Below are 56774 nucleotides of genomic sequence, written 5' to 3' on the forward strand. Positions count from 1 at the left end.
GGCCAAGTTTGACCAACGTCATGGGAACACTCCTGCAGCAATTTCGGGGTATGAGAAGGTTCTAAAGGTTGAGCCGGGTCACCGCGAAGCAGGCAGGCGACTGATAAATGCTCATTACGAAATCGGTGGATTTGACGGTTCCGCCCAATTCTCGCGGCAAGCTAAACAGCGCTGGCCAGATGAGGAATGGGTGCACATCTTTCAGACTGTTTTCGACGTTGAACACACCGGCCATCACGAAAACGCATTGGAGGCTGCATCAGAATGGGCTCGTTTGCGCCCTTAAAAGCGTACGAAGTTGTACCTACCAGCCTTTGTTCACCTAAGGATTGGCGATGAAGACAAGGGTATCGAATACGTAAAGAAACTGGATGCTTTTGAAACTGCGGAAGGTCCGTCAAGACAAGCACTCTTCGGCAGGTGGCACACCAATGCAATCCGATGGTACTTGTGGGGAAGCAGCGAAGAGTCCCTCCACCGCGCCGAAATCTATATGGATATAGGCCGAGCGGACTTGGCGGTGGCAGAGTTTGAGACAGCTGTGAACAGCCTTGGGCGTGCAGGTCGCAATGCGCTTTTAGATGAATTCCGCAAAGCAGGGGTATCCGTTCCAAAGCAGGCCTATGCGGGATCAACAATACACGTCAACAACGCGATTTCCGACTACGTTTCGCAGGCCGTCACAGAGTCGTCGTTCAGCGAGTTTGGCTCACTAGGCTCAACCAAGCAGAAATGACATTGGCTTGGATGGTTGGGAAGTAACCTCACCTAACCAAAGTAACCCAAGAGTTTGTGCAGCCCGTGTCAATTTGCGCCCCTCTAAAGGATTGATCCGAAACTCAACCTGTTTTAAGGGAGGCCCTGTCAAATCAGAGTCACCATTGGGGCGGTAGGATTCTCGCGCCCCATCTCAAGCCACGAATACGTGGCACACTCTTGGATCGCACGCCCCGAAAGGCTTAAAAAGGTAAAAGAATATGGCAGAAAAATCGAACTTCGATGTATTGTATACCATTGTAGACGAAGCGCCCGAGCTGGCCAGCGCGTCGTTCCTGCCCATCATTCGCAAGTTCGCCTCGGCGGCGGGCGTCAGTGTTGGCACCAAGGATATTTCGCTGGCGGGCCGTATTCTGGCGACCTTCCCGGAAAACCTGACCGACGCACAGCGCATCACTGACGATCTGGCCGCGCTGGGTGAATTGGTGAAGACGCCCGAGGCCAACGTGATCAAACTGCCGAATATCTCGGCCTCGGTTCCGCAACTGGTGGCTGCGGTCGAAGAACTGCAGGCACAAGGCTACGACATCCCGAACTATCCTGAAGAGCCTGCAAACGACGCAGAAAAAGCCGTTCGCGCCCGTTACGATGCCATCAAGGGCTCGGCCGTGAACCCGGTTCTGCGCGAGGGCAACAGCGACCGCCGTGCAGCAAAAGCAGTGAAAAACTACGCTCAGAACAACCCGCATTCGATGGGGGAATGGGCTTCGTCCAGCCAGACCAAAGTCTCATCGATGTCGGATAACGATTTCTACGCAAACGAGAAATCGGCGACCATCACTGCGGCGCAGGCTGGCGACGCAAAGATCGAGTTCGTCGGCAAAGACGGCAGCGTCACCGTTTTGAAAGACGGTTGGACGCTGGACGAAGGCACTGTAGTCGACGCGACCTTCATGTCGGTCAAAGCCCTGTCTTCGTTCCTGGCTGAGGCTATCGAAGACACCAAGAAAGACGGCACCATGTTCTCGCTTCACATGAAAGCGACCATGATGAAAGTGTCGGATCCAATCATCTTTGGTTACGCGGTCAAAGCGTGGCTTGCGCCGGTATTCGACAAGTTCGGTGCCGAGTTGGACGCACTGGGTGTGAATCCGAACTCGGGTCTGGGTGACCTGCTGGATCGCGTCAAAAACAACGCCGAGATTGTGGCCACCATCGACGCCCTGAAAGGCGAGCGTCCGTCGATGTATATGGTCGACAGCGACAAGGGCATCACCAACCTGCACGTGCCGTCTGATGTGATTATTGACGCCTCGATGCCTGCCGTGATCCGCGCAGGCGGCAAGGGCTGGGATGAGACCGGTGCCAAGGGTGACTCCAACTGCGTGATCCCGGACCGCTGCTATGCCAGTGTCTATGACGAGGCCATCAACTTCTTCAAAGCGAATGGCGCGCTGAACCCGGCCACCGCTGGTGCCGTTGCCAACGTTGGTCTGATGGCGCAGAAGGCTGAGGAATACGGCTCGCACCCGACCACGTTCCAGGCCCCTGCAGACGGAACTATCCGCGTCGTTCTGGCCAATGGTGATACACTGCACGAGCATGCGGTTGAAAAGGGCGATATCTGGCGGTCCTGCACCGTCAAGAAAGCCCCGATCGAGAACTGGATTCAACTGGCGATGGACCGTCAGCGCCTGACCGGGTCCGAGGCGATCTTCTGGCTGGACGAAAACCGCGCCCATGACGCCGAACTGATCAAATACGTCAAACCGGCGCTCGAGACCGCTGGCGTGGCTGACAAATTCCAGATTTTGGCGCCGCGTGAAGCAACCCGTCAGTCGCTGGAGACCATTACGGCGGGCAATGACTCGATCGCGATCACCGGCAACGTGCTGCGGGATTACCTGACCGACCTGTTCCCGATCCTGGAGCTGGGCACTTCGGCCAAGATGCTGTCCATCGTCAAGCTGATGAATGGCGGTGGTCTTTTCGAAACCGGTGCCGGTGGTTCGGCCCCGAAGCACGTTCAGCAGCTGGTCGAGGAAAACCACCTGCGTTGGGACTCGATGGGGGAGTTCTGTGCACTGGGTGAATCGCTGAACTTCCTGGCCGACAGCAAGGGCAATGCGAAGGCGGGTGTACTGGGTGCCGCGGCCGAGGCCGCGACGCAAGGCATTCTGGACAACAATAAGTCGCCCAGCCGCAAGGTTGGCCAGCCGGACAACCGCGACAGCCACTATTGGTTTGCGCGCTATTGGGCTGAGGCTCTGGCAGCGCAATCCGACGATGCGGATCTGGCTGCTGAGTTCGCGCCCATTGCCAAGGAGCTGGCCGACAAGGAACAGCAGATCCTGGGTGAAATGGCCGCCGCACAAGGCGCACCTGCAGATCTGGGCGGATACTATCACACCGATCCCGTCAAGACCGCAGCCGTGATGCGTCCCAGCGCGACTTTGAACGCAATCATTGGCTGATTGTGAATAGCCACGCCCTAAGGCGTGGCTTTTTACGTTTCAGATCAAAGTCTTGGATAGAAAAAGGGGCTGACCCCCAAAGTCAGCCCCTTTTTGAGTGAGTGGGGAGGCTGGGCCTCACCGGTATAGTTATCTACAGATTACCACTTTGGTAGTTTCCGGGTATTAGGGGTTTCCCGTAGTTGCCTCTGATTGGTTTGCGGACACAGCAGTTTTCAGACAAAAAAAGAGGCCGGTCCTGAGACCAGCCCCTTGGTAGTCAGGTGAACCGAGGGATCAGTTCGACGCTGCCATCAGTTTCTCGTTGTGCTCGCGCAGCGTGTCCGAAACGATGGCGTACCATTCGCCGGATTCCCGCATTTCGTTCAGGCCTTTGTTCAGCATCGCCAGATACTGTTTGCCAAACGGGTTGCTGCGGTGGCTGATGAAACGCAGTGAGGACAGAGATGTCACAAACGGGTTTTCCACCAGGTCGTTCGAGGTAAGGCCCATTTCCACCATGGTGTCTGAGAACAACTGCACTTCGAAGGTTGCAACGTCGGCAGTGCCTGTCAGAACCGCATCAAGGCATTCACGTGCAGTGATCGGTTGCATCAGGGTCATGGAGGTGCCGTCGTGCAGGCCTTCTTGCTCGAGGTCGTGGATGAACCAGCCATCCATACGGCAGATTGTTGCGCCCTCCAGCTGATCAAATGTGGTGGCGCTCGAGTACTCGCTTTCGGGAAGGGTGTAGAAGCCGACTACGATGTCGTAAACCGGCACGGATGCATCGAACTGAGTGCAACGAACTTCCGTTTCCCACGACCATTCGTAGGTCCGGTTGGTGCAATCCGGCATGTTCCACGCCATCGATACGTCAAACGCGCCCAGGGGCAGCAGCGTTTCCAGGTGTGAATTCCAGTCGTCCACGAAGCTGACCGAGTAGTCACGCGCGTTGCCGCCACGCTGCAGCGCTGTGGTACCCAGACGAGTGATCGCGCCACCGCCATTCAGCGATTCATCAGCGAATGGCGCCCAGCCGTTACCAGTCACCAGCTTGATCGGCGGCTGATAGACGCTGGAACGTTTGACACTGGCCGCGCGTGCTTCTTCGGCCGCGATGATTTCCTGAGCGGACTGACCGTTCGGCAGGCTGCCGTCTTCACAGGGCAGGGCCAAAACCAGACCAGGCGCCAGATCGTTTGGGTTGGTGATGACGTTGCGGTTCGCGTTGAAGATCGGCTGATAGTTCGAAGTGCCATAGGCCGCGATGGCGATGGTTGCCATCGTATCGCCGTCCTCGACGGTATAGTTTGTACAGGCTTCCTGTGCGGCCGCGGCTCCGGCGCTAAGGGCAGTGACGGCGGTGGCCGATATCACGACTTTCTTCAGGTTGAATTCTAACATGTCCACTTCCTCCAGACATTTATTGTTGTCAGGCCGGTTGGGGCCTTAGCCATTTTCCATTTGATGACGCAGAGCGGTTGAAACGATGTCTCGCCACTCTCCAGATTGCTGCATGATCGCCAGACCCTGGTTGAGCGTCTCAAGGATCGCTTCCCCATCCGGATTATCTTTGTGGGTCATGACGTTAAGCGACTTTATGGCCGCCAGGTTGGGGTTTTCGATAATGCGGTGCTCGTATCCCAGTCGTCCGATTGCTTCGACCGCAAGATGGGCTTCGATTGCCACGATGTCGGCCTTGCCTTCCATGACCGCATGAAAGCAGTCATCCGGCGAAACGGGGCGCATCAGAGTGATCGCGGGCTCGTAAAGGCCGACCGTGTCCATATGCGACAGCGACCAGCCTTCGGGGCGACAAATCGTGGCGCCTGCAAAGTCGGCATAGGTCAGAGTCTGCTCATAGCCCGAGCCCTCGCGGGCAAAGAATGTGTCCACAACCTCATAGAACGGGTTTGAGAAATTGTAGGTATCACAGCGATCGCGGTCCTTTTCGGAAAGCGCCGAGGCCTCTTCGCAATCCGGGCGCGACCAGGGGAAGGTAGCGTCGAAAGCCAAGGTCGGCATCAGCAGATCCAGATGCGAAGACCAATCATTGACGAACTGGATCTTGTAGCCCTGTTCGGGCGCGGCGCGCAGCATCGCGGTTTCCACGAGATTGGTATAGAGGCCGCGATTGGGCAGGGCTTCATCGGTGAAAGGCGCATAGTTGCCGCCAGTGATCAGCAGCAACTGGCGATCCCGGATTTCCGGTCGCTCACCGTCATCCGCGTTGCGGATCAGGGCGGCCCCCTCGGCACGGGCGGCTTCGATTTCCTTTTTGGCCTCAGCCTTGGCAGCAATCACCGCGTCTTCGCTGGCCTTTTTGGCTTCGGCTTCAGCCTCGGCAACCCGGGCTTCGGCGTCGGCGATGGCCTTCTCGGCGCGTTTTTCCGCAGCCTTGACCAACTCTGCTGCCATTTCGGCTGCCATTGCTTCGGCCTCTGTCTGCGGTGCCGTTGGCGCGCGCCCGATCTCTTCTAGACAGGGCAATGTCAGTACGTCGCCCACACGGATGATGTTCGGGTTGTTGCCGATAACATCGCGGTTGGCGTCAAAGATGATACGGAAATCCTCGGTCGAATACACTTCGATGGCCAACTCGCGCAGGCTGTCTCCGCGCTGGATTTCATAGGTCGAACACGCCTCTTGCGCCGAGGCCGTACCGGCAGCGGCAGTAAGTGCCAGGCTGGATATGAACAGATGGGGTTTCATGGGTCCTGTAGCTTTGCCTTGGTTATTTTTTTGTAAGTTTCACAACGCCGATTGAGGCATTGTCCTGATCCGGGTCGTCTTTGGCCCGAAGGGCCTGCCACAACGCGTCGGCTATATCCTGCGACCAAGCGTGTGCGTTGCTTTGTACGATGGTCTGAATTTCGGTATCGCTGAGGTATTGCAGCCCGTCACTGCCCAGGATCAGTACATCCGATGCGGTCAACTCCAGCGGCTCTTCGGGGCAATCGACTTTGGGAATCGCCGCCCCCATGATGACTGAGGTCAGCTGGTTTCGGTCGGGATGTGCCTGTGCTTCGGCCTCGGTCAGTTTGCCCTCGGTCACTTGCGCGTCGATCACAGGTGCCATGGAGTGATCTTCGTTGATCTGGCTCAGAACCCCGTTGCGGAACAGGTACAAGGGGCTGTCGCCGATCGAGATCCAGAAGGCGCGTTGCCCCAGTAGCAACAGCCCCGTCAGGGTCGACCCCATGTTGAATTCACCATCTTTGCTTTCGCAATGGGCTGCAATCGCGGCGTTGGCTTGCATGGCTGCCAGCGGCAACGCATCGGCGACTGCCGCTTCGGACAGGGGGGTATTCTCAAGCTCGGTGTCCAGGGACTCGCGCCATGCTGCAACCACAAGTTCCGAGGCAACCTCGCCAGCCGCGTGGCCGCCCATACCGTCCGCAATCACGACATAGCCAGCATCCGTTGCATCGAACATGCGCGCGGCAATCGCGTCTTCTTGCGACTCGCGTTGACCCTGATCCAGGATCAGCGCGATATCATATGCCGGTTGCGCCAGCATCTATCAGGCATCCCGCCAGTCAAAGCCGTCATCACAGAAGGCGGCAAAGCGGATCGAGGTTTCACTGATGCGGATGAGGTCGCCGCTGGACAGTGCAACAGTGCTGAGAACCGGTTTGCCGTTCAGGCGCACCAAATTGGCCTTGCCGCCGTGTCCCAGATAGCATTTGCGGTCCTCGGGGTCGTAAGCGATCACCGCATGGCTGCTGCGCGAGATACCGGTGTCGCCAAAATCCAGTTGAATGGCCTGATCATCGTTGCGGCCAATCTGCATCAGGCCTTCGGTCAGCGTGATGCATGCGCCCCGGCCCGGGCCAGCTGTCACGACCAGCCAGCCAACCGGGAAAGTCTCTTGCGCAGTTTCGGTCTTGGCAACGGGTTCCGAGGATTCCATCAGGTTCTGAACGTGGGTGTCCGCGCGTTCGAAGCCCAGGAACGTGGTCTTTACGCGACCACGACGGTCTTCTGCAGGGGCCGGCGCCGCGACGTGTTGTTGCGGTTCCGGCTGAACTTCCGTTGTAGGCTCGGCCATTACTTCGGGTGCGGTTGTGACCTCTGCCACCTGCTCGGGCCGAGCGGGTTCAATCGTTTCAACGATCACTTCAACAACCTGTTCTTCTTGAACCGGTTGCTCGGTTGCCGCATCTTCCTCGGTGGCGACGTGCAGGGTCACAACCGGCACTTCCGGTTCGGGCTGAGCTTCGGGAGCCTCAAAAATGTTATCTTGCGTTTCGGCGACAACTTCGGTTGTCACGACGTCCACGACGGCCTCGTCTTCGGAAAACTCGGGCATCTCTTCTTCGGGGATCAGATCATCCGCGTCGTCGTAGTTTTCCGATGTCGAAGACATGTTACCACCGCCCAAAGCAGCGCGCAGCGCGTTGAAATCCGCAATCGGCTGGGGCTTTTCGGCCTCGGGCACTGCAGCTTCTTCTTCCACCGCGGTTTCGGCTTCGGGTTCCTTGGCTTTGCCGGCACCTTCGAGCAGCCGGCTAAGTGGGCTTTTGTATTTGAACATGGCGTCGATACCTTTGCTTCCTTTCACAGAACCTGCGTCCTGCGGGGCTGCTATTCGCCTCTGCGCGCAACGGCACAACGGCACTTATGATGCGGAAATCAAACCAACTTTTATCTGCCGCGACGGGCCGGTCCCCGTCAGGGTGGCGGACTTCCGGGCACCACCCTCATTTTTACTAGCGGTAGATCACTTGCGACCGGTCAGATTACTCCTGCGTCAGCTGCATAACGGCATCCGTCTGGACGCCATCGCGCATCACGGTCAGACGGGCCTGGGCCAGTTTCTCCGTAACCAATGCGCTCAGCATGGCATCCAGGCTTTCCTGCCCGTCGATGGCTGCCCCGGTTTGCGCTTCCGAGATCAGAACATCGCCGCGCTGCAGGTCGCTGGCCGCATCCGCAGGAACGGTGGTGACAACCGTCGTCCAGCTCTGACCATCCTCATTGCGTACGATAAAGCCATAACCGTTTTCCAAACCGATCATGCGGATGGCAGGCAGGGCCAACAACCCGTTTTGAGCAAGGGTTTTGCCCAAGGGGCGGTAGCGGGCCGTCACGCGGATATAGCCGTCGGGATCAATTGCCAGATCGTTCAGCACCTGCGCGGCAAAGCTCGTGTTTTCGCGGATCGGCTCTCCGTTCAGAGTGTAAATCGCATCGCCGCGTTTGACCCAGTCACCGATAACGGACATGTCCTGCGCCGGATCAACACCAGTAACGGCGATGATGCTGCCGGTAGATGCGCGGCGTCTGGATGTCTGGAACGGAATTTCGACATCCCAATGCGAGAAAGCAATCTGTGTTTCTGCCGGGGGCGCTGAAACTGCCGGCGCAGGTTCGGTTGTCCGGGCCTGTTCCGGATCAACCGATTGGTCCTGTATCTGCTGCTCGACAGGCGCCTGAGGAGTTTCTGCCTTAACTGGTGCCGGATCAGCCTGTTCCGGCGTATTTTCTGTGGTGACGACCTGCTCGACAGGTTCTTGCGTTGCTGCCACTTGTTCTTCTGTTTCTTGAACTGCAGGTGCTGACGCAACTGCAACATCCTGTGTCGGTTCGCTCTTTTCACCGGACATCAGAAAGTAACCGCCCGCTGCCAGACCAACTGCAATGACAGCGGCACCGGCAATCAGTTTGCCGCTGCCACCCGATCCGCTTTTAACTACGGTATCGACCGCAACTGCGGCTTCTTCTTTGGGTGTGAACTTGGCGAGTTCATCTTCGTTCTTGTCTTCATTGCCCAAGGCCAGATCAGCATTTCCGGCCAGAAGCGCGGTGACCACAGCTTCGGCATTTTCGCTTTCAGCCTTGATCCGGGCCTTTTCGGCCTCTTCATCCTTGCGGTCCATGGCCACGATGACCGAGACCGGGCGGTAGTCGAACGTATCGAACATGACGCCCGGGCCGCGGAACATTCGCAACCAATCCAGCGCGCTTTGCAAACGGTCGGTGACGTGTACCTCCATCGCCTTGTCGATCGCTTCCAGGAACCCCTCGGGATAGCCATTGAACTGCCCGGCCAGGGGGGCGTAGGGGTCTCGCTGACTGTTGTTGAAGGCGTTCAGGCGGGTTTGGCCGTCAATCGGGCGCTCGCCGCTGATGGCGTGATACAGCGTGGCTGCCAGCACATAGAGGTCGCTGCTGGGGCCTTGTTCAGCGCCGCGCACATAAAACTCATGCGGCGAGTACCCGTCTTTGATCACACGCAGGGTTAACAGGGCCGCAGATTGGTTCGCAGCCTGCTCGCGCGCGGCTCCAAAGTCGATCAGAACCGGGTCGCCGTTTTCATCAATCAGAATGTTGTCGGGCGAGATGTCCCGGTGCAGCATTCCGCTCTGGTGGATGAAAGATACCGCTGACAGCATCTTTTCAGTGACCTGAACGATGAAATCGGGGCCGGTCTTATTGTCGGTGTTTTCGACATAGTCCAGCAGGTCGCAGCCCTTGATGAAGTCCATCGCGATATAGGCGGTGTTGTTGTCCTCGAACACCTGATGGACGTCGACGATATTGGGATGAACCAGACGTGCGTGATTGCGCGCCTCTTGAATAAACAGGTCTATGATTGCGCGCAGATCTTCCGTGTGTCCGGGATTGGCCGGTTCGACCAGATCGCCGTTGCGGTGACACAATGCGCCTGGAAAGCACTCTTTGATCACCACGTCGCGTTCCAGACTGTCCCGCGCAAGATAAGTAATTCCGAACCCGCCATTGCTGAGGTAACGCAGGATCTCGTACTGTCCGCGCAACAGCTTGGCGCCGGGTTGAAGTCCTTCGATTTTCGGTTCGTCGTGCGATTCACCGACCGCCTGGTTGTGGCTCATTTCTTTCCGCCCGTTCTGATCGTTTTGCGGTTTTTTTTAACTGGGCAAACTTGCCCGTGAACTCGCAACCAAACACAACCGCAGGACACTTGAGACGGTTAGACGTTTCAAATTTGACTTTATTGGGGCCGCCTGATGGCTTCACTAAGGACCGTTTTCGCAGGGCGACTACATATCGTGTTTCACGACTGTAGAGCGTCTAAATGTTGAAAAAAGCTTTGCACAAAATACAGACGGATCGACTCTTTGTCTCCGCTTGGTCAACGGAGTCGATGCATTCGAGACCCGATTCTATGGGTCTCGATTCGCCGAGTCGCGGCGCAATCTTAACGAGAAATTTTCAGGTCCCGGTTTTCGGCTGCACCGAATCCACCCGGCTACCGGCCCAAGCCAGATTGTCGCTGAGTTGCGCGAGGATGCTGATCGCGTCTTTTAGTGGGGCGTCGCCGCTTTCGAATTGCAACAGCAACAACAGGTCCGTGGCCTTTTCGAACTCGCCCGGAATCCAGTCGGCCTTCGGGTCGATCTCACCGCCCTGCTCAAGGCGCTCGGCAAAATCTTCAACGATTTCCTGACATGAGTGCAGGAAGGCCGACGGTTCGATATCCGACGATTCGCGCAGATCTTCGTAAATGCTTGCAATCGCGGCCAGCCAGTCCTCAAGTATAGGGTTTTCCAAAGGAGGCAACGCGGATTCCAAGACGGCGTGCACGGACGCGGCATCGGGCTGCTGCGTCTCAGCCTCGGGGCCGGTCAGTGCTTCCAGAAAGGGCAGGAAGTCCTGTTTCAAATCGGTGCGCGCGGCCTCCAGATCGGCCAAACGTCGGTCGGATGCGATCTGCAGCACCTGTTCGGCCAGGTTCTGACCGCCGCAGGTCTCCCAAAGGGCAAAATCCGGTTCGGGTTCTTGTGCCATGGCCCGTACGGCCACCGGAGTACCGATCGGCACGACCGAGCGGAACAGATCGCCCTTTTCCTTGTTAAGACGCGACAGTACCCGGTCCAGCGCGTCGCGGACCGGTGGAAGATCGGTATGCGTGACCGCCAGCAGGCTGTTGGTTCGCAGTTCCTGCGGCACCCTTGTCCAGAGATGACGCTCGGTCTCGCGCCATGCGTTGGTGCCATTGGTGCACCAGATCGCGCAATCCACGAACTTCAGCAGGTCGAGCGTTTCTTTGTATGTATCATCTAACGCTCCGGTTCCGGGCAGGTCAAACAGCGATATCTCCTGCAAGGCAGGAGTGTTCAGGCCGACCGAGATGAAATCAGGTGCATCCGCGGCGGCCTTTTCCAACGCGATTCCGGAATAGGTTTTGGGCTCTTTGTCCCACCAGCCGACGGTGGTTTCCGGCGTATCAGAATAGGCGACAATCACCAGCGGCAGTTTTAGATGCTGCGGTCCGGTGGGAAGAATGTCCGCCCCGGCCAGCATGTTGGCGAGGCTGGATTTACCAGCCCCGAATTCCCCGGCAAAACCGATATTGACCGCATTGGACAGCCGCCCGGCATGGGCAAGAGCGCGCTCGCGCATCTCGTCCAGCGCCGTGTCGGCCGACAGGTTTTCGGTCGCGGTCAGAAAGCGTTCAAGTTGTCTTACTTCCTGTTCGGTTCCGGGAAATTCGATCATTCCGCAGCCTCTGCTAATCGCTTGTCTATGTCATCCGGGCCAAAGACGGCGCCCAGTTCTTCGGTGATGCGTTGCGCGTGGTCAAAGGCATCTTGCGCCTGGGCCCGCTCGTTGGTTTCGCCGCTTCCCGCCCGATGTTCAAGATGTCCGGCCAGCAAAGCCATATAGTGATCCAGAACCGTATTCAAACGTTCCAGCAGATCGCTGCGCGCGGTGTCCACCAGATCATCGCCGATCATCTCGAATTCCTGCACGATCATGCGCTCCGCCCGGGTCACGACGCTCTTGCGTGAGATCAGGCGCGACAACCAACTGACCCGCAATTCAACCGTGATACCCCGCGTCAGCGCAGTAGTGTCCGGGCGGAACCAACGCACGGCGCTGGTGTTCATGCGGTTGTCGGTCGGATCCTGCCAGCCGGGCAGGGCGCGCAGGGCCGCATTGCTTTGCATGTCGATTGTATACAACTCGCTGAGCATCCGTTGGCGTACAACCTGTGTTGCCCCCTGCACAAGCTCGCGCATACGGTCACGCAACGGGGTGAAGTTCAGTTCGGTGTCACCACCCTTTGCCAGCAGCGGGGAATCCCCGTTCGGCCCCCGCACCACGGCCGATACGGCCTCGGCCACGGTGTCGTCCATAACGCCGCGCAGATTAGCCAGAACATCGTCCATGTCATTGACGATTCCGGCAGTTTTCTCGGCAACAAGCGCGCGCAGATCTGTCAGTGTCTTGTCGTTTTCGTCATTGTTTTCGGCGGCGGGGGTCGTTTCGTCTTCGATGGCGCGCAGATGCGCCCTGCTGCGCTCGACCTCGCCTTGCGCGAAGGTGTTGAGATGCTGCCACGCCATTCGCAGTTGTTCGTCGCGCGGGCCCTCGGTCAGGGCACTGGTCACATGTCGGCGCAGGTCCGGCAGACCCGAGGCGATCATTGCAGCAAAGCGCAGCACACCTTCGCGGCTGATCGGACCGGGACCCTGTTTGATCTCTTCCACACCGTCCAGATATTGCTTCATCTGAGCCGGATGCGCTCGCAACCAGGCCAGAATCTCATCATGATTGATGCCGGTCTCGTCGCCGGTCAGAGCGTAATGCGCCCATTGCGCGCTGCCCATCAAAACGTCGATGTCTGAATTTCCAAGAGCTTTTTCCAGGCCCTCCATCACGTCGGCCCGGACCTTGCCCGCATCTTCGGCACCGCCGCCCAACTCGTCGACGCGGTTGATGAAGACCACGATCTGACCCAGCTCCAACGCCTGCATCAGGCGGAACAGTTTCAGGTCAGCCCGCGACAGGGCCTGATGCGCCGAAAGGACCACCACAAAGAAATCCGATTCCTTGAGGTACTGGCGCGAAATTTCCTCGCGGATCAGCAGCGGGTCGTTGACGCCCGGCGTGTCGGTAACTGTCAGCGGAAACGGGAAGTGACCGATGTCGAAATAAACCTCGGCCTTGCGGGTGATGTCGCTGTAAAGGCCGCGATCCGAGCCCGGGTCGTGTTCGCCCTCTTCGGTCGGGTCGTCACCCGCACAGACATAGCGTGCCAGATCGTCCGAGTTCAGTTCGTCAAGATCGTGATGCTGGCCAAGCAGGTGCTTATAGCTTTCCCCCAGACGCAGCTTTGCGCGGGTTTTCATCGCCTCGACCTGCTCTTCGATCATCTCGCGCTTATAGCTGTCCTCGTCATCGGGGAACATGTTGCGCAGTTCTTCGCCTTCGGCGATCAGAGCCTGCCATTGGCGGTTGTCGAAGAAATGGAACTCGGCCCCCGAGGTCCGCCCCGAGGGGTGGCCGAAATGCATGTCGGTGATCACCGTTGTCCATGGGTTCACGTCCGACGGCAGATATTCGGCTTGACCGGTGAAGCCGTTGATCAGACGGGATTTGCCCGCCTTGATCTGCCCGACAAAGGCAATCGAGGGTTTCAGATTTGTCAGATCACTGACAATGCGTGAGATGAACTGACGGGTCTCATCATTAGAGGCACCGTTCATGTCCTCTGCAATACGGATTAACTCGCGACGATTGTTTTCACTCATAAAACTTACCCTGGTAACTTGTAATCACGGATCGAATTCATCGAAAAATTGAACGAAAGGGGCGTAATCATCCGTCCGGCCTTTTCAGAGTGGCCCACAGATTGACTACGGCACCCAGTTTGCGTGCCTCGTGGACGGCGACCGCAAAACTCTCACCATCGTTCAAAACGGCCAGCCCGGCGCCCTTGCCACCGGAGGGCCGCATGACAATCAACTGCGGGTGTTCCATTACAGAGGCCGAGTCGCCATCCCACCCTGCAAGGTCGTGGGCGAAACGGGCCAGTAGATCGGAATTGGGGTGCAGAGTTCCCCCTTCGTCACAGGTGCCATCCATGCGCAATGGTTCCCCGTCTGCGCCGTTGGCCAGAACCCGGCCCTGAGAGAATCGTTCAGAACCGTCATAGAACTTTTGAGCCAGAGAGTCGGCGGGCTCTTCCGCCGCTGCTTCCTCGGCGGGTGCGGTTTCCTCGGGTTCGTCCGGAACGATGGAAATGACCGGGTCAGCAGGCAGTTCGACTTTCTCGCAGGCGCTTTCGATCTCGCTGAATGTGATGCCCACATCGTCGGCCTCAAGCGCAGTGTCGGGTTGCAGCGAAATCAGCTCCAATGGGGCGGGGGCGGCGGCGATGTCGGTCACCAATTTTGCCAGTTTGTCAGCCAGTTCCTCGCGGGATTCGGTTTCGAAATCCGGAGCGATGCCGGACTGAACCCGGAACACATCCGTGATCCGAGAGCTGTTGACTTCAATGGCAAGGCAATGACCATCAGCAGCAGTAAATTCCAGACGGCGCGGCAGAATGGTGCCGCGAATGGTGTGCAGAACCTTTTCGCGCCGAATCCGGGCGGTTTCCCCGGGAACCGTGACCGCCGGGTTAAGGCGTGCCACAGACGAGCGCCCGATGTCGTCGAGCATCTCAAGTATGTCCGTATCCATCATGCCGTGACCCCCCTCTGGTCCGGTTTAGACTGCAGCCACGACAGGCCCCAGGCTGAGATGCGATTTTGTCAGTGCCAACCCGACATTGGCGCTGCCGCGACAGATGTAGCAGACCACATGATCGGGATATTCCCGGGTCCGCAGAAAGATATTGAGCCGATCATTCGAAAACACCGCGATTTCCCCAAATCCCGGGTTGTCGACCTCTTCGACTCCAGCCGCGCGCAACAAATCCTCGAAGGCTTTGACGCCGCGTCCTTGAAACAGGTTAGCCACGGCAAGGGCGAGACTGTCCAGAACGTCTGCGCTGCCTGGGTCGTGGGTGTTGGTCCCAAGCAACATCCCCGTTTCCATGTCGACATACCCGGCTGCAATACAGTCGGGTATGGTCTCCATCGCGGTGTTCAATGCGGCTTCGATCGTCATCGCTTGCTACCTGAGGTTCTGGTCATAACACACGAAATTCAGCTCCGCTGTTTTCCGCAGCATTGGGAACGGGGCCAACCGCCCCCTTGGCATGGCGCTCGAAATGCTCGACTGCGATCTGGTCGAATTCCTCGAGGAACGCAACGAACACTTTCTTCATGCCTTCGACATCGTTCGGCAATTCCTCGCCCGCAGTGATGTCGCGCCACATGGATGCCGCACTGAGCGGAGTGTCAGTCGGAACGTTCAGCAGGACTTCCTGACTTTCATCAGTGTCATCCGACGGGGCGGGGTCTTCGGTGGCCGTGCCGTTGGACAAGGGAACAACCTGCATGTTCACGAGGCCACTGGATTCGGGCTCTGGCTCGTATTCATCCTCGGTACCATTCGATTGTTCAGCCAGCAAAGCGGCAATCGACGACACCGAAACCTCGGCACGCTGTTCGTCCGTCTCTTCGACCGATGCCCGATCCTGCTCTGGCGTGTCCGCCAGTTTGCCTTCCAGCGACTCCATGAACGGGTCCGATTCCGTAGAAGCGGGATCGTCCTGGAGCTCAACTGGTTCAGACGCAAGGCTTGTGTCGATTTCGAACTCGTCATCATCCAGTAGATCAAACGGGTCTTCGTCCGCTGGCGTTTCCTTGTATTCGGACAGATTCAGGCTGTTGCTTTCCGTGTCTTTGAAAAAGGCGCGCAGATCGTCGCCTTCGATTTCCGGTTGCGGCTCTGACACCGGAGATTTGGTCTCCATTTCGGCCCGCAGGCGCTCGGCTTCTGCCGCGTCGATGCGTTCTTCGCGGCTGGTATCTTCGGTGCGGCGCTCGACACGGGCCGGGCGAACGGGGAAGCTGGTGACGACCTCATCTTCCTTGTTGGCCGCAGGAACTGGGTTCACCAGTTTCAGCGGCGCTGGTTCGTCGGTCTGTTCCACCATTCGTTTCGGGCGGATCGGCTGCACGGGTGTGCCCGCGGCCAAGCCGTTGTCGATCTGATAGCGCGTCAGCATATCGGCGCGGCTATCCATGATCTGTTCGGTGATCTGAAGGAAGCTGTCCACCATCTTGCCACCGCCGCTGCGTGTCCACAGCTCGGCATCGCCACTCTTATCCCGGGCGATGATCGCATCTCGGGCCGAGAACAGAATCGACCGGTTGAACAGGTGACCTGCTTCACGGTTAACCCGCCGCAGCACCTTTTGGCGGTCTTTCGGACCCAGCACGTCGGCACGGGTCACCAACAGCAAAGAGTTGTGCTGCAGCCGCTCCGGCAAAGACACCCATGTTGCACGCTCGGTCTCGCGCCACGCCTGGGTCGCATGGGTACACCACAAAACACCATTCGCTTGCCCGACCGCACGACGCCAGACATCGCTGGAAATCTTCGGATCAGAGATACCGGGAGTGTCGATCAGGTCCACCGCTTCCAGAATGTCGGCCTCAAGAAAGATGCGCACGAATTGGGCATCGTTAACGCCGACAGAGTCCAACTGATCCAGAGTGATGTTCTCGCGGGTCCCATCGGGACGTTGGACATAGGCCGATTTTTTTCCCCAGCTAAACCAGACGGGCGGCAGTTGTGTGGCGGTGACTTGTGTCGGCAGCGCCTGTGTGCGCAGCAGAAAATTCATCAGCGTCGACTTCCCGGCGCTGAATTCTCCCATCAGAGCAAAGATCGGTTTGCGGCGGGACCACTGCTCGATGCGCTCCCAAGCCTTAGGAGAGACGAAGCGGGTTTGTGTATCTTTTGCCATGTCGCTACTTATGCTGCCTCGTTACTAAGATCTTTCAGGATGTCGCCCAGGATATCGTCGCGCGATTTCTTGGGAGTCATGCCCGCCATCAGTGCCGCCTGGTTCGGATCCTGCTCGGCCGAGGCCGAAATGCTAAGCAGAGTCTCTTTTTGCTCGCGCAGGAAGTCGGACAAGCCAGCCCGAACGTTTTCCAGAACGGCCGCGATCTGGTTTTCCTCAAGGTCTTTGGTGATCGAGTTTGCCTCGGAAGCGATCAGGCGCGTGTAATCTGCAGCATAGGCCTCGAACCCTTTGCGACGTTGCCACCAGCGGCGCCACCAGGTGCTTTGCAAGTCCAGCGCGATGGTGCGGCCGATGCCCAGGGGCGGCGGCACGCGGGGCACGATGGGGGCTTCGATGCTGAATTCACCCAAATGGTTGCCCAGCAGCTTTTGGTACAATGCCTCGACATCCGCCGCAGCGGCACTATAAAGCGCCCCCGCATCTTTGCGCATTGCGCGGGAAAAGCTGAAATAGGCTGCCTTTTGCAAAGTGCGCAGCCCGGCCGGATCATACTGCCAGGTGCCTTGCTCGCCGTTCTGTTCCAGATGCGAAATCAACGAGTCCGTAGCCCGTTTGACAAAGTTTGTTTCAGCCGATTTCAACCGCTCCAACACTTTGTCGCGCAGCGCAGTCGTCAGTTCTGCGGTCTTCTTTTCATATTCCTCGGTTACCTTGGCGATGGCCTCTTCCGGGGATACACCGTCCAGATCACGCACCACACCTTGACCGTCGGACAAGTTCTTCGCCACCGCAGTTGCCCGAATCTGGCTTGCGATGTTGCGCGCACGATGGCGAACCCGATCCAGCAGGCGATTGCCTGCCCCTTCGGCGATGCGTTCATTCATGGCCAGCAACAGGTCGGGCAAGCCAGACAGCGCCCAGATCTTGTCGAGCGAGGGGGCTTGGTCGCCAAACCCGGCGGCCAGATAGAAGGTGTTCAGGGCCTGACGCGATTCTTCCGACAGGATATCCGGATTCCCGGTCAGCGCTGCCTCGGCCCAGATTGCGCTGCCGAACACAACGCTGGTGTTGGCGTCGATATTGTTCTGCTTCAACGTGTCCTGAACCCGATCCCGAATCTCGGGCACCTGATTGACCGGGTCGGACAGTTCGTCGATCCGGTTTACGAACAGGATGATCTGACGGTTTTCGAACTGCGCGATGATGCGCATCAACGCCATATCCATTGTGGTCAGCGCTTGGCTGGCCGCCAGCACAACAACGCAAACCTCGGACCCGCGCAGGCTGCGCAGGGTGATCTGCTCACGTACCATGAAGGTATCGTTCACGCCGGGTGTATCGCATAGTTTCAGTGAGATCGGGTATTGCGGGATGTCCATGAACAGTTCCGCGGACTTGGTGACGTCTGCAAAGCGCCCGGTTTTCGGGTTGATATCCGGGTCGTCTTCATCGCCCAGACAAACATAGCGCTGGATCAGTTCGTCATCGAAATAGTCATACTGGTGACTTTGCCCCAGAATCAGGTCGAAATGCTGGCCCAGACGCGCTTCGGACTTGGCCTTCATCTCGCCAATCTGACGGCGGATATCGTCCATTTCATCATCGGCACCGGCCCGGTTGGCCAGTTCGCCCAATCGGCCGCCGCCGACCATCAGGTTGTCCCACTCTTCTTGTTCAAAGAAAGTAAATTTGGCTTTTTTGTCGCCTTCGGTGCGCGTGTTGATGTTCAACGTTGTCACCACCGAGGTCCACGGGTTCACATCCGAGGGCAACAGCGCAGGGCGCCCCGCAAGGATGTTCACGATCGAGGATTTGCCGGCCTTGACCTGCCCGACCAACGTCACACTGGCCGTAAAGTTCTCCATACGCGTCTTGAGCGTAGCAAGCCGCGCCGAGGATCGCGCATCTGCCACCTCAGTCAGCTGGTCGATCTGCGCCGTCAGCGCTGTCATCGCCGAGGTCATCGGCGTCAGCGCTTCGTTTCCTACGGACAGAAGGTGGTCGTTTCGGGCCATGGTCAGCCTCCGGTTCCAGTAGCGGCGATGTGAGGTTGAATCTGACCGTCAGTAGAGCTGGTCAAGATGTCGATCCGGGCGATAAGGTTCAGCGCATTGCCCAGAATCGCAGCCTCGTCACCCGGCGAAATCTCTTCGTAAGCGCGGGAATCAGCAAGTACTTCGATCGAGCTGAACTGTTCGCTGTTTTCCAGCAAGGCCAAGCGGCGTCCGGTCGGAAAACCTTGGGATTTGGTTTTGGGCAGCGGCATGCGAGAATTGGCGAGCAGGTAGTGGCCCCCCGAATGCGTGCGCAAGCAAACGCCAAAACCCGTGTTCGGATGGTTCTGATTCAAAGACTTCAGTTCACCAAGGAAACTTTCACGTGCAAGACCAACGGCGTCTTGCTCAGCAGTTGCAGAGTTCATCATATTGGTCACGGCTAAGACCCCTGTGTTCGAGTTGAGCAAAAAACTCTTACGGCGCCCGAAGGCGGGAAAGACTCATTAATTCCCGCCGTCCATCAATTACTGGCAAGGCGGTGTTATTTTGACGCGAATAAGATATTTTGGCGTTTGAAATGTGGCGCAATTATGGTCGCGGGCTTGTCCGTCGTTTCAACCCAGGGTCGTATCGCCAGATTCTAGGCTCTTCGCAATTCTTAAGTGCGGTCGATCGGGTTGCGAAAATTTGAGCAGAAAAGAAGTTGTAATCTATTGTATTTTAATGAATTTACCTGCTGCTCTCAGGGAGGTGCCGGATCAAATAAACAGCTCGGCCGAAGTGCTGATCACAAGGTCAATTTGTGTGAATCCTTGGTCACTTCGGTTTACTCAACGTAAGCGCGTTTAACATGTCGATGGGTTTTTTTGGTATCGCGTACGTTTAATAGGCGGTGGTTTTGTCTGAAAACGCAAATTGAAACGCAACCCTCAAATTATCGTTATGGTGCAGACAGACGCCGACCCGAAAAAAATGGCATGTTTTTCTAGCGCGGCCCAGGTGTCAGGCCCGATGGTAACCGGTTGGTGCCCAATAATCTTGCGCGTAAGTGATTTTCCCTCTCGCACTCGACCACAGGCTTTGTTATTGAGCACGCCAATCCGGCACTCAAGGCCGGTACTGCGGGTGTGGCGAAATTGGTAGACGCACCAGATTTAGGTTCTGGCGCCGCAAGGCGTGGGGGTTCAAGTCCCTCCACCCGCACCAAGATATCTGGTTAAAATTGTGATATTATTGGTTTTGGCATGTAATTGTCGTTAGGTATCCAATTGGCCGTCTGATCGTTCGGTGCGGCCTTCGATTCAGGCGCGGAGCTCATAGGTCTTCCGAAGGGACCTCACGATGCGCATCTCAGCCTAATGTGTCTCGTTTGCTGTCACTGGGGGACACAGCCAAACCCCGTTCAGATAACCCTGGTTCAGTATTCTAAGTGCTTGCGCAATTTCTTTGAAGGCGGGCTGGTGCCCCGTGCGTTTCACGACGGTTTCTGAGTTTGCCGGCAGGTGATGCGGTGTTCCGTTTTCCTGCCGGCTAACCTTGGGTGTGGCGCGCGCTACTAAACAATGCTCCAAAATCGAGAAAGTCGACTATACTCCAAGCCATCAGCAGACAGGAGATTGCCATGCTTTATCCACTTGCAACGCTTGAGGCCGATAAGCTCAACGCTGTTCGGGCGCTGGAACAGGAGATTGGACGCCCGGTTGTCGCGCTTGCCGCTGTTGAGGCCGATACGGCAAATCTGGCTAAAGATGACCTGAAAAAGTTGCAAGCCCTGGAAGATGAGCTAGACGTCGTTCTTGTCGCAGTGCGGCCGAGCTAGGTGCTCTGAAAACGCGTAGGCTCGCCGCCCGGGCAATTGCCCCTTGCCGGGCGCAGCCTGCTTCAACAGTTTAGCCAGGGTGGTGGCCTTACAGGCAGGTCCAAAAGTTAAACCGCCGTAGCACTTTAGGCGGCCTTAACGTTAATGGCTGGCTTCTCTGTCCAAGGCCGCGACACCAGCAATGACGCCTCAAATGATTTCAGAACCGGACGGGCGGCTTCAAAGCTTGGCCCCGATGTCATATCGAGTTCGGGAAACAAGGTCTGTATTTCCGCGATGCTCTCGTCGCACAGAGCGGCCATGCCTGTTTTTCCCAAGAGCAGGCTTTCCGACGCGACACCATTGGCCCAGACGATCTGGTGCTCATCAAAGAGCAGATGGAAGTACTCGACTTCCCCACCTTTACGTACAGACACCCCGTCACTGTAGATCAGGTGAGAGGCGGCGGCGAAAACCTGCGGGCATGCGAATTGCAATTCGACCTCGGCCCCTTGCAGCAGGATGCGATGCTGCGGGCTGACTTCCAGCGTCTCCTTTGCGCCCAGAACGCCCGCTCGGATTCGGATAGGTGCGAATTTACCAATGGCCGCCATGGTGTGACGACCAATCCAGCGTATCGGTTGTGCGCCGTTATCCATGGTCAGCACCAGATCTCCTACCCGCAGGTCTTCGATCAGCCGTGGCCCATCGGGGCAGTCGATCCTCGCGCCCCTTGCAAAACACAATGGATCAGAATCAACCCGTTCCCCGAACATCGAGTAACCGGTGTTGGAACCGTTTGAATATACCGGCGACACCAGCTGGATTGACACGATCGCATGTTCCTCGATCGCATCCTGATCAGCGTTTTCCTCAAATTCCGGTGACCAGTACGTATTACCGTTTGTATCCTGGAAAACGACAGCCGAGATATTGGTGGTGGTGCCGTCATTGTACGTGATGACCGCGTTAAAGATCATTGAGGCATCAAAGGTTTGAGGTATCCCTCCGTCGATGCTGAACTGGTCGTTCGAGACGTTGTTATCCAGATCATAGGTGTTTGCATCCCCACCGCTGAAACCGTTGCCCGCCTCGGCAAACGTCTGCCTGCTGTCATAGAGCGGGTCTCCAGCAGAGCCATAGGTGCCAAGGGCCGCATTCACATTGGTGGTCGAAAGGAATTGGTTTCCCTCGGCAGGATCCCAGATCGGTAGGGTTCCGAGGGAGAAGACGGTAAAAGTGGTCGCCATGCGTTACTCTTGAAACAAAAAAATCGTACGGTAGCAAATAGCCTTCAATCCTAAAGAAGTTCAAGTTTCAAACCAGAAAATTGTTATTTTGCGGGCCATAGACCCACACAGACCCGTCTGCTTGGGCGCAACAACATCGGTTTTCAGGTCTGAGTGATCGTAATTCGTGTCACCTGATCACCTCCATAACTGGTCGAAGGTTTTGGGTAATTCTGGACACTAACTTTCTAAAACGGGTTCGGGCGTAGTCTTACAACGCTATCCAGCGAGGCGCGATACGTCATTGGAGCTGCATCAGAAAAGGTTCAATAGTCCTTTCTGAGAGTCGCAGCCTTTTGATGTTTCGCGGCCTTTTTGGAATACATCTGATTGCTCACCAGCAGCAGAGCCGCTCCGATCATCACGAACCTGAGCATCCCATCCACGATCCCCTCGTGGCCAAAGAAATCCAGGATGTCGCCGGCGGTCATATATAGAAACAGAGCCGGGACGAGATAAAGCGTGGCCGTCTTGATATTCACGTTATCGGCAATGTACCCAATTCGGTGGAACCAGCCAGTCAGAGGTTTGCGATGCATCTCGATCGCGGTCAACAAAGCATGCACATCCTGACTGTTTGGCGACAGGGCCAGTGCACTTAGGGCGGCCTCTTGCGCTTTGTCAAAGTCCTTCCGGACCCAGAAAGCCCAACCGATGGCGATATGGTTCGAGCTGTTGTTCGGCGCGATCCTGAGCGCCGCTCTTGCGCGCTGTTCTGCCGACGCCGCATCCAGTCGCAGGCTTGCCAACCTGGATGCAAAGTAATGGGCCCGATCGTTGTCCGGGTGCAGTGACAAAAGCGCCTTGGTCACTTTGTTTAATGTCGAAATGTCGCGGATGAACAATGCGCTGGTGCAGCGAAGCTCTAATGCGTCCTTGTTTTCGGGGTCCAGACGCAGGGCTTCGTTCAGGGACGCTGTCGCCGATTTTGTATCGCCGAAAACCGTATCCAGCATGGATCGAAGCACATGCGCCATAGGTAGGATCGGGTTTAGTGACAAGGCCGTGTCCACTGCGCGGGACGCGGCAAAATACTTGCCCAGACCAAACAAATAGACCGCAAGATGCGCGTGGATCAGGGCGCTTTCCGGTGCTTGCTTCAACGCCTTGCGAAAATGCTCAAGCGCGGTGGTATAGTCGCCCCGATCAGAAGCAGCGATGGCCAGCGGAAAGCCTCTGTTGGAGAGCATCATGATCAATTCATAAAATAGGCCAAGCCACCCATCGCCTCGCCCAGTGACGGAAAGACGGCGAGCAGAACGGCGGTGACAAACCAAGATCCGATGAGGAACAGAAAGGCAAAGGGCAGACGCAGATGTGCCCGTCCTGTCGACATCTGATGCAGGTGATAGAGTTGTCGCTGGGCCTGGAAACAGTACCCGGATGCGACGATTGCGACCACCAGAACCACGTTCAGCAGAACCTGATTACCCAGACGTTCAATGCCGCCCTTTTCGAAACTGTCCTTGATGAAATCGATCAACATCAGCGCTGGGGCGCAGAACAGAACCGAGGCCAGCAACACGCGGCGCTATTGTTCCCGGTCGCGGCAGCCCAGAAAACCTGCGTTGCAAAACAGCCAGATGCCGCCGAAAACCGGGCCCGCCAGAAAGCTGGCAATCCAGACCACGAAGGGTGCGGTTATTTTGTTGGGGCTGGCTCCGGCAAGCGTGTTATCCGCAATGTCCAACTGCATCATCTGCGCCCGTTTGATTTGAGAACGGCCAGAACATCATCATAACGTCCGCTTTTGTTGCCATAGGTGGCGTGGTTGCGGGCCGTCGTCAGCCAGTCGATTGTGGAGGGTCTGACCTGATCGGCTGCAGCTTCGAGCATCTTCGTGCTAATCGGCACTTCGCGTCCCTGAGACAAGGTCGCATCAATCGCCAGATCAGTTGCGGTTTCGATGATCTGTGCCAGATCCGCGCCGGAATATCCGCTTGTGGCGGCGGTGATCTTGTCAAAACGGATATTGGCTTCGGTCGGGCGACCGGTCAGTTCCAGCCGCAGTATCGCGTCCCGCGCCAAGGTATCAGGCGGCGGCACAAAGAACAGCCGGTCGAACCGCCCTGGGCGCAGAAAAGCAGAATCCATCGACTAGGGGATGTTAGTTGCGGCCAGTACCAGAACACCGTCATTCCGCTGGCTGACGCCAACCAACTCGGCCAGAAAATGACTGACCAACTGCGAAACATGGGTCGAAGTGTGTCCGGATCGTTTCGATCCCAGTGCATCGATCTCGTCGAAGAAGAGGATGGTCGGAGTGTTGTTACGCGCCTGCTCGAAGATCGAGGTCAAACGTTGTTCTGCCACGCCCCAAAAAGGGTAAGAATGTCCGAGATCGCAACGGCCTGAAATCGCGCGCCACATTCCCCAGCAGTTGCCCGCGCGATCATGGTTTTGACGCATCCCGGTGGACCATACATCAGTACACCCCCGCCGGATTTTTTCCTGAACCGCGACAGCAGCCCTGACTGCTTGAAGGGTGTAATGATGCGTCTCTCTATGTCGCGCTTTACATTTTCTAGCCCGCCGACGTCAGCGAAAGAGATTTGCTATTTATCCTCAACGGGTTCGGCTGCGGGTTGCCATTCAATCACCTGCAGGCTGACGACATTGTCAGCTGTCTCATCGGATGCTTGTTCCTGAGGTGGATCTTGTTTCTCGGGTCCATAGAAACGCTCGGAAACGCCGGACTGACTCCAAAATTAGGGGTCCTCGTTCAGGCCAGCGGCCACAAAGACCTGTGAAACCAAGGTTCGGTCATCGGCAACCGTCACATCTTCAGGCTGAATGTCGAACGCCAGCTCCAAGGCGCGGCTGTCCAGATTCAACGCCATCGCACGGCGCATCACAGCCAACCGAAGCGTCACGTTTTCAGGTGCGGCTTCAAGGCGCCCTAACAGGGATTCAAATGACTTTTCAGGCAATTCCTGTCTCCGAAATATACTGATCGAGGCCTAAGCGAAAAACAGCATCAAACCGTGTCGGAAACCAGCCCAAATCAAGTCAATGTCAACGGTGCAAATGCCGCGCCTCTTTGTTATTTTTCTTCAAACTTTGAATAGGATACCACTGACCTGCGCAATCTTTTCACGTGCGGCGTGCAGATCTGCATAGTCGACTGCCGCGTCGCGGAACAATTGGTTCAGTGCAAATTCCATGTGAGACAGGGCTTCAGCCGAAGGCATCGGCTGAGCCTGTAACGCGGCCCGCATCCAAATCCCGTCGATCAGCGTTGTCAGGTTAAAGGCGACCTGTTCCGCCAAGGTGGGCTCAACCATATAGCGCAGCGCGCTCATCAGGTTGCTGCGCATGCGGGAATGGATGACATTCTGGATGCGTAGATACTTGGCGTTTTGCGGCACTTCCGCGCACAGGCAAACCCAGGCATTGCAGATTTCGTGCTGAAAGAGCGTCGGAGCGAAATTGCCGTAAATGATTGCGTATAGCCTTTCCACCGGTGTGTCGCTATGCGCGAACAACGCGGTCACACACCGGCGGGCTTCAGCGTTTGATTCACGCAAAACAGCCTCAAACAGCGCTTCTTTATCTGGGAAATAGTGCTGCACGACGCCTTTGGATAACCCGGCCTCTTTTGCGACCTTGTCAAAGGTTGTCCCGGCGATTCCATGAACTTTGAGAACTTCAAACGCCGCCTCGGTCAATTGCTTGCGACGCATGTTCTTGATGGACTGCTTTCTCATGTTAGGATCGCTTTCATGCTCAGCGTAATGGACATGAAAGTACCATTCGAGAAGGCAAAAAACAAACACTGTTGACAAAAAACAGTCTGTTGCATCAAAATACCTGCAACTGTACTGTTTTTAGATACGGATACAAAGGCTGAAAACGGCCAACGCACCAACGGAGGTTTAACCATGGAATTCCCACAGAAACTGAGGCCCGCTTTGCTGGCTTCCGCCATGCTCATGTTAACGCAGGGCGCGGCTCTGGCCGATCCGATCAAGATCGCAGTCAACGAATGGACCGGTCAACATATCTCCGCCCATTTCGCAGGTGCGCTGTTTGAAGAGCTGGGCCACGAAGTCGAATACGTTACCGCCGGGGCCGTGCCGCAGCTGGCCGCGATTGCAGAAGGCAGCCTGCATTATCAGCCCGAGCTGTGGACCAACAACGTCGGCGATATATACCCCAAGGCTGTTGAGGCTGGTGACATCATCGTTGTCGGTGGTCTTGGTCTCGAGCCGCAGGAAGGCTGGATTTATCCCCCTTACATGGCCGATCTGTGCCCGGGCCTGCCTGCCTATGAAGCGCTCTATGACTGCGCACAGGCTTTTGCCGCCGCGGACACCTTCCCCGACGGTCGCTTGATCACCTATCCGGCGGACTGGGGGACCCGTTCCGCCGATCTGGTTGACCTGATCGACCTGCCATTCAAGCCGGTGCCCGGTGGTTCGGAAGGTGCGATGCTGGCCGAGCTAAAAAGTGCCGTGGCCGCCCAACAGCCGATCCTGATGATGATGTGGCAGCCGCATTGGGTGTTCGCGGATACCGAGGTTGAATGGGTCGAATGGGACACGCCGCACGGAACCTGTGACGAGACCAGCCAGAAACGCGGTGAGGCCTGTGGCTTCCAGCAGGCGACCGTCGACAAGATCGTCGCCAAGGATTTCGCTTCGAGCTATCCGGATGCAATGAGGATGGTCGAGCTGATGAGCATGACCAACGACGTGCAGAACGCCCTTATCCTGGAAGTGGACCAGAATGGGCGCGAAGTGAAAGAGGTCGTTGCGGAGTGGATGGGCGCAAACCAAGATGTCTGGCAGCCTTGGGTTGAAGCCGCAAAGCAATAAACACCACTGACTCCGGTGGAGCATCTTTTGTGTGCTCCACCCTTTTCAAGGCTGCCGAAATGACCACATCTTCCCCGACCACCACCCCGAAACTGTCCTGCAAGCATGTCTGGAAGCTCTACGGCAAAGGGGCGGATCAGCATCTCAGCAACGTCGACGTCGCCGGTCAGGGGCCCGATGAGGCCATGGCTCTGGCGCAACGCATTCGCGAGGGCGGCGGCATCGTCGCCTCGACCGATGTCAGCTTTGACGTCATGCCGGGCGAAATTTTCGTGATCATGGGCCTGTCGGGCTCGGGTAAGTCCACCATCGTGCGGTGCCTGTCCCGACTGGTCGAACCCACCGCCGGAGAGATCCTGCTGGATGGTGAGGACCTTCTGAAAGTGTCCTCGAAAGAACTGATCGACATTCGTCGGCACAAGATGGGGATGGTGTTCCAGAGCTTCGGCCTGATGCCGCACCTGAACGTTCTGGAAAACGTGGCCTTTCCACTGAAGTTGCAGGGTCTGGACGACAAGGAACGCCTTGACCGGGCCGAGCGGGTGATCTCGCTTGTCGGTCTGGAAGGCCGGGAAGCCAGTTTCCCCAGCCAACTCTCGGGCGGTCAGCAGCAGCGTGTCGGCATCGCCCGGTCGCTGGCTGTGGAACCCGAGGTCTGGTTCCTAGACGAACCGTTCAGCGCGCTGGATCCGTTGATCCGGCGACAGATGCAGGATGAATTTCTGCGATTGCAGCAAGAGCTGCACAAGTCCATCGTTTTCATCACCCATGATTTTCTCGAGGCGCTGCGCATCGCTGACCGGATGGCGATCATGAAGGATGGCGCGGTCGTTCAGATCGGCCGCCCGGTTGATCTGATCCTGAACCCGGTCGATGACTATGTGCGCGAGTTCACCAATGACGTCCCGTGGGAGCTGATCCTGACCGCAGGGGATGTGGCTTCGGATAATACCCCGCCTGCGGGGATCAAAGAGGTTCCGGCCTCGACCAACGTGGCCGACCTGTTGCCCTATCTGGCATCGCATGACACTGGCGTCGCGGTGCGCCGGGACGACAACGCGCTGGTTCATATGACCAGCCAGAACGTGATTGCCGCTTTGGCCAGCGGTGTCTCGGACGCTTCTGCGGTCAAGGACTGACGCCATGGATTCAGCTTCGAACAGATCGCTTGTGGTCTGGCTTGCGGTCACGGTACTGGTGGCGGTTTGTGTCGTTTTCGCCAAAAGCCTGGGGCCGCTGGTGACCTATCCCGATGCACTGGTTCTGCCGGTGACTGACCCGATGAACACAGCGATGCGGTGGTTCGTTGTAACATTCGGGTGGTTCTTCAAGGCCATTTCCTGGCTGTTGGACTGGCCGATTCTGCTGGCCAAGACAGTTCTCCACGCGGTGCCATGGGCGGCATGGTTTGTGCTGTGGGTCTTTCTGGCTTTGCGCGCGGGTGGCAAAGGGTTGGCGATTTTCACAGTGGCCAGCCTGCTCTACATGGTCACATTCGGGTTCTGGACCCAGTCGATGAATTCGTTCGCCCTTGTGGTCGTGTCGATCCCGATGGCGGTTGCTTTGGGGTTTGCGCTGGGAACATGGGGATTTAATTCCGATCGGGCCCACCGGATCATCATGCCCATTTTGGACCTGATGCAGACAGTGCCGGCTTTTGCCTACCTTTTGCCCATCCTTTTGCTGTTCGGCTTCGGTACAACAGTCGGTCTGGTTGCGTCGATCCTGTTTGCCTTCCCGCCGATGGTGCGTAACACCATCGTTGGCCTGCGCGGTGTCCCGGATGAGGTCATCGAGTCCGGCCTGATGAGCGGTGCCACCCCGTCGCAACTGTTCTGGCGCGTGCGGGTGCCGACCGCGCAGCGGCAAATCCTTCTGGGCGTGAACCAGACAACAATGGCGTCACTGTCGATGGTCATCATCGCCTCGATCATCGGCGGCACCAACGATATTGGTTGGGAAGTGCTTTCGACCATGCGAAAGGCACAATTCGGAGAAAGCCTGCTGGCCGGGATCGTGATTGCGCTGATGGCAATGGTGCTGGACCGGATCACGTGGGGATTTGCGGTGCAGTCCAATTCGACACAGCGCAGCTCCTCCGGCTGGATGACCTGCGCCGTCCTGTTTGGTGCAGTTTGGCTGTTGGCTCTGGTCCTTTCGCCGCTCAAGGACTGGCCCGAGGCATGGGTTCTGAACCCGGCCCCGGCGATGAATGCAGGTCTGGAGTGGGTCTTCGTCGAGTTTCGCACAGTGCTGGAGGCAATCAAGCGCGCGGCGCTGTTCTACCTGATGTTGCCGATCAAAATCGGCCTGGCACAGGCTGTCAGCCCCTTTACGTGGGGCTTCGCAATGACCCCGGCTGTAACTGTCGGCTACGCGCTGATCGTAGCAGCGGTAGCGGGATATATGATCTTCAAGGGGCGGTTGCTGCCGGCGCTTTGGGTGATCTTGTTTGCTCTGGTTCTGTATTCGGGACTGACCGGTCTGGCATGGGTTGCGCTCTGCGCGATCATCATCGCATTGGCCTGGCAGGCGGGGGGCAGCAACCTTGCGCTTTGGGCACTAGCCGGGGTCGCATTCCTGCTGCTGACCGGTATATGGGAGCCTTCTGTCGTCTCACTCTACCTTTGCGGAGTAGGCGTGTTGCTGTCTTTCCTGTTCGGCAGCGCCATCGGCATCTGGGCGTCAGAGAACGACACCGTGTCGCGCATTGTGCGGCCAGTGATCGACACCTTGCAGACGATGCCGCTGTTCGTGATCCTCATCCCCTTTGTGATGGTGTTCAAAATAGGCGAGTTCACCGCGCTTCTGGCAATCATCGTCTATGCCATCGTTCCCGCTATCCGCTACACCGAACACGGTCTGCGCAACTTGCCCCATGACGTGATCGAGGCTGCGACGGCCATCGGGACAACACCCCGTCAGTTGTTGTGGCAGGTAAAGCTTCCGCTGGCGGTTCCGTCGATCATGCTGGGTCTGAACCAGACGATCATGTTCGGCATTTCGATGCTGGTGATCACCGCGCTCGTAGGCACCGACGATCTGGGGCAGCAGATCTATATCGGCCTTGGGGACGGGGATTTCGGGGTCGGCATGACCGCCGGAATTGGCATGGCGATTATCGCCATGATCGCCGACCGCATCACGCAAGGATTCAGCCAGCAGATCCAAGCACGCCTTGGCGTAAAATTGGACGACGCTGCCTGAAAACAAAGTGAGGAGCATGGATAACGCAGCGCCCAAACCAAACGTTGACCTCGATCTGTGTTACCTGTCAGCGACCGAAGCGCTTGCGGCGTTTCGCTCGGGCCTCCTGAAGCCCAGTGTTATGTTACAGGCTTTGATTTCTCGGATCGAGCAGGTCAATCCGGTGGTCAATGCCCTGACCGACACCTATTTTGATGAGGCGCGGGAGCAGGCCCTTGTTTCTGACGCAGCCTATGCGGATGGTTCGGCCAGCGGAGCGCTGCTGGGCATCCCGGTGCTGGTCAAAGACGCCCAGCGTGTCAAGGGCAAGCGCACTACGCATGGGTCGCTGCTGTACCTGGATGCTCGACCTGACGAGATGTCGGACCCGATGATCGAACGCCTGCAGGATGCCGGTGCGATCGTTCTGGCCCGTACAACAGTGCCGGAGTTTTGCATTTCGGGCGTGTGTCGCAGTCGCGCCTGGGGCAATACGGTTAACCCGTTCAACCCAGACTATGGAACCGGCGGATCGTCGGGTGGATCAGGGGCAGGGCTGGCGGCAGGTTTTGCACCGATTGCAACCGGCACGGATATCGGTGGATCGATCCGTATTCCGGCCAGCTGTTGTGGAGTTGTGGGGTTCAAACCTCCGCACGGGCGCAACCCCGACGGTCCTCCTGCGAATTTCGACCGCTACAACCATTGTGGCCCACTGGCTCGTTCGATCGGGGATCTGGCTTTAGTGCAGGATGTGGTGTCGGGCGCCCACCCGCGCGACCATGACAGCCTACGCGAAACCGTAGACCTTCCGCGCGAGGCCGACAGGTTGGATGGTGTCAAAATCGCGTTTTCAATGGACCTTGGTTACCGCCCCGTCGATCCAGAGGTGCGCTGCAATACTCTTGCCGCTCTGGAACACTTTCGCGCGTTGGGTGCAGAAGTCACGGTCGTCGATGTTCCATGGACCAGCGCTTGCGACGAAGCCGCCACCCATTGGTACAACACGATGCACTATCTCAGACAGGCATCCTGGGCGGCAAGAACCCATGCGGATCAACTGAACGACTACACTCTGGCGGCGGCAAAAAGCGTTGAGACCACCACGTTGGACGATGTCTCGCGATCATGGGAAACACAGCACGACATGTACCAGTTCTTTGGTGCGCTGATGGAGCGGTTCGATCTGTTCATCTGCCCGACCACAACTGTTCCTGCTGTGGCGGCTGACCATGACGCGACCGGAACTGAATTTGAAATAGACGGCACTCGGGTTGATCCGGAATACGGCTGGATTCTGACGCATCATTTCAACATGCTGCACCATTGCCCGGTTATCGCCGTTCCAAGCGGGTTTGCAAAGACCGGAGTGCCAACCGGTCTTCAGATCGTTGGTCGAACCTTTGACGACCCTGCCGTATTCCGCGCCGCGCTGGCGTACGAGGCGCAAACCGGAGGATGGTTCACAGACCCCAGAGCGCGCCCGATGAATTGATGCCAGACATTGCGCCGCAAAACCGGTGCCGCAACTCTGAACTCAAGAAGGTATCACAACCGCGCAACCGGCGTCACATGCCACCATCGGATGTGTTATGATGCTTCGCCAATGTGGCCCAGTTCGGCCTGAATGCCGCCGGGGGTGCACGGCAAACTGGTCACCCGTCATCCGTCCAACAGCGTGGCCAAAATACCCCGGCATTGTTGATCAGAATTTGGTGCGACAGCGAAGCTGCAAAACAACGGATCAGGTTGGACATGCAAGTCATGCGTTAAGCAGGCGGAGCCGACAGAGGGTCAAATCAAGAACTTTGGAACATCGCCGTTACATTTCTCCACATAATGCCAGCTGGATATGGTTCTGCTTCAAAGAACGCCCGCCATACGAAAACAACATGTTCGATTGAAAAGACCTCATCGGCTTTCAGGGTCATCTGACCTCCGCCAAAACTTAAAACTTGTATCTCATCAGAAGGAAAAGCGGGCTCGGCAAGGTATGCGCGCCAATGTGTGCCATCAATGATATCCCGCTTTTCAATCAGGCATTTCTGTTTTCCGCCGGCTACTTGGACATATGAGCCATCTTGGCGCGTTAAACTCGCAAATGAATGTGGGCCGGAGGCGTTCAGTTCTCTAAGAGCCGCCTCGACTTTCGCAAAATCTCTGACTTGCTCAGGCCTTTTTCCTTCAACTTCAAGAAGCATTCTCATGGCAAATATATCGTAATGTTTCCGACCACTTTCTCTCCGGCCAATTGGCCTACGCCATCCGTTCCAAACTGGTTGACGTATATATCATTGAAGTTCTGTTGAGGCGTCTTAGCCGCGCTGCCGCTGTTTTACTGAATCGTCGAAATAACCGCATCTCTTACTACCAATACATTTAACTTCGGTGTCGTGGGCCGCGTCCAGATTAAGACACTAACTGCACATATCCGACAAAATCAGGCAGCTGCATCGCCGACAAACCTGACGTTAAAATCCCCAAAGTTCTCCGCATATTTGTCTCTCGTATCGCCAGTAATTCGGATTATTGGAAACTCGTCATCTCCTTCGCGACTCTGCGCCTCTAGAACAAAAATTTCTCCATAATCTGTATAACAAATAGATATATCATACTTTCCGACCAAACCGCTTTGCCTATCACTTAGCGTACGACGGACGACATCCCCCCAACGGCTTCGTCAAACGGTATTTGATAGATTGGAAAAAGATTTCATCGCCGTTTACTTTCCCGCCGCCAAATCTTTCTAAGAACCATAGGAAGCTTTTAAGTAGACGACATTCTAGCGCAACTTCTGCCTTTTCAATCCATTCGGTGGATGGCGCTTGGTCTTCTGTGCCAAACTCAATGCAATTTCCACTGTTGACAGAAATAAAGTTTTCCAATTCATCGAAAGTCATCTATTTCCCCCAAGTTCCTGCTCGATTGCGCCAGTACTCGGCCCGCCAAGCATCAAATTCAGCAAGGTTGATCCCGCGTGGCAATCCATCTGAACCATTCAAATGTCGCCATGTTCACTTCGGTAGCGAGATCACGACATTTCTGAGGGACGTTTTTCAAAAACCTTTCCCAGATGATTATCAAAATAGACGACCTTAAAACTCGGTAGTTCTTTCCGCAAACAATCCCACAAACGCCAACCCTCTGCGTTAAATGCAGTTGCAGCCTCAGGGGTTTCAAAACCAGATCGCAGCGGATCATCTCGATTTAAGGTGCTGTCATAACTCTGAGCCCAACGAACCAATGCCCGCTGCGTAGTAGCGGATATTGGCAGTGTTTTAGGGTCAATGTTTTCAACCTTGGATAACTGCCAAAGTGGCCAACAATTGTAGTCAGCCATCAACTTAATTCTCGGACGTAAATCTTCCATAGCTCAAACCTCTAAGGTACTGATGCGGGATTGGCTCCAACAATAAAACCGTTGTCTCCCACAGTAATCGCCATTCGGTGTATCTCACCATTGAAGGTATATTCATAGATCGGACGGCCAGCTCCAGAACCCTGATAGCCAACAATTTTATCTTGTTGAAGTGCCGAGAATACAGCATCAGGGATTTGGTCTTGGGAAATACCCTTCTGAGAAAACTCATCAGCATGTCGGTTTATGTGTTGTAATCCCGCAGCGCCGTTACCTGTCTCCAACCAAACTGTCCGACCGTCGGGTAGTTTCTGGATGGCCACCACATTCTCAGGAGTGATCTTAGTTCCGCTCGCCTGCAAGTTGTCGATTAGCTGTGTTCTATTTGGTGCGCTAAACACGAACTTACTGCCACTATCGAGATACCCGACAGCTCCATCGGTATTTGTGACCAGGAAGCGTCCGCTGTCATCGACGGTTTGTGACACAGGTTTGAAGATGTTCCCGACATCATCAAACACTGCGATGATTTGATCACCATGTTGCAGAACTAGGCGCCCGCCTGCGGCAGCTGCCGTACCACCTGCCGCGAAGAACGTTTGGCCCGCAGTGGCGCCGCTCAATCCCAGTCCAGCTTCGCCAACAGCGGCGGTCAGATTGGTGAAGCAGAGGGGATTGGACGAGCAAGCTGCGAGTGCCGCAACAACTTCTGGCCCTGCAATTATCGCAGCACCGACCAGCGCAGGGGCCGCGCCTGCGATCATCAGTGCCGTTGCGCCGTTTTCAAACTCCTCTTGTCTGTGTTTGGAAAACGATCTCAAGCAATCCGTGCCGACGGAGCAATTTGCTGCCGCAAACTCGTGATAGTCACCAAGCAAAGTGCCATCGAATTGATCCTTGTTGAAGGATATGACGTGGCCTTGATAAAGGCCCTGATCATCCAAGCCGAGCAGACCTTCGACAAGCGCGTTGTCTCTTACATCCAGACCCGCATCCGACAGCACTTCTTCAAATCTATTGAAGGTGTCCGCATAAACCGATTTCAAGTCCCTCAAATCGTCAAGAATACCCTGAACGCAGGCAATATCGCTGTTGCTGATACAGCTGTTCAGCTCCAGGTTCTGAGCCATTGATGTGGCAGTGTATTCGAGCAGGTGCTCTTCCACGCAGGACGTATCTCCTGCACAGCTTTCAATTTTTGCGGTAAGCTCAGCCCATTGATCATGGGATAGGTAATTGTTTTCAAGACCACTTCGGGCAACGTTCGAAGCCACTGCCACGTTGTCTGCTTCACCACCTGAGAAGGTGAACCCTGCCAATGCGCCAATGACTTCAGAGTTTACAAGTGCCTGCGCCCTTTCCTCCGGGGGCAAATCTTCCAGCGTTCCTGCATAAACACTCTGTGCGATACCGCCGACAGCACCAGCCGCACAATCCGCATCAGACGCCTCAGCCGCAGCACAGCCCGCAAGCGCGTGGAGCAGAATATGACCAGCTGAACCTTCCCAGTTTTCAATGCCATTGCCCAAATCCCCGATCTCAAACTGGGCGTCCGCCAGAGCCAGGTTGGTGACTGTTTGAACAAGGCTCGCCGAAAACCCATCAGCAAAATCGGTCCCATAGACCGCGGAACTTAGACCGGAAGAAATCGAAGCATCTAGTGCTCCTTCCAGCACGCCTCCCAAAGTAAGTTGGCCAGAACCTGGTTTGCCGAGCCCGCCAATGAGCGCGTCATTCAGAGGGCTGCCTTCGGGAATGTTTAGGTTTACGCCAGATGTGAGCCCGGCCGAGACACCCGAGAACGTGGCTGCTTCCAGGATTGCACCCAGGTCGAGATCTCCGGCGACGACGCCATCCAGCGTTTCAACCAACGTCGTTGACGTGAACGCATTAGCTCCGTTGGAGACGGCTACCGAGGTGAGGTTCGGAAGCAACTCACCAACAAGGTGGGGCGTGACGTAAGCTGCGACCACAACCGCAACGAGCGCCTTGAACGCGGGCGAGAGTTGAGTCTTCTCTTCGTAGAAGTACTCATCCGCCAGCTCCTGACTGATCAGTTCCAGTCCGTCGATGGCCAGGAGTTCCTCAGGGTAGAGATCTTGCGGGTTTGGCGCGTCGACACCAGCGGTCTGGTACAGGACCAGCTCAGCATCACCGCTGATGTCAAAATTCATGCCTTGCCCAGCAAGCAGCTCGGTCAGCACGGCCGTTTCGGTAAAGCTGGTCTCGGTGATCGTGGTCATGGTGACCAGACCCATGTCGGTCTCAAAGAATTCGGACCGGTGGCTGTCGATAGCGGCCTGAACCGAAAAGTCGCCACCGGTTGTGATATTCAAGTTTTGACCGGCAGAGAGCGTTGCCCCAACAAGCGTTGTGTCCGTGCCTGATGCGATGCTCAGATCCAATGCTGCCAGCGCGTCAGTGCCGGTATTGATGTGATCGACCGTGTGTAGCTGGCTGGATTTGCTCAGCAAACCACCAAGATAGCTCTTCTCCTTGATATGCGTCTCTTCAAAAACGTCGGTGTAAGTGCCAACAAGGATGTTTCCTTCGGTCGCAGTGAGGTTGATATCACCAGAAGTACTGGCAAACTCCGTCCCAGCTGTGGTCAGGTCACCGGTTTCAGCGATAACATCGATGCCGCCGCGTGCCGTGATCCCGGCACCACGGTTGGTTACGGCAAGCGTCGACCGCGTTTCCTTTTTCTTCGACAGGAACCCTCTGCTGGTTTCGCGGGTTTCCGATTTGGCGATGTCTTGCGCAGCGGCAAGAACCACGTCGCCAACAGCAGCCAGATGTGCCCTTCCGCCCGCATCAATCTGAGTGCCGATCAGTACCGCATCACCACCCGCGTTGGCGATAAAGTCGCCGCCAGTGGACAATTGAGTGACCTGTGCGGTCAGCGTCAGGCGATCCGTCCCGTTCTTCGCATCGCCTTCACTGTATTGAACACCCGACTGCTCAGCGAGCAGATAGAGGCCACCACCTGCCGTTAGCCGCGTATCTCCTACGACCTGCGCCTGGACGCCAGCCAGTGTCATATCCGCAGAAGAAATGATGGACAGGTTGCCACCCGTCTCGAACCGGGATGCCAGGTTCTTGGTGATCCTCGTTACGCTGGTGTTCGTGTAATACTCTTCGGTATGCGCCAGACCTTCGATAGTGACGTCACCCGCAGCAAATATCGATGTGTCAGAGCTTGATCTGATCACCAGCGCTTTGCCGGAGAAATCCCCGCCAGTGACAATATCGACCAGATCAGCACCAAGTTCGGTGTCTTCGAAAGCGATGTCGCCGAAGGACGTCAGGGACAGTGAGCCATTCTCAGAAATCAGCGATCCACCCGAACCGGTAATCTGGCCGGCAATGATCGTCAGGTCACCGTTGTCTGATGTGTTGGCTTTGTCCAGCGATGCGAGCAACCCGCTTTCGGACAAACCGAAGCGGTCGCCAAAGCCGTTGAATCCGCCCCCCGGACCCTGGACTGCATCTCCACCTTCATAGCTGGTGCCGTCGTTCGGGTAACCGCTCCACTCGGCTGGCCGAATAATGTTTTGAAACAGCTCATCCTGGATTTGCAGGCGATCCAAAAAATAGTCAGAAGAGATGAAGTCTTCGTAAGAGACAGGGGTTGTACCGAAGTTTGTCCGACCCTCTCCAATCAAGGTATCCAAATTGGCCAGATCCTGAAGCTCGGGCTGTACTGGTGTCAGAGTCGACCCGGGGACAACCAGTTCAGGTAGCGGTGCGCTTGCCACAGCGGAACTATCACGCGGCGCAACAACGCTCGTGGTACCAGATCGGATATCACCGCTCGCCACCACCGCCGCGCTGTTGATATCGATCGCTCCACCCGCCAATATTTGGCCGATCTCCGACGTCGCACCGTTCGAGGTCACACGCGAAACAGGCGAGTAGGACACGATCTCTGTTCTCGTGTAAAAGGTGGCGTCGCTGCCGCCGCTGCCCTCATTGATTTCTGTCGTCACACTCCTCGTATAAGTCGCCGTATGTGTGACCTTGTTGTCTTGGTATCCTTTGTTTGCAAAGCTCGAGCTGTGGATATCGATCCCTGCCTCGGCAGAAATCAATCCGGCGTCGTTGCGTACAGTATCAGCCTGAATGGCAATTCCAGCGCCGGAAAGAACTTCGGGTTTGTCTCCCGAAGCGGCAACAGAAGTCCCAGTACTCCAAGTCACGCCACCGTGGCCAGTACCTCCATGAACCGTCGCACAGCTTGAGCTGATAGGAGTGGGTGAATTGTTTCTAGAGCTGGTGAAACAACTTTCCAATTCCAGATCGGCCGGGTTCGTTGAAACCCTCCGGCTCGCGGTCTTGTTGTCCGGGGTTCCCGCAAATATCTCGACGCCCGACTGTGAAGGTTCAGTCACAATGCTGTCGAAACGGTTGTCAAAAGTTTCCGCCTCAATAGCCAGACCACCATCTGCTTCGATGCGGCCGGACTGATTGAGGACGGTGCCATCGCGGGCAACCAGCTGCATTGTCTTGCCGGACTTCAGCAGACCACCGCGGTTGTTCAGATCAGAACCGCTGCGCAGTTGGAGGTTACCGCTCGCCTTGATTGTGCCCTGGTTCTCAAGGGTGTCCCCAAGATCGAGCAAAAGGTCGCCATCAAACTCCACCTTTTCGGATGCGCCAACAGACAAACCACCGGTGTCCAACGTGATTGCCAGCCCATCACCTGCACGCAACTGGTCGAAATGAGATGTATTCAGTCCGCCATTTAGCGCATCGGACTGAAACTCCAGCACAGATTGACCCACCGCCAGCGCCTCTGCGCCAAGGCTGGTCTGTCCGGACACCGTAACATCGGAGTTGCGCGCATTGATCTGTCCCTGAAGGTCGAGATCACCCGCAGTCACCGACAGATTTGCACGCTGCCCTGCAACCAGCTCCCCATCAATGACTGCCTGATCCTTAGCCGTGACCGACAGGTTTTCGACGGCAGCGATCTGCGATCCATCGCTTGTCCGTATATCGTCACTGGTTATGGTGACAGATTGCCCGCGTGACGATCCCGTGTGAACAACCGACCCGTCTATCGCTGCAACAGAAAATGTCTCAAGCGCTTGTGCCTGACCATCGATACGAGCGTCACCGCCAGTGAGTGCTACTGACTCCGCAACCAATTCTGAGCCCGACCCTGTCGCCAGCTCAGTTCCGGCTGTAAGCGAAGCCGTCTCAAGGGCTGCGGCTTTGCCGTCGAAAGTCAGCTGCGTCAGAGCATCAACATCGATGGACTGTGCGAAGACTTCGGAATTGCCGTCCAGCGCCACAGAGCTACCAGTTGATACGGCCGCAAACGCCTCTCGCGCGACAATTGCGCCGGAGATGTTCAGCATACCGGCGCTTTCCAGACGGATTGCGCCGCCAGTTGCCTGTCCGTTGAAGGTCAGGTCACCGGTGCTGGTTCTGATGTTGATCAGATCACCGCTTTCAGAGGTAATTGCCCCTTCCAAGAGGATCGGGCCCTGGTTTCGGACGTGAACGCGCCCACCCGCACGGATTTGCGGTGTGCGACCACCAGTTGGGGCACCCAGCGTCAGTTGCCCATCAGCCCGCAGTGCAATGTTGGTTGAAGAGGCCATATCCCCATTCAGACGCACACCCACGCCGTTCTCGGTGGCAATCAAACGGATCGCGTTGGCGTACATGCCACCAAGAGCGGCGACGTCGACAGCCAATGCTGGGGCTGCACCCTCACCTGCCTGTTCGGTGATCCCGGTCACAGCGCCCGTTTCCGGATCGTAGGACCAGTTATAGTCCACCTGGTTGGCGCCAGCGACGATGTTGAGCTGATCCGCACGCATCTCACCATAGATCGCTGCCGCTCGGGCGATCACATCGACGCGGCTGGTGTCGGTCAGACCTATCCGGTTCTCCGGGTTCAGACCTCCGGTGCCGATTGTGACCGTTCCCCGGCGCACGTCAAACCCCGTGAGAGCACCATTGCCGGCAAACTGCGGCTTGCCAGTTGTCAGGGTCGAACGGCCAGCGTTGATGAAACCGCAGCCGTTACAGGTGATGCCAAACTCGTTGGCGACCACCACATCCATGCGCTCACCGGCCACTTCCAGAATACCGTTGAGCTGGGTCTGATTGCCCCCGACGACCTCACCAATCCAAAGATTGGCCTCTTGCCCCGGTGTCAGGTTGCCGTTGCCTTCAATCACACCGCCCAATTGCGTGTTGGTGATCGCGGCGGAATTGTTCAGGATCAGGTCATCTGCCTGAAAGTCGGTGTAGACATCGTGGCTGACGCCCGTGCCATTCGGGGTCGAGATGTTGATTACGGTGGTGCCGTTGAGCGACTGGTCGACATGCGGACGCGGGCCTGAATTCGGGTTCACAGGTTGGATGTTCTGCGCATGCAGCAAAGCAGGTTGTACGGTGAGCGCTAGCGTCAGGACCGAAGAAACGACTTTCTCAAAAACATGTCTACGCATGGACAACACTTCCCAAATTACTTTGAACGGCCAGAAATCTCATCAGAACTGCAACCTCAAGCTGACGTATCCAACGGTCTTGTCGGACTCGAAGGCTGGGTTGGTATTAGGCGGGGAGTCCTCAGGGCGGCTCAACGCATGTGCCACCTGCATTTGCAAAGTTACCTGATTGTTCATGATGATATCGGCGCCAAGGCTGATACCAGCCAGGTGATCCTGAGACCAGCGGCGCAATGCTGACGGTTTGACATACCCGAAATCGAGACCGGCGTTCATGCGGACTTCAAATCGGTTCGCCTTGTAGGCACTCCATTCGACGGTGTTGCGCAAATAGATCCCGGTGTCGCCATAAAGGCTATTGTCGTGAAAACCCCGAACTGTGCTCCATCCGCCAATGCCGAACTGTTCGATCCCTGGTAGGATATCGTCCGAGTATTGCCCGGCCAATGTACCGCGATATGTAAGCCCACCTTTTCCAATCGGAGCAGAAAAATCTGCGCGGAGCTTCACAAGACGGAAATCCTGATCGATGACACTGAGTTCCGGAACATCGGCCCCCAGCGCATCGAGCCCGGTTTTCACGCCTATATTCCAGAACAGCCGACCCTGTCCGATGGTCTGTTCACCTCTCAGGCCCAGCGAGGCAATTGTCAGGCGCTGACGTTGACTGGTGATCTCGATGCCGTTGATCGAGGTTTTGGTTCTGTTCAGCTTCAGGTCACCATAGGCGTAAACCTTTGAGGTCTGGTTCCGCATCAACAAGCGCTCGGTCAGCAGGATCAGGTATTGGCTTCGCCCTTCTGTGACAAACGATTGGTTTATGCCTTGGGTGATAAACTGGTAATCGCTTGTTCCCAAATCCGCGTTGAACAGCCAGTTGCCCACCGGCAGACCCCAGTTGAGAGAGACAGAATCCGAATAGCGCTCACCACGTTCTTCAAGCGGGGTGGTGCTGATCCCGATCCTCAACTGGTCATTGAGGTTCAACCCGTTGTCGAGGCCAAAGGTGCTGGTACCTTTGACTCGGCCTGTGGATTCAAAACCGGAATTGTCGAACTGGAAATCCAGATACCATGGACGTCGATCCTGCACATCAACCTGGATGAACGACCCACCAGGCGTCTCGCCCGGTACCAGTTGAAACTGGCCGCTTGCCGACCGCGGGGCGTTGATATTCTCAAGGCCTTGCTCCAAGTCGCGCAGGTTCAGAAGGTCGCCGCGCTCGGTCGGGAAGGCTGCGCCCAGACGCGCATCCGCCGGCTTGCCGGACCCATAGACATAGCCTTCAATACGGCCCGGTACGATGGTGATCGCCAGAGACCCGTCTGCGATGTCCTGTTCCGGTACATAGGCGCGGGTCGTGATGAAGCCCAACTCCTGATAGAACGTATTGATCAGATTCAGCGTTTGCGCGATGTCAGCCGCCGTCGCACAGGTGCCGATCAGATCGCCATAGCCGTCGGGCTCACGCTTGAATGCTTCAAAGCCTTCTAGGTCAATGCTGCGGATCTCAAAACAGGGACCGCCTGGAGGAGGAACATAGAGGTCCGCCCCAGCGGTTTCGTCTTGTACCGCATCTTCACGTTCCTCAAACTCTCGACGACGTTGTTCTTGTTCTTCAGTCTGCTGGGTTTGTTGCTGCTGGATATCATTGCCTATGCGCCGTAAGTCATCCGGTAAGATGCTTTGCGCCAACGCCCCCGATGCCGATATCAAAAACAGTCCGGAAGCAATTGCTGCGGGTGAGACAAGAGAACGTAGGCCCATCAGTTGTCATCTCCCGTGCTGAAGCGCCTGAAGGCAGCTGTGAACCCGCGCAGCGACACAGGAAAATCAACGGCCTTGTCGCGGGCTGTCCAGACCCTGGCCTTCACATCCAGCCCTTCGCGAAAGGCCGTCAGGACGTCCCGGTCCATTCGAAACCCCGCATGGCACCCAAACTGATCGCAAACCTCGTAGAGAACCTTGAATGGTCGACGGTTGTCCACATGCAGTTCGATCCCCGGTGCGAGATAAACACCAACGGGGACCGTCATAACCGCATAGCTTTGGTCCGTTCCTTCATCTTCAGACACGCTCAGCAGGAATACAGGCGGGCCACTCTCTTCGGCGGCAACGCTCTGCATCATCTGGCAGTCGAAATCCTGCTCCACCGGTTGACACAGAACGCGCCAATCCGAAAACACTTCTTCCGTGGGCTGGGTACTTACTTCTTGCGCCAGTGCTGTGCAGTGGAACAGAGCTAAACTAATACTCGCGGCCAACAGGTATATGACACTGCTTCTCATGCGCACTCGAACCTGTACGTCATGCGAACATGCGGCGTGTTCACCGGAAAACTTGCTGTCTGGACCAATTGCCCGGCGGTCGCGTTCCATGTCTTCTGTGTGTATGTGGTTTGTTTGTCGAAAGGGGCGGAAACGGAACGGGACTTGATAGTCGCTGGTCCCGCACAAATCTCGTTGAATGCGTTCTGGCTGAACTTGTCTTGCTGACCCGCCTGGTTTTCACGAATCTCGACGTTTGCCAAATAGCTGCCGTCTCTTGAGCGAGAAACGCTATAGATTTCCTTGAGCTTCTCTGGAGAAGTCTCTGTGCAGCCGCTCAGAACACACAGAAGAACAGCGAGAATTTTTGCAATATTGTTCATGGTCGAGAGCAACAGACTGATTTGGCTGATATTCAAATTCGACTAGCCGCGCGCTACTGCGCGGCCTGATCAAGCGGTATCGCTGTCCAATCGCGGGCAAAACTTTGCGCCGCCGCCAGGTCTTCGCGATTTAGCTGTGCGTTCAAAGCATCTCTCAGCGCACGGGCCTCATCCATCCCCCGTGCAGACGCCAGGTTGGCATATCCATGCGCTTTGATGGGGTCCTGCTCCACGCCGTTTCCTGATTGATAGGCTTTAGCCAGTTCGAAGAGCCCTAACGGATTGCCCGCCGAACCGGTGCGCGAGAAATTCTCGAAGGCAGTCTCATAGCTCTGTTCAACACCTTGGCCATCGCGGTAGGCCTGTCCCAGATAATTAACTGCCGCGACATGGTTCTGCTTTGCGGCTTGCTGCCAGTAGGTCACAGCCTTGGCCGTATCCTGCTCTACGCCTTGTCCGTTCGCGAATAGTAGCCCGCAGTTGAATGCGCTGTTGGCATCGCCGGATTCAGCCGCTGCACAAATTAGCTCCGCAGCGCGTTGATAGTCCTGCAAGACCAATTCGCCATTCAGATACATTAAGCCAAGCCGGTTCCGCGCCAGAGCGCTGCCCTGATCTGCCGCTGCGCTATAGAGCTCGACAGCGCGAGGCATGTCGCGCTCGGTGCCTAAACCCATTTCAAACAAGCGTCCGATAAAAAAAGCACCATCAGCGTCACCGTCGTCAAACCCAGTCTGGAACTCCTCGACGGCGCCCGAAACATTACCAGCTTCAAGGGCGGCTATACCCGCAGGAACGTCTGCAGATGTGACACACGCAATAGATGCATAAACAACTCCGCCAAAAGCGATCCTCAAAATACGCATTCCGTAACCTTTTGTTTATTTTATTAACTTCTGGCTAACAAAGGTTTCAGCACACGTTAAGGGGGAAAATAGAATCTAATCTCACTAATATGTTGCGCGCCTTAGGTCTGTGGTCGCAATGTGGCAACTCGTGTCGAATAGAGGGTTGAGCGGTCAGTTTATCGCCACATTTCCACACACGAAATCAATACGTCTGAGCTATTAGCTAAGCGAATTGTGAGTTGATTGGTGGATCAGGGACTTCCGTCGAATCACATCGCCAAGTTTTGACGCATTTTCTTCAGATTTCGCCGGGACCTTCACTACGGAGACAGCTGTAATTTCCAAATGTGGAGTCAGATCAACCGCACCGAATAGTAACATAGAGGTTGGTAAATGTGGGGCAAATCGACCATTCAGTAGATCGAACGGATTCCCTCGACTTCCACCAAAGGCCCAACTCCAATTTTTCGGGGATGAGAATGCTGTCGCTTCCTGAATTCCGTACGGCGCCGCTGCGGTATTCCCAATGTGCAGTGCTCTTTCCGAAAAGCTTTGTAGAATTCCAATGTGACCAATTCATTTAACAGCCGCGGCGTGGCGTTTTGTGATCTGCTCCAACGCGCTGCAGATTCTCTCAGGACCGTCGGCCAAAACCTGAAATCCGCCCACAAAGACCCTGCGACGTTCAAACTTGGGAAAGATATCGGCGCTCTGCATGGCGGTTGTGTAAGAGCAAAATTCGGTACAACGCCGGGATGGACAGCACATCGCACCATAAAGAGCTTTATTGACGGTAAACCCGTCGAGGCACTTAGGTATCGATTTCGTCGGGTCTTTCCGCAATTGAAGAATGTGAGTCCGCGTGCAAAATCTGATCAATGTTCTGGCGGATGAGGTATGTCACATCCAACCGGATGTTACCGTGCACCTAGGGTTTGAACCTACCATTCGCTGCTTGAGCAAATTCATCGGATGAACGAGTTCAAAGATCGCGGACAAAGAGGATACTGTTGGGCAGCCTCGACGCGGCTGCCCTGTAGATAAAGTGTGGAGCGGTTCTCGGCGGTCATTTCGAGAACCAACTCGTAAGAAATCGCTTTAGCTGGCTGCTTCTTGGGACAGAGCTTCCAGCAGTGTGCCCAGGTTATGCTGGAACATTGCCAAGTAGCTGGTCGCCGGGCCACCACGTTCGGACAGGGCGTCCGAAAACAGACGGCCGCCGATCTCAATGCCGGTTTCGTCCGAAATCTGTTGGACCAGAGCGGGGCTGGTGATGTTTTCAACAAACAGTGCTGCCACGCCCTCGGCTTTCAGCTGGTCGATCAGAACAGCAAGCTCTCGCGCCGAAGGTTCTGCCTCGGTATCGATACCGACAGGTGCCAGAAATTTCATTCCGTACGCATCCGCCAGATAGCCGAACGCGTCATGTGCCGTCACCACAGTGCGGCGATCTGCGGGCAGGTCAGCCAGCTTGGCTTTGGTTTCCGCATCCAGGGCTTCCAACTCGGCGATATAGGAATCGGCATTGGCGGCGATCTGGTCGGCGTGTTCGGGCATCGCTTCTTTCATCGCGTCTGCCACGTTGGTAACGTAAACCACACCATTCGACAGAGAGTTCCACGCATGGGGATCGATTTCACCATCGACCTTGACCGGGGTGACGCCCTCGGTTGCGACATGCACGGTTGCTTCGGTGCCTGATTCCGAGATCAAAGTGTCAGACCATGTCTCAAAACCCAGGCCATTGACAAAGATGATATCCGCTTCGGCCACAGCCTTCGCATCGGCGACCGACGGCTGATAGACATGCGCATCGGCGTCGGGGCCCACGATGGTCGTAACAGCGGCCAGATCGCCGACAACCTCTTCGACCATGTTGCCGAGAATCGAGAAGCTGGCGACGATCTTTACATCGTCTTTACCAGCCACGGCCGGGAATGCGACCAGAGCGAGGGATGCCGAGGCGACGCTGGCATAAAAGGAATTCCTAAGAGTCATTGTGCTCTCTCTTCTTGTGGAACTTGCGCAACGGGAATGTTTTTTGAAACGGACGGTTTGCGCAGCCGCCCGCCAAAACCAAGCGGGCCGAATATGGCCGAGAACAGGAAAAACGCGCCGGCAACCAGCACGATGGCCGGACCCGAGGGCGTGTCGGGGAACAGGTAGGACAGGGTCAGACCGATCCAGCAACTGGACAAGGCGAATATGAAGCCCAAAACCAGCTGGACGGTGATCGTACTGGCCCAATAACGGGCCGCAGTCGCGGGCAGGATCATCAGGCCAACGGCCATCAGCGTACCCAGTGTTTTGAATGCGGCCAGCAGGTTCAGAACCAGCAACAGCATGAAACCCTGATCGACCAACCAGGGGCGGCGGGTCTGGGTCTCAAAAAACACAGGATCGCAGGTGCTGACTATCAGGGGGCGCAACAGGAAGGCGAACGCCACCAGCGTCACCGTCGCAACGCCTCCCACAAGCAGCATCGAGGCATCGTCTATCCCAAGGATCGAGCCAAAGAGAAAGCTTTTCAGCGGAACGGCGGACCCAGCTGCGGACAGGATAAAAATGCCCACTGCCAGCGCGATCAAGTAGAGCGACGCAAGGCTGGCATCACTACGCAAAATGGTCCGGCGGGCCAGCAGCGCTGTCAGGATGGCGACGCCGACCCCGGCGATCAATCCTCCAATCAGCAGGGACATGACTGACAGCCCCGCTGTGACAAAGCCAATGACAATACCGGGCGTGATCGCGTGGGCCATTGCCTCACCCGCAAGCGACAGTCGGCGCAGGACAAGGAACGCCCCCACCGGCGCGACCGACGCTGACAAGACCGTGGTTGCCACAAAAGCACGGCGCATGAAGGCAAAGCTCCACATTTCAGTGAGGAGGTCAAACATGCGCGGTCTCCGCTGTGGGTGGATTGCTTCGAAACATCCAGGAGGCTTGGCTTTCGGACAGGTACCCCTGTGCGACCAGCCTGTCGGGGGTCAGGACGTCATTCACTGTGCCATGGGTGGCTTCCTGCCCGCCCAGCAGCAGAGTGTGGCTGCAGTGGTCCAGAACCGATGACAGATCATGCACCACCAGCACTACGGCACGACCTTCGTCGCGCCAGCGGCGGATGATCGACAGAAGATGCGCCTCGGTGCTTTGGTCTACGGCGGCAAAGGGTTCGTCCAGCAGGATCAATGGGGCGTTCTGCATGATGACCCGCGCGAACAAAGCGCGCTGAAGTTGACCACCCGACAGCATGTGTAGGGGGCGGTCGGCAATATCCAGAACGCCGGCCTCGTCCAGCGCCGCCGTCATCCGGTCGCGTGCGGTACTGTCCAGCCCCGAGCGGAAACCAAACCCGCGCCACGCGCCCATCGCGGCCAGATCGCGCACGCGAATGGGAAAACGTCGGTCGAACTCGGTCATTTGCGCCAGATATCCGATTTCGGCCGGGCGGCCCTTGGGCCAGTTGAGATTGCCCGAGAGCGGATCCATCAGACCCAGTAGCATTTTGACAAAGGTGCTTTTGCCCGACCCGTTCGCCCCCAGAACGGCCAGAGTTGTGCCAGCGTCGATATCCATGGACAGGCGCCGGAACAATGTCAGGTCGCGGTAACCAAGAGTAAGATCGCGGATTTGAAGAACGGCCGACATCAAATCACCGAAACTATTGCCAGCCACAGCAAGGCAGACAGGGTCAAAGCGCCGCCAACCAACACTGGTATGCTGAATTCGGTCAGGCAGCGGCCCCGTTGCGAACCGGCGCTAAAATCCGTTGCGCGCCGGGTCATCGGGTTTCTCCCGCGTCTAATGCGGAGGTGTAGCTAAAAAGCTCTGGTGAGGGGACGATGACCCCGTAGATTGCGCAGGGTCGGGCTTCAGATTTCTGCAATGACAACGGCATCGCCTCCTCCGTTTGTGCGAGGGCGAAGCGAGTGCAAGTCTTTGGACGGCAAAGGCCGTTTGAAACATTGTCATCTCCCTCTGGGACACCCCGCCCAGGTTCATTCATAGTCGGATGGCAGGTCTCCTGACTTGCGGGTCAACGCTGTCCCGATCCTTCCCAGGCAAATGCCCAGTGGACGATCTCGGGTCGCTCACCGCCTACAGTTGCGGGGGCAGTCACGGATTTGGCCTCTTTAACAGGGACCGCACCGTATTCCCTTTTATCCCGGATCGCACAAAGCGGTCGGGAACCATCGCGGGCACCAAACACGATTCATGTTGATTCTCCAAGCGCTCAATTTAGCATTGAAAGCAAAAAGGGGTTGGGTGCCGCAGAACACTCGACAAATCTCTGGCATTCCGATTTGACGTCTCAGCCTAGGATCGATCAAATTGCAGCCGTCTTAGTTGCGACTACGGCAGCCGCCTTTTTTAAGTTACTGGAACCTTCGTGGTGAATAAAACAAATGAGCGGCACCTCTGTAAGCGCAAACCAAAACCGTTCTGAAGCGAGCAGCTTTGATGCCCTGGTTGGTCTAAAGCTGCCGTCCACCGCGCGGCTTGGATAGACGCGTGATCAACTGCTGCGGCTCAGATTTTCCCATAGCTTCATCCATCGATGCTGACCGCGGTCACCAATCCCGCTTTAGTTAAACGTAGTCCCAACGGAACTTGTTTTCTTTGCTATTGGGCGCGCTAGTGCCGTCGGTCGTATCCAATTAGCGATGGGTAATCAATCCAACCAGATGTGCCAAACACTCTCTTAATTTAAGCCGTTCTTGGTTCCAAAAACTCTGACAACGGACCATTTTTAGTCAAAGGAGCGCTGTTCTCTGTATTTTTACCTAATTCCACCCATCTACGCTCGGTGAAGAGCCTTGCCTTGGGTTAGACCATTCACTTTCTCCAGAATAGCGTCTGCGTCTATGCAATGGTGGCGATAAAGATCGTCGATCGTTCCGGTCTGGCCAAAATGCTCGACCCCCATTGGAATGGTCTGATGTCCAAGCACAGCCCCCAGCCAGGAAAGAGTCGCAGGATGACCATCGATAACAGTGACAAGCTTGCAATGGGTCGGCAGGCCGGACATCAGGGTTTCGATATGAGAGCGTGCCGACCGGTTACCACGAGAGCGCGCTCGTTGAGCGGCGGTCCATCCGGCATTCAGCCGATCTGCCGATGTCACGGCCAAAACACCTATATCGCGACGACCCTCGCCAATCAGACCGGCAGCCTTGATTGCCTCCGGTGCGACTGCGCCTTGATAGGCGATTACGACTTCGCAATTGGGTCCTGGTTTTCGCAACCAATAGGCCCCGTCGATGGCACCTTGGCGAAACTCGTTGTCGACACGTTTGCCGGGCTGTTCAATCGGGTTGGTCGTCAGGCGCAGATAGACAGACCCTCCGGTTTCATCACGTAGCCAGGTGCGCTCGTTCGGTTGCCCTTCGCCGTTGCGCTGCATGTAGTCAAAGGTCCACTCCATAATCACCGCCAGTTCGTCGGCAAAGGCGGGCTCAAAAGCGGCCAGCCCGTCTTGGCTCATCCCGATGAGCGGTGTTCCGATGGATTGATGTGCTCCACCTTCGGGTGCGAGTGTGACACCCGATGGTGTGCCAACCAACATGAAGCGCGCGTCCTGATAACAGGCGTAATTCAGAGCATCGAGGCCGCGGCTGACGAATGGATCATAGACGGTGCCAATTGGGATCAGCCTCTTACCGAAAAGGGAATGCGATAGACCCGCCGCACCCAGAAGCAACATGAGATTCATTTCGGCGATACCAAGCTCGATATGCTGCCCTTCTGGCGTGAACTCCCATTTCGCCGTCGAAGGGATCCGATGGTCTATGAAGGCGTCGGCTTGCTGGGATCGGGCAAACAACTTGCGCCGGTTTACCCATGGGCCAAGGCTTGTCGTGCCTGTCACATCTGGGGACGTGGTCGCAATGCGCTCAGCCAGTGGGCTGTCGCCTTTTGATAGATCGTCAAGGATCTTGCCAAACGCCATCTGGGTCGAGATTTCGCGAGCAGTGTCGATCTCGATAGGCGGTACTTCCAGCTTGTCATCAAAGTAGCGGCGCGGACCTTTGGCAAAGAACGGAGTGTTCGCCAGAAAACCCTTGAGCGTGTCTGGGTCTTGCACCGTCGCAAGTGGCTCCCATTCTTCGCCCTTCGGCACGCCCATGTGCGACTGCCACGCGGCAAACTGGCTGTTGTTCATCAGCCCGCCGTGATTGTCCTTGTGGCCTGCAATGGGGGTGCCCCATCCTTTGACGGTGTAGGCTAGGAAACATGTTGGGCGATCATGATCGATGGCGGCAAATGCCTGGGCCATGGTCTCGACGCAGTTGCCGCCAAGGTTTTCCATCAAGGCAGCAAGTTCCGCGTCCGTGCGCCGTTCGATCAGAGCAGTCACATCCCCCTGATCCCCCAGATCGTCCAAAAGACGCTGACGCCAGTTCGCGCCACCCATGAAAGTAAAAGCGGAGTAGTCCTGGTTGGGGCAAGCATCGATCCAGTCACGCAGGCGGTTGCCGCCGGGCTCTTCAAAAGCCGCGCGTTGCAGGACCCCGTGTTTTAGACGAACGACATCCCAACCGAACGCATCGAAGATTTTCTCGATCCGTTCAAACAATCCTTCCCGGACGATACCGTCTAGTGACTGTCGGTTGTAATCGATGATCCACCACGTGTTACGCAGATCGTTCTTCCAACCTTCCTGCAACGCCTCATAAACGTTGCCTTCATCCAGTTCAGCATCGCCCACGAGGGCCACCATACGCCCCATTGGGGCGTCCGAGCCCCAGCTTTTGGCCTTGATGTAGTCCTGAATGATCGAGGCAAACGAGGTGATCGCGACACCCAGACCCACTGATCCGGTCGAGAAATCAACATCGTCAATATCCTTGGTCCGGCTGGGATAACTTTGCACACCCCCGAATCCGCGAAAACTCTCCATCTTCTCGCGCGTTTGATTGCCCATGAGATACTGCATCGCATGGAAAACCGGAGAGGCATGGGGTTTGACTGCAACCCGGTCCTCTGGGCGTAAGGCCGAGAAGTAGAGCGCGGTCATGATCGATACCATCGAAGCAGACGAAGCCTGATGGCCACCGATCTTGATCCCATCCACCTTTGGTCGGACATGGTTGGCATGGTGGATCATCCAATGCGACAACCACAGCAGGCGCTGTTCGACGATCTTCAGTTGGGTGGGATCGATGTGCATGGTGGTCTCCGGGATCAGGCGGCGCTGCGGGCAGGGTAGGGCAAAGCTTGCTCTAGGTCTGCAAGGATGTCTTCGACATCCTCCAGCCCGACGGACAGACGGATCAGGCCATCGCTGATCCCATGCTCCGCCCGCTCTTCCGGCGTATACGTCGAATGGGTCATGGATGCTGGGTGTTGGATCAGCGATTCTGCATCGCCCAAGGATACCGCGCGCTGGATCATGTTCAGGCGGTTCATGAATTCAATCCCACCGGACAGGCCGGACTTGATTTCAAACGCTATCATGGCGCCGGGTTGGGACATCTGGCGCTGCGCGACATCGTATTGGGCGAAACTCTCAAGCCCGGGGAAGTAAACCTCGCCGACGGCGGAATGTGCTTTGAGGAAATCTGCAACGACCTTGGCGGACGCACAGTGACGATCCAGCCGCAGGTTCAGTGTTTTCAGACCTCGCAGGATCAGCATCGCGTTGAACGGGGCCATTACCGCGCCGGTCATGTCCTTCATCCCAACCAGACGGATCTCAGAAATCTGTTCGGTGGTCCCTACAACCAGGCCAGCGACCACGTCGCCATGCCCGCCGAGGTACTTGGTAGCGGAGTGCAGAACAATGTCAGCCCCGTGCTCGATCGGGCGGGTCAGATACGGGCTGGCATAGGTGTTGTCGACGACAACCGTGGCACCGACCGAGTGCGCAATTTCGGCGCTGGCGGCGATGTCCACCAAGCGCATGTTCGGATTGGCCGGAGTTTCGAAATAGACAACGCGGGTATTGTCGGAAACAGCCGCTTTCAGGTTGTCAGGGTCTGTCATGTCGACATGAGTGATCGTGACCCCCCATTTCGCCAATCCGTGACGCATGAAGGCGAACGTGCAGCCATAAAGCGTTTTGTCGACGATTACCTCATCACCCGGCGACAGGAGTGTCCAAAGCACCGCAGTGATCGCCCCCATGCCGCTTGAAAGAGCCAGCCCAGCCTCGGCCCCCTCAAGCACGGCAATGCGTTGTTCAAGAAGGTCGCATGTAGGGTTTGAAATACGGCTGTAGATATGACCTTCACGCTCACCGGCGAACATCTCGCCACCTGCTTCTGCGGTTTCAAAAGTAAACGTGGACGTCAAATGCAGCGGTGGTGTCAGCGCGCCGTCATTTTCCAGAGGGTTATAAGCGTGGTGAATGGCGCGGGTGGCAAATCCGGTTGAACGAGTCATTGCAAGCTCCTGATTCATGTTGAAGCCAGTTTGCGCCTTTACTTTGGGAAAATGGTTGCGAAAAATACCAACATGTGCGGCAAAATTGGCAGATTCTGCTAACTAAGGGGAGCAAATGGACGCTAAGGACAGACAGATCATTCGAGCGTTGCAGCGAGATGGGCGCATGACGAACCAGGATCTCGCTGACGAAGTGAACTTGTCTCCCTCACCGTGTTTGCGCCGTGTCAAAAACCTTGAAGCCAACGAAGTGATTAAAGGATACAGTGCTGATGTTGACGCTGCCGCATATGGGATGGCCATTACCGTCTTCGTGCGTATCCGGTTAGAGCGGCACAATGAAACGGACGTTCAGAACTTCGAAAAGCGTGTTCGGATGATCGACGAAGTTCTTGAATGCCACGTGCTGACCGGCGCAATGGACTACCAGTTGCGGGTATTGGTATCGGATCTCGAGGCATACGAGGAATTTATTCGCCACCGAATTCATCCGATCGGTGGAATAGCCTCGATCGATACCAGCTTTGTCTATGGAACGGTAAAAAAGACCGCTGTTTTTCCGCCTGGATAGATAGGCCGAGTTAGACTGGGTTGATCTCAAACGGCTAAGCATTTTGGTTGTTTGTTTTTTCGCAACAATTTCCCATTGTCAGGCTCGCTACAGAGAAGCCATGCAGCGCGTGCCGCGACACTTTTGAGAAGACAGCGATGACTTAGAAACCATACGAAAAACAAGTTTGGCGAAATACGTTGAGCACCTGGCGCTCGAACGGAAATCGACTAATAGCCAGACTGAGGGTGCGGGACAGGCCGGCTATGTGAACCAAAACATGATCACGATGATCAAGCGGAGTCGGTCCAAGGTGGCGCTCGATCGCGTTCCGGCTCTGGCTGTTGCGTTGGACGCGGACCCTGCTTTCGCTAGGCAGCTAGCCTTGGAGCAGGCGATTGGTCGGCCAGCGGTTGCGGCGGTCGTAGAAGTATTCGGCTCCCTCGTCACAATGAATGATGTTGTTGGCTGCAGGCGATCCGCGAGGTGAGCAACAACAAAGATCCACGGCCGACTATGCGTCGTGTGCAGTTCCTGCGCTTCTCAGCAGAGAAATCAAGCTACTGGAAGAGAGTCTGGGAACCGTCCTTCGCACCAGAACGACCCGATCCATGCCAATGACTTACATCGGCAGTCCTTCTTGTCAGGACGCAAATGGAACCCACGATGCGGAAAAAAAACGGAGCAAACCATCAGTTAAGATTCGAGCGCGGTGCGTGGACACCTTTGGGTGAATGCATCAGGCTCTTTCGGCCAGACCGATATAGCACCGATGCTTCCCGAGTTTTTAGAAGCCTATCCCGACCTGCGATTTACGCTTTCTATAGACGACAATGTGATAGAAATGATCGAGGCCGGGTTCGATCTGTCGATACGCATCCGCGCCGTGATGCCGGATGCGGCCCTTGTTGTTCGACGGATCGGTGTGATGCGGCAGCGGATATTTGCGTCGCCAGACTATTTGGAGAGATGCGGAACACCGAGCCAACCTGCGGAGCCTTGGTGAGAGTTCTACCTGACCACGAGATGCCCGCGCCGGAAGTAATTGCCGTTACAGCATTTCGCTTGGGGATGGACGCAATGGTCACAGCCCTGAGAGGTTTCCTATGTCACGTTTATTCATCATTGCGCAAGGCGTCGCCTGAGCCTTTCCAACTGAACTGGTCCACCACTAAGGTTAGGAAACGGAGGTCCAAGAATAGCAAACAAGATACCTCGCTAATCGGCTATTTCCTTAATCAATCGTGTTTCAAGCAATTGGCCATTCCGGTACAGGACTGGATACGCAACAGACGCGATGTGACTGTTGAATTCGCGAAACGCGCGCAACGTTTCCAGATGAATATCGCTGGTATCGAAGCTTTCCGTTGTCCCGCGCTGTAACCGGCGTAGATGTCGTTTCCGGCTCTCACGCTCTACCCGCTTAATTTCGGTTTTCTCCAGGCTCAGAAGCCGCGCGCTTTCCAGATCGTCCGAGATAAGTACATTCGATGCCAGCTTCATATTAGCCAGAATACCCTCGTGCATCTGAACCAGTTCCGACCAGCCTTCCTGCGAGAAACTCGAGCCCTTGGCTCGTATTTCACTTGCCAACACGGTTAGGCGCTTTGCCACAACGTCACCCGCCGTTTCAAGCCGGATCGCAATTTCCATAAGGTCGCGCGCGGTTTTTGCATCCTGTTTTTCATAGAGTTCCGCGGGCATTGCGGCAACAAAGGTCCGAATCCCTGACAGGCACTGGTTTACGCCCTCGTCAATGGCCTGAACGGACCGGATCTGTTCTTTGTCTCCGCTGCGATACAGTTCAAGGACGGGGCGGAACATGGTTTCGACAAGATCGCTCATCCGCAGCAGTTCTCGTTTGAGGCTAGGTATGGCCTGGCTGGGGACCGCGGTACTTTTCATGTCCAACGCGCTAACCGGTCTTGTGGATTGAGTACGCGGTTCTTTCTTCTGATCCGGCAGGAGCGTTTCAAACAGTTTCTGCAAACGGCCACAAAACGGAAGCGCCAGAACCAGAAGCGACAGATTGAAGGCAATATGGGTGTTGACGAGCATCTGGCCTCCTTGCGGGTCGCCCAAAAGCCCGATGCGTAGGACCATATTTGCCGCAAACAGGGTAATCAAAGCCCAACTGCCCCGCAGCGTCAGATTGGCGTAGGGTATCCGCCTGGCCGTCACAGGCATCCCACGTGTCAACCAGACCGGAATGAAGGCCGAACCGAAATTCGCGCCAATGACTAGCGACATGCCCGCAGCAAACGGGATCGCGCCAATCTGTACAAGCGTTACGCACATAAGAATAGCCGCGACCGACGAATGCATCACAAAGGCCAGTGCTCCACCGACAAGGAAGGCGGTGATATAGTCGCGTGCCAGGTAATCGGCCACGGCAGGCAGAAACGCGCTGTCGCGGATAGGATCCATCGCTTCTCGCAGGAACCTAAGTGAGATCAGGATAAAGGCCACACCCATTAGGATACGTCCCAGCTGTCGGGCTTTCTTGGCTTCGGTCTTGACGAACAGATAGCCGCCGATGGCCAACAGTAAGGGAACAAGCCAGTCCAGTTTGAACGACAGGATCTGAATGATCAGAGCTGAGCCCAGATCGCCGCCCAGAACAATGGCCAGCCCAGCCGGAAAGCTGAGCATTCCACTGGCAGCAAAGCCCGAGCTTAACAGGGCTACAGCGGCCGAGCTTTGCAGCACCATTGCCATCACCACGCCCACCAGCGAGGCTTGCAAGTAACTGCGCTGCTGCGTCATCACCCGCTGGAACGACGCGCCATAGCTGCGTTCGATCCCGGTACGCACCATGCGCACCGCAAAAAGCAGTAGCATGGTTGCCCCGGCCAGACTGATCACAAAGGTGACAATTGCCATACTTCACTCCGACTGCAAACTCGGCTCAGGTCATCGCAGTTTTCATTCGAGACCCCGCAAATAGTGTTTCTTCTAACACGTCATCGCGCGCGGGCGTTCCAGTCGATTCTGCAGTACTGCTTTCATTTAGGCACTGATCCATATGGCCGCCGCTTATTCGTTTAATCCTACATTGCCCGGCGGATGTGGTTCAGCGGGTCAAATCTCGTCTTCGATTGCAGCAACAACGATGTCGATCGCCCGGTCCAACTCCGCTTGGGAAATTATCAGCGGCGGCGACAGGGTCAGCACGCATCCCTGGCTGATCTTGTAGCTCAGCCCCGCCTCAAGACAGGCGTAATAGATCCGTTCCGCGCGGGCATTTGCCGGCGCCTTGGTGGCGCGGTCTTCGACAATCTCGATCCCGAACATAAGGCCACGGCCCCGGATATCTCCGACGATGGGAACATTCTGCAGCGCATCAATCAGGCGGGTCGTTGCGTGTTCGCCCAACTTTGCTGCGCGCTCGACCAATCCCTCATCCTCGATGATCTGCAGCGTGGTTAAGGCGGCGCGGGCGGTCACTGGGTTCTTTTCATGTGTGTAATGCCCGATGGCAAAATCTCCGCACACATCCAGGTTCTTGCGTGCAATGCAGGCGGCGATGGGCAGGATACCTCCGCCCATTGATTTGCCGATGGTGACAATGTCAGGAATGATCTCGTCATGCTCGAACGAAAACATACGCCCAGTCTTACCCAGGCCGGTCGGGATCTCGTCCAGGATCAGCAACGCGCCATGGTTGTCGCAGATTTCGCGCACTCGTTTCCAGAAACCCGGAGGCGGCACGATGGGGACCGCGCGCATCGCTTCGGCCACCACGGCGCAGATGTCGCCTTCGCGTTCCAATACATAGTCGATCATGTTGGCACAGGCTTCGGCACTGGCCTCAAGCGTTGTGTGCCCATAGGGGCAACGGGTAGGGTGGAATGGTGCCACATGCTCGGTTCCCGGCAATAGTGGACCTGCGATATGGCTGCGGAACGTGGCCTCGCCACCAACGCTTGCCGCACCAAAACCCGCGCCATGGAATGCGTCCCAGAAGCTGAGCGTTTTGAACCGGCCTGTTGCGGCGCGGGCGATTTTCAGGGCCACTTCATTGGCGTCCGAGCCGCCGGTGGTGAACAACACCTTGCCCAGATCACCGGGGGTGATGGCAATCAGCTTTTCGGCCAGTTCCACCGCCGGGTCATTGGTGAAGCGGCGTGGGGCAAAGGGCAGGTCATCCAGTTGATCCTTGATCGCCTGCACCAACCGAGGATGGCCATAGCCGATGTGATGCACCGAATTGCCATGGAAGTCCATGTAGCGGCGACCATCCATGTCCTCGATCCAGATGCCTTCTGCCCGGGCAATCGTGCTGACACAGGGGCTGGACAGGGATTGATGCAGAAAAACATCCGCGTCACGCTTCAGCAAAGGCGATGATTTGGGCCCAATGGACTTCTTCAGCCATGCTTTGCGTGCTTCCGAAGTATTTGATTCCCCTTCGGTATGGACAATCTGTGGCATTTCCGCTCCTCGCTGTCGCTTTGGAAAAGATGCGGACCGAGAAAGGTCCGCAAGTTCCAGGGAGATATATCTGAGGCCCCTCCCGAGAACGGAAGGGGTAGGAATGTCAGTCTGGCCAGGGCAGGGAATATGTTTTGACGTTTGTGAAGAACTTCATCGCTTCGATGACGCCTTCCTTGACGC

The 56774-nt window shown here is 56.4% G+C and carries 49 protein-coding genes, 1 tRNA gene and 1 riboswitch (1 of these 51 cut by a window edge); of the genes, 12 read left to right on the forward strand and 38 right to left on the reverse strand.

Going from position 1 to position 56774, the window contains the following annotated elements; genetic code table 11:
- From AC2FEE_RS04215 to AC2FEE_RS04225, 3 genes are all read left to right on the forward strand, one after another.
- On the forward strand, positions 1–286 hold the 3' end of the coding sequence (locus AC2FEE_RS04215) for a tetratricopeptide repeat protein (protein WP_496863262.1). The gene continues 416 nt to the left of window position 1, outside the view; 286 of the gene's 702 nt are visible here — the last part of the coding sequence; its start codon lies off the left edge, out of view; its stop codon occupies positions 284–286.
- Positions 287–298: 12 nt separating this feature from the next.
- Entirely contained in the window at positions 299–736 is a 438-nt protein-coding gene (locus tag AC2FEE_RS04220; RefSeq protein WP_496863263.1) for a hypothetical protein, read from the forward strand.
- A gap of 241 nt (positions 737–977) precedes the next feature.
- The gene (locus tag AC2FEE_RS04225) at positions 978–3191 is read left to right on the forward strand and encodes an NADP-dependent isocitrate dehydrogenase (RefSeq protein WP_496863264.1); all 2214 of its coding nucleotides are present in this window, start codon (positions 978–980) and stop codon (positions 3189–3191) included.
- Between the two features lie 276 nt (positions 3192–3467).
- Here the strand turns inward: AC2FEE_RS04225 and AC2FEE_RS04230 are convergent, their stop codons facing one another.
- The 12 genes from AC2FEE_RS04230 to AC2FEE_RS04285 all read right to left on the reverse strand — a co-directional run bounded on the left by AC2FEE_RS04230 (position 3468) and on the right by AC2FEE_RS04285 (position 19237).
- The gene (locus AC2FEE_RS04230; protein WP_496863265.1) at positions 3468–4577 is read right to left on the reverse strand and encodes a peptidoglycan-binding protein LysM; all 1110 of its coding nucleotides are present in this window, start codon (positions 4575–4577) and stop codon (positions 3468–3470) included.
- Between the two features lie 45 nt (positions 4578–4622).
- Entirely contained in the window at positions 4623–5885 is a 1263-nt protein-coding gene (locus AC2FEE_RS04235; protein WP_496863266.1) for a type 2 periplasmic-binding domain-containing protein, read from the reverse strand.
- A gap of 22 nt (positions 5886–5907) precedes the next feature.
- Positions 5908–6693: a PP2C family protein-serine/threonine phosphatase gene (locus AC2FEE_RS04240; RefSeq protein WP_496863268.1), complete on the reverse strand. Its 786-nt coding sequence runs from the start codon at positions 6691–6693 to the stop codon at positions 5908–5910.
- A gap of 3 nt (positions 6694–6696) precedes the next feature.
- Positions 6697–7737: an FHA domain-containing protein gene (locus AC2FEE_RS04245; protein ID WP_496863269.1), complete on the reverse strand. Its 1041-nt coding sequence runs from the start codon at positions 7735–7737 to the stop codon at positions 6697–6699.
- 178 nt (positions 7738–7915) lie between these two features.
- The gene (locus AC2FEE_RS04250; RefSeq protein ID WP_496863270.1) at positions 7916–10030 is read right to left on the reverse strand and encodes a serine/threonine protein kinase; all 2115 of its coding nucleotides are present in this window, start codon (positions 10028–10030) and stop codon (positions 7916–7918) included.
- 340 nt (positions 10031–10370) lie between these two features.
- Positions 10371–11657 carry a dynamin family protein gene (locus AC2FEE_RS04255; protein ID WP_496863272.1) on the reverse strand — a complete coding sequence of 429 codons (1287 nt, stop codon included), beginning with the start codon at positions 11655–11657 and terminating at the stop codon, positions 10371–10373.
- The gene (locus AC2FEE_RS04260; RefSeq protein ID WP_496863273.1) at positions 11654–13696 is read right to left on the reverse strand and encodes a dynamin family protein; all 2043 of its coding nucleotides are present in this window, start codon (positions 13694–13696) and stop codon (positions 11654–11656) included. Before AC2FEE_RS04260 ends, AC2FEE_RS04255 begins: the two co-directional genes overlap by 4 nt.
- 67 nt (positions 13697–13763) lie before the next feature.
- Positions 13764–14633, reverse strand: a complete 870-nt coding sequence (locus AC2FEE_RS04265; protein ID WP_496863274.1) for a hypothetical protein — start codon at positions 14631–14633, stop codon at positions 13764–13766.
- A 24-nt stretch (positions 14634–14657) separates the two neighbouring features.
- Positions 14658–15059, reverse strand: a complete 402-nt coding sequence (locus AC2FEE_RS04270) for a hypothetical protein (RefSeq protein ID WP_496863275.1) — start codon at positions 15057–15059, stop codon at positions 14658–14660.
- A gap of 22 nt (positions 15060–15081) precedes the next feature.
- Positions 15082–16809: a dynamin family protein gene (locus AC2FEE_RS04275; protein ID WP_496863277.1), complete on the reverse strand. Its 1728-nt coding sequence runs from the start codon at positions 16807–16809 to the stop codon at positions 15082–15084.
- Positions 16810–16817: 8 nt separating this feature from the next.
- A complete protein-coding gene (locus tag AC2FEE_RS04280) occupies positions 16818–18827 on the reverse strand; it encodes a dynamin family protein (protein ID WP_496863278.1) in 2010 nt (669 codons plus the stop codon).
- Positions 18828–18829: 2 nt separating this feature from the next.
- Entirely contained in the window at positions 18830–19237 is a 408-nt protein-coding gene (locus AC2FEE_RS04285) for a hypothetical protein (protein WP_496863332.1), read from the reverse strand.
- Between the two features lie 693 nt (positions 19238–19930).
- Here AC2FEE_RS04285 and AC2FEE_RS04290 point away from each other — a divergent pair.
- A tRNA-Leu gene (locus tag AC2FEE_RS04290) sits at positions 19931–20015 on the forward strand.
- A 415-nt stretch (positions 20016–20430) separates the two neighbouring features.
- Positions 20431–20628: a hypothetical protein gene (locus AC2FEE_RS04295; protein ID WP_496863279.1), complete on the forward strand. Its 198-nt coding sequence runs from the start codon at positions 20431–20433 to the stop codon at positions 20626–20628.
- A gap of 125 nt (positions 20629–20753) precedes the next feature.
- Here the strand turns inward: AC2FEE_RS04295 and AC2FEE_RS04300 are convergent, their stop codons facing one another.
- The 10 genes from AC2FEE_RS04300 to AC2FEE_RS04345 form a co-directional block, all read right to left on the reverse strand.
- Positions 20754–21857, reverse strand: coding sequence for a Hint domain-containing protein (locus tag AC2FEE_RS04300; protein WP_496863280.1), 1104 nt, complete (start codon positions 21855–21857; stop codon positions 20754–20756).
- A 305-nt stretch (positions 21858–22162) separates the two neighbouring features.
- A complete protein-coding gene (locus tag AC2FEE_RS04305) occupies positions 22163–23089 on the reverse strand; it encodes a tetratricopeptide repeat protein (protein WP_496863282.1) in 927 nt (308 codons plus the stop codon).
- A gap of 2 nt (positions 23090–23091) precedes the next feature.
- Positions 23092–23382: a hypothetical protein gene (locus tag AC2FEE_RS04310; protein ID WP_496863283.1), complete on the reverse strand. Its 291-nt coding sequence runs from the start codon at positions 23380–23382 to the stop codon at positions 23092–23094.
- Positions 23383–23427: 45 nt separating this feature from the next.
- Positions 23428–23592 (reverse strand): hypothetical protein, encoded by a 165-nt coding sequence (locus AC2FEE_RS04315; protein WP_496863284.1) that lies wholly within the window; start codon positions 23590–23592, stop codon positions 23428–23430.
- Positions 23592–23990 (reverse strand): hypothetical protein, encoded by a 399-nt coding sequence (locus tag AC2FEE_RS04320; protein WP_496863286.1) that lies wholly within the window; start codon positions 23988–23990, stop codon positions 23592–23594. The genes AC2FEE_RS04315 and AC2FEE_RS04320 overlap by 1 nt, the downstream gene beginning before the upstream one ends.
- Before the next feature lie 3 nt (positions 23991–23993).
- A complete protein-coding gene (locus tag AC2FEE_RS04325) occupies positions 23994–24209 on the reverse strand; it encodes an AAA family ATPase (protein ID WP_496863287.1) in 216 nt (71 codons plus the stop codon).
- Complete coding sequence (locus AC2FEE_RS04330) at positions 24191–24322, reverse strand: AAA family ATPase (RefSeq protein WP_496863289.1); 132 nt, start codon at positions 24320–24322, stop codon at positions 24191–24193. Before AC2FEE_RS04330 ends, AC2FEE_RS04325 begins: the two co-directional genes overlap by 19 nt.
- A gap of 282 nt (positions 24323–24604) precedes the next feature.
- Positions 24605–24826, reverse strand: a complete 222-nt coding sequence (locus AC2FEE_RS04335) for a hypothetical protein (RefSeq protein ID WP_496863291.1) — start codon at positions 24824–24826, stop codon at positions 24605–24607.
- A gap of 123 nt (positions 24827–24949) precedes the next feature.
- Entirely contained in the window at positions 24950–25603 is a 654-nt protein-coding gene (gene betI / locus AC2FEE_RS04340; protein ID WP_496863292.1) for a transcriptional regulator BetI, read from the reverse strand.
- Positions 25600–25824 carry a hypothetical protein gene (locus tag AC2FEE_RS04345; RefSeq protein ID WP_496863294.1) on the reverse strand — a complete coding sequence of 75 codons (225 nt, stop codon included), beginning with the start codon at positions 25822–25824 and terminating at the stop codon, positions 25600–25602. The genes betI and AC2FEE_RS04345 overlap by 4 nt, the downstream gene beginning before the upstream one ends.
- On the opposite strand from AC2FEE_RS04345, the gene AC2FEE_RS04350 reads away from it, so the two are divergent.
- From AC2FEE_RS04350 to AC2FEE_RS04365, 4 genes are read left to right on the forward strand one after another with little or no spacing between them, the layout of a single operon-like run.
- Positions 25823–26713 carry an ABC transporter substrate-binding protein gene (locus AC2FEE_RS04350; RefSeq protein WP_496863295.1) on the forward strand — a complete coding sequence of 297 codons (891 nt, stop codon included), beginning with the start codon at positions 25823–25825 and terminating at the stop codon, positions 26711–26713. The genes AC2FEE_RS04345 and AC2FEE_RS04350 overlap by 2 nt on opposite strands.
- A 59-nt stretch (positions 26714–26772) precedes the next feature.
- Positions 26773–27852: a quaternary amine ABC transporter ATP-binding protein gene (locus tag AC2FEE_RS04355; RefSeq protein ID WP_496863296.1), complete on the forward strand. Its 1080-nt coding sequence runs from the start codon at positions 26773–26775 to the stop codon at positions 27850–27852.
- Between the two features lie 4 nt (positions 27853–27856).
- Entirely contained in the window at positions 27857–29920 is a 2064-nt protein-coding gene (locus AC2FEE_RS04360) for an ABC transporter permease (protein ID WP_496863297.1), read from the forward strand.
- Positions 29921–29936: 16 nt separating this feature from the next.
- Positions 29937–31394, forward strand: a complete 1458-nt coding sequence (locus AC2FEE_RS04365) for an amidase (RefSeq protein WP_496863299.1) — start codon at positions 29937–29939, stop codon at positions 31392–31394.
- 304 nt (positions 31395–31698) lie between these two features.
- On the opposite strand, the gene AC2FEE_RS04370 is transcribed toward AC2FEE_RS04365, so the two are convergent.
- From AC2FEE_RS04370 to AC2FEE_RS04405, 8 genes are all read right to left on the reverse strand, one after another.
- Complete coding sequence (locus tag AC2FEE_RS04370) at positions 31699–32100, reverse strand: hypothetical protein (protein WP_496863300.1); 402 nt, start codon at positions 32098–32100, stop codon at positions 31699–31701.
- 438 nt (positions 32101–32538) lie between these two features.
- Positions 32539–32799 carry a hypothetical protein gene (locus AC2FEE_RS04375; RefSeq protein ID WP_496863301.1) on the reverse strand — a complete coding sequence of 87 codons (261 nt, stop codon included), beginning with the start codon at positions 32797–32799 and terminating at the stop codon, positions 32539–32541.
- A 131-nt stretch (positions 32800–32930) separates the two neighbouring features.
- A complete protein-coding gene (locus AC2FEE_RS04380) occupies positions 32931–33269 on the reverse strand; it encodes an immunity protein CdiI family protein (RefSeq protein WP_496863302.1) in 339 nt (112 codons plus the stop codon).
- Between the two features lie 11 nt (positions 33270–33280).
- Positions 33281–39724: a two-partner secretion domain-containing protein gene (locus AC2FEE_RS04385; protein ID WP_496863304.1), complete on the reverse strand. Its 6444-nt coding sequence runs from the start codon at positions 39722–39724 to the stop codon at positions 33281–33283.
- Positions 39725–39766: 42 nt separating this feature from the next.
- Positions 39767–41491 (reverse strand): ShlB/FhaC/HecB family hemolysin secretion/activation protein, encoded by a 1725-nt coding sequence (locus AC2FEE_RS04390; protein ID WP_496863305.1) that lies wholly within the window; start codon positions 41489–41491, stop codon positions 39767–39769.
- Positions 41491–42012, reverse strand: a complete 522-nt coding sequence (locus tag AC2FEE_RS04395) for an invasion associated locus B family protein (protein WP_496863306.1) — start codon at positions 42010–42012, stop codon at positions 41491–41493. Before AC2FEE_RS04395 ends, AC2FEE_RS04390 begins: the two co-directional genes overlap by 1 nt.
- The gene (locus AC2FEE_RS04400; RefSeq protein ID WP_496863307.1) at positions 42009–42374 is read right to left on the reverse strand and encodes a hypothetical protein; all 366 of its coding nucleotides are present in this window, start codon (positions 42372–42374) and stop codon (positions 42009–42011) included. The genes AC2FEE_RS04395 and AC2FEE_RS04400 overlap by 4 nt, the downstream gene beginning before the upstream one ends.
- A 53-nt stretch (positions 42375–42427) precedes the next feature.
- A complete protein-coding gene (locus AC2FEE_RS04405) occupies positions 42428–43240 on the reverse strand; it encodes a tetratricopeptide repeat protein (protein WP_496863309.1) in 813 nt (270 codons plus the stop codon).
- Positions 43241–43789: 549 nt separating this feature from the next.
- Between AC2FEE_RS04405 and AC2FEE_RS04410 the strand changes: the two genes are divergently transcribed.
- The gene (locus AC2FEE_RS04410) at positions 43790–44116 is read left to right on the forward strand and encodes a hypothetical protein (RefSeq protein WP_496863310.1); all 327 of its coding nucleotides are present in this window, start codon (positions 43790–43792) and stop codon (positions 44114–44116) included.
- A 204-nt stretch (positions 44117–44320) separates the two neighbouring features.
- Here AC2FEE_RS04410 and AC2FEE_RS04415 read toward each other — a convergent pair whose 3' ends face one another.
- The 6 genes from AC2FEE_RS04415 to AC2FEE_RS04440 form a co-directional block, all read right to left on the reverse strand.
- Positions 44321–45220, reverse strand: coding sequence for a metal ABC transporter solute-binding protein, Zn/Mn family (locus AC2FEE_RS04415; protein WP_496863311.1), 900 nt, complete (start codon positions 45218–45220; stop codon positions 44321–44323).
- Entirely contained in the window at positions 45217–46119 is a 903-nt protein-coding gene (locus AC2FEE_RS04420) for a metal ABC transporter permease (RefSeq protein WP_496863313.1), read from the reverse strand. Before AC2FEE_RS04420 ends, AC2FEE_RS04415 begins: the two co-directional genes overlap by 4 nt.
- Positions 46112–46870, reverse strand: coding sequence for a metal ABC transporter ATP-binding protein (locus AC2FEE_RS04425; protein ID WP_496863314.1), 759 nt, complete (start codon positions 46868–46870; stop codon positions 46112–46114). The genes AC2FEE_RS04420 and AC2FEE_RS04425 overlap by 8 nt, the downstream gene beginning before the upstream one ends.
- Positions 46870–47007 carry a hypothetical protein gene (locus AC2FEE_RS04430; RefSeq protein ID WP_496863315.1) on the reverse strand — a complete coding sequence of 46 codons (138 nt, stop codon included), beginning with the start codon at positions 47005–47007 and terminating at the stop codon, positions 46870–46872. Before AC2FEE_RS04430 ends, AC2FEE_RS04425 begins: the two co-directional genes overlap by 1 nt.
- Positions 47008–47219: 212 nt before the next feature.
- Positions 47220–47433, reverse strand: a riboswitch (cobalamin riboswitch).
- 587 nt (positions 47434–48020) lie between these two features.
- A complete protein-coding gene (locus AC2FEE_RS04435) occupies positions 48021–50393 on the reverse strand; it encodes a thiamine pyrophosphate-binding protein (protein ID WP_496863316.1) in 2373 nt (790 codons plus the stop codon).
- Positions 50394–50407: 14 nt separating this feature from the next.
- Positions 50408–51607, reverse strand: a complete 1200-nt coding sequence (locus tag AC2FEE_RS04440; protein ID WP_496863317.1) for a methionine gamma-lyase — start codon at positions 51605–51607, stop codon at positions 50408–50410.
- Positions 51608–51722: 115 nt separating this feature from the next.
- Here AC2FEE_RS04440 and AC2FEE_RS04445 point away from each other — a divergent pair, with 115 nt between their 5' ends.
- Entirely contained in the window at positions 51723–52178 is a 456-nt protein-coding gene (locus AC2FEE_RS04445; RefSeq protein WP_496863319.1) for an Lrp/AsnC family transcriptional regulator, read from the forward strand.
- Between the two features lie 691 nt (positions 52179–52869).
- Entirely contained in the window at positions 52870–53163 is a 294-nt protein-coding gene (locus AC2FEE_RS04450; RefSeq protein WP_496863321.1) for a LysR substrate-binding domain-containing protein, read from the forward strand.
- A gap of 212 nt (positions 53164–53375) precedes the next feature.
- Here the strand turns inward: AC2FEE_RS04450 and AC2FEE_RS04455 are convergent, their stop codons facing one another.
- Both AC2FEE_RS04455 and pbfA read right to left on the reverse strand, forming a co-directional pair.
- On the reverse strand, positions 53376–55040 hold the full coding sequence (locus AC2FEE_RS04455) for a Na/Pi cotransporter family protein (RefSeq protein WP_496863322.1): 1665 nt from the start codon (positions 55038–55040) through the stop codon (positions 53376–53378).
- A 198-nt stretch (positions 55041–55238) separates the two neighbouring features.
- Complete coding sequence (pbfA, locus tag AC2FEE_RS04460; RefSeq protein WP_496863323.1) at positions 55239–56591, reverse strand: (R)-1-hydroxy-2-aminoethylphosphonate ammonia-lyase; 1353 nt, start codon at positions 56589–56591, stop codon at positions 55239–55241.
- Positions 56592–56774 lie beyond the last annotated feature (183 nt).

This window comes from Ruegeria sp. YTSC199, from assembly GCF_059609725.1.

Coding starts and splice junctions, on each gene's coding strand:
- AC2FEE_RS04415 (WP_496863311.1), bottom strand. CDS start 45,220: ATGACTCTTAGGAATTCCTTTTATGCCAGCGTCGCCTCGGCATCCCTC.
- AC2FEE_RS04455 (WP_496863322.1), bottom strand. CDS start 55,040: ATGGCAATTGTCACCTTTGTGATCAGTCTGGCCGGGGCAACCATGCTA.
- AC2FEE_RS04310 (WP_496863283.1), bottom strand. CDS start 23,382: ATGTTGATCGATTTCATCAAGGACAGTTTCGAAAAGGGCGGCATTGAA.
- AC2FEE_RS04225 (WP_496863264.1), top strand. CDS start 978: ATGGCAGAAAAATCGAACTTCGATGTATTGTATACCATTGTAGACGAA.
- betI (WP_496863292.1), bottom strand. CDS start 25,603: ATGAGAAAGCAGTCCATCAAGAACATGCGTCGCAAGCAATTGACCGAG.
- AC2FEE_RS04400 (WP_496863307.1), bottom strand. CDS start 42,374: ATGAACAATATTGCAAAAATTCTCGCTGTTCTTCTGTGTGTTCTGAGC.
- AC2FEE_RS04305 (WP_496863282.1), bottom strand. CDS start 23,089: ATGATGCTCTCCAACAGAGGCTTTCCGCTGGCCATCGCTGCTTCTGAT.
- AC2FEE_RS04385 (WP_496863304.1), bottom strand. CDS start 39,724: ATGCGTAGACATGTTTTTGAGAAAGTCGTTTCTTCGGTCCTGACGCTA.
- AC2FEE_RS04395 (WP_496863306.1), bottom strand. CDS start 42,012: ATGAGAAGCAGTGTCATATACCTGTTGGCCGCGAGTATTAGTTTAGCT.
- AC2FEE_RS04430 (WP_496863315.1), bottom strand. CDS start 47,007: ATGACCCGGCGCGCAACGGATTTTAGCGCCGGTTCGCAACGGGGCCGC.
- AC2FEE_RS04420 (WP_496863313.1), bottom strand. CDS start 46,119: ATGTTTGACCTCCTCACTGAAATGTGGAGCTTTGCCTTCATGCGCCGT.
- AC2FEE_RS04435 (WP_496863316.1), bottom strand. CDS start 50,393: ATGCACATCGATCCCACCCAACTGAAGATCGTCGAACAGCGCCTGCTG.
- AC2FEE_RS04365 (WP_496863299.1), top strand. CDS start 29,937: ATGGATAACGCAGCGCCCAAACCAAACGTTGACCTCGATCTGTGTTAC.
- AC2FEE_RS04280 (WP_496863278.1), bottom strand. CDS start 18,827: ATGGCCCGAAACGACCACCTTCTGTCCGTAGGAAACGAAGCGCTGACG.
- AC2FEE_RS04275 (WP_496863277.1), bottom strand. CDS start 16,809: ATGGCAAAAGATACACAAACCCGCTTCGTCTCTCCTAAGGCTTGGGAG.
- AC2FEE_RS04230 (WP_496863265.1), bottom strand. CDS start 4,577: ATGTTAGAATTCAACCTGAAGAAAGTCGTGATATCGGCCACCGCCGTC.
- AC2FEE_RS04300 (WP_496863280.1), bottom strand. CDS start 21,857: ATGGCGACCACTTTTACCGTCTTCTCCCTCGGAACCCTACCGATCTGG.
- AC2FEE_RS04445 (WP_496863319.1), top strand. CDS start 51,723: ATGGACGCTAAGGACAGACAGATCATTCGAGCGTTGCAGCGAGATGGG.
- AC2FEE_RS04440 (WP_496863317.1), bottom strand. CDS start 51,607: ATGACTCGTTCAACCGGATTTGCCACCCGCGCCATTCACCACGCTTAT.
- AC2FEE_RS04330 (WP_496863289.1), bottom strand. CDS start 24,322: ATGTATGGTCCACCGGGATGCGTCAAAACCATGATCGCGCGGGCAACT.
- AC2FEE_RS04345 (WP_496863294.1), bottom strand. CDS start 25,824: ATGGCGGAAGCCAGCAAAGCGGGCCTCAGTTTCTGTGGGAATTCCATG.
- AC2FEE_RS04360 (WP_496863297.1), top strand. CDS start 27,857: ATGGATTCAGCTTCGAACAGATCGCTTGTGGTCTGGCTTGCGGTCACG.
- AC2FEE_RS04270 (WP_496863275.1), bottom strand. CDS start 15,059: ATGACGATCGAAGCCGCATTGAACACCGCGATGGAGACCATACCCGAC.
- AC2FEE_RS04425 (WP_496863314.1), bottom strand. CDS start 46,870: ATGTCGGCCGTTCTTCAAATCCGCGATCTTACTCTTGGTTACCGCGAC.
- AC2FEE_RS04260 (WP_496863273.1), bottom strand. CDS start 13,696: ATGAGTGAAAACAATCGTCGCGAGTTAATCCGTATTGCAGAGGACATG.
- AC2FEE_RS04265 (WP_496863274.1), bottom strand. CDS start 14,633: ATGATGGATACGGACATACTTGAGATGCTCGACGACATCGGGCGCTCG.
- AC2FEE_RS04255 (WP_496863272.1), bottom strand. CDS start 11,657: ATGATCGAATTTCCCGGAACCGAACAGGAAGTAAGACAACTTGAACGC.
- AC2FEE_RS04285 (WP_496863332.1), bottom strand. CDS start 19,237: ATGATGAACTCTGCAACTGCTGAGCAAGACGCCGTTGGTCTTGCACGT.
- AC2FEE_RS04355 (WP_496863296.1), top strand. CDS start 26,773: ATGACCACATCTTCCCCGACCACCACCCCGAAACTGTCCTGCAAGCAT.
- pbfA (WP_496863323.1), bottom strand. CDS start 56,591: ATGCCACAGATTGTCCATACCGAAGGGGAATCAAATACTTCGGAAGCA.
- AC2FEE_RS04405 (WP_496863309.1), bottom strand. CDS start 43,240: ATGCGTATTTTGAGGATCGCTTTTGGCGGAGTTGTTTATGCATCTATT.
- AC2FEE_RS04235 (WP_496863266.1), bottom strand. CDS start 5,885: ATGAAACCCCATCTGTTCATATCCAGCCTGGCACTTACTGCCGCTGCC.
- AC2FEE_RS04370 (WP_496863300.1), bottom strand. CDS start 32,100: ATGCTTCTTGAAGTTGAAGGAAAAAGGCCTGAGCAAGTCAGAGATTTT.
- AC2FEE_RS04250 (WP_496863270.1), bottom strand. CDS start 10,030: ATGAGCCACAACCAGGCGGTCGGTGAATCGCACGACGAACCGAAAATC.
- AC2FEE_RS04380 (WP_496863302.1), bottom strand. CDS start 33,269: ATGGAAGATTTACGTCCGAGAATTAAGTTGATGGCTGACTACAATTGT.
- AC2FEE_RS04295 (WP_496863279.1), top strand. CDS start 20,431: ATGCTTTATCCACTTGCAACGCTTGAGGCCGATAAGCTCAACGCTGTT.
- AC2FEE_RS04390 (WP_496863305.1), bottom strand. CDS start 41,491: ATGGGCCTACGTTCTCTTGTCTCACCCGCAGCAATTGCTTCCGGACTG.
- AC2FEE_RS04240 (WP_496863268.1), bottom strand. CDS start 6,693: ATGCTGGCGCAACCGGCATATGATATCGCGCTGATCCTGGATCAGGGT.
- AC2FEE_RS04350 (WP_496863295.1), top strand. CDS start 25,823: ATGCTCATGTTAACGCAGGGCGCGGCTCTGGCCGATCCGATCAAGATC.
- AC2FEE_RS04315 (WP_496863284.1), bottom strand. CDS start 23,592: ATGCAGTTGGACATTGCGGATAACACGCTTGCCGGAGCCAGCCCCAAC.
- AC2FEE_RS04375 (WP_496863301.1), bottom strand. CDS start 32,799: ATGACTTTCGATGAATTGGAAAACTTTATTTCTGTCAACAGTGGAAAT.
- AC2FEE_RS04320 (WP_496863286.1), bottom strand. CDS start 23,990: ATGGATTCTGCTTTTCTGCGCCCAGGGCGGTTCGACCGGCTGTTCTTT.